The sequence below is a fragment of the Paraburkholderia sp. 32 genome, assembly GCF_050435345.1.
GTDB classification, from domain to species: domain Bacteria; phylum Pseudomonadota; class Gammaproteobacteria; order Burkholderiales; family Burkholderiaceae; genus Paraburkholderia; species Paraburkholderia tuberum.
In genome coordinates, this window is the sequence record NZ_JBNDKD010000003.1 from 57,672 (window position 1) to 111,269 (window position 53,598).

60 protein-coding genes and 9 pseudogenes (2 of these 69 running past the window's edge) are annotated in these 53,598 nt (G+C 61.0%); 38 read left to right on the plus strand and 31 right to left on the minus strand.

Going from position 1 to position 53,598, the window contains the following annotated elements; all coding sequences use genetic code 11:
* The 3 genes in view from OKW26_RS22845 to OKW26_RS22855 are tightly spaced (at most 35 nt apart) and all read right to left on the minus strand, a layout consistent with a single transcriptional unit that may run on beyond the window.
* Positions 1 to 319 carry the 5' portion of a NodA family N-acyltransferase gene (locus OKW26_RS22845; RefSeq protein WP_187611948.1) on the minus strand. It extends 275 nt beyond the left edge of the window, so the window shows 319 of its 594 coding nt (coding positions 1-319); it begins with the start codon at positions 317 to 319; the stop codon falls past the left edge of the window.
* A 35-nt stretch (positions 320 to 354) separates the two neighbouring features.
* Complete coding sequence (locus OKW26_RS22850) at positions 355 to 1,122, minus strand: hypothetical protein (protein ID WP_429355312.1); 768 nt, start codon at positions 1,120 to 1,122, stop codon at positions 355 to 357.
* A complete protein-coding gene (locus OKW26_RS22855; RefSeq protein ID WP_429355313.1) occupies positions 1,119 to 1,361 on the minus strand; it encodes a hypothetical protein in 243 nt (80 codons plus the stop codon). Before OKW26_RS22855 ends, OKW26_RS22850 begins: the two co-directional genes overlap by 4 nt.
* A gap of 219 nt (positions 1,362 to 1,580) precedes the next feature.
* On the opposite strand from OKW26_RS22855, the pseudogene OKW26_RS22860 reads away from it, so the two are divergent.
* A pseudogene (locus OKW26_RS22860) lies at positions 1,581 to 1,793 on the plus strand (reverse transcriptase domain-containing protein); the annotation flags it as partial.
* Positions 1,794 to 2,372: 579 nt separating this feature from the next.
* Positions 2,373 to 4,211, plus strand: a complete 1,839-nt coding sequence (gene nifA / locus OKW26_RS22865; RefSeq protein WP_429355314.1) for a nif-specific transcriptional activator NifA — start codon at positions 2,373 to 2,375, stop codon at positions 4,209 to 4,211.
* Positions 4,212 to 4,424: 213 nt separating this feature from the next.
* Here the strand turns inward: nifA and OKW26_RS22870 are convergent, their stop codons facing one another.
* The 10 genes and pseudogenes from OKW26_RS22870 to OKW26_RS22915 all read right to left on the minus strand — a co-directional run.
* On the minus strand, positions 4,425 to 4,583 hold the full coding sequence (locus OKW26_RS22870; RefSeq protein WP_429355315.1) for a hypothetical protein: 159 nt from the start codon (positions 4,581 to 4,583) through the stop codon (positions 4,425 to 4,427).
* A gap of 30 nt (positions 4,584 to 4,613) precedes the next feature.
* On the minus strand, positions 4,614 to 4,913 hold the full coding sequence (locus OKW26_RS22875) for a ferredoxin family protein (RefSeq protein WP_018423212.1): 300 nt from the start codon (positions 4,911 to 4,913) through the stop codon (positions 4,614 to 4,616).
* The gene (locus tag OKW26_RS22880; RefSeq protein ID WP_184062997.1) at positions 4,910 to 6,220 is read right to left on the minus strand and encodes an FAD-dependent oxidoreductase; all 1,311 of its coding nucleotides are present in this window, start codon (positions 6,218 to 6,220) and stop codon (positions 4,910 to 4,912) included. The genes OKW26_RS22875 and OKW26_RS22880 overlap by 4 nt, the downstream gene beginning before the upstream one ends.
* An 11-nt stretch (positions 6,221 to 6,231) precedes the next feature.
* Positions 6,232 to 7,335, minus strand: a complete 1,104-nt coding sequence (locus tag OKW26_RS22885) for an electron transfer flavoprotein subunit alpha/FixB family protein (RefSeq protein ID WP_429355316.1) — start codon at positions 7,333 to 7,335, stop codon at positions 6,232 to 6,234.
* Positions 7,332 to 8,180 (minus strand): electron transfer flavoprotein subunit beta/FixA family protein, encoded by an 849-nt coding sequence (locus OKW26_RS22890; RefSeq protein WP_429357123.1) that lies wholly within the window; start codon positions 8,178 to 8,180, stop codon positions 7,332 to 7,334. The genes OKW26_RS22885 and OKW26_RS22890 overlap by 4 nt, the downstream gene beginning before the upstream one ends.
* 34 nt (positions 8,181 to 8,214) lie before the next feature.
* Positions 8,215 to 8,553, minus strand: a complete 339-nt coding sequence (nifW, locus tag OKW26_RS22895; RefSeq protein ID WP_429355317.1) for a nitrogenase stabilizing/protective protein NifW — start codon at positions 8,551 to 8,553, stop codon at positions 8,215 to 8,217.
* Positions 8,554 to 8,558: 5 nt separating this feature from the next.
* Positions 8,559 to 8,711 carry a hypothetical protein gene (locus tag OKW26_RS22900; protein WP_429355318.1) on the minus strand — a complete coding sequence of 51 codons (153 nt, stop codon included), beginning with the start codon at positions 8,709 to 8,711 and terminating at the stop codon, positions 8,559 to 8,561.
* Positions 8,708 to 9,844, minus strand: coding sequence for a homocitrate synthase (gene nifV, locus OKW26_RS22905; RefSeq protein WP_429355319.1), 1,137 nt, complete (start codon positions 9,842 to 9,844; stop codon positions 8,708 to 8,710). Before nifV ends, OKW26_RS22900 begins: the two co-directional genes overlap by 4 nt.
* Before the next feature lie 556 nt (positions 9,845 to 10,400).
* Positions 10,401 to 10,775, minus strand: coding sequence for an iron-sulfur cluster insertion protein ErpA (erpA, locus tag OKW26_RS22910; RefSeq protein WP_429355320.1), 375 nt, complete (start codon positions 10,773 to 10,775; stop codon positions 10,401 to 10,403).
* Positions 10,776 to 11,067: 292 nt separating this feature from the next.
* A pseudogene (locus tag OKW26_RS22915) lies at positions 11,068 to 11,322 on the minus strand (aminotransferase class V-fold PLP-dependent enzyme); the annotation flags it as partial.
* Between the two features lie 824 nt (positions 11,323 to 12,146).
* Between OKW26_RS22915 and nifB the strand changes: the two are divergent.
* The 12 genes and pseudogenes from nifB to OKW26_RS22975 form a co-directional block, all read left to right on the plus strand.
* On the plus strand, positions 12,147 to 13,742 hold the full coding sequence (gene nifB, locus OKW26_RS22920) for a nitrogenase cofactor biosynthesis protein NifB (RefSeq protein WP_429355321.1): 1,596 nt from the start codon (positions 12,147 to 12,149) through the stop codon (positions 13,740 to 13,742).
* Positions 13,743 to 13,783: 41 nt separating this feature from the next.
* Positions 13,784 to 13,978: a 4Fe-4S binding protein gene (locus OKW26_RS22925; RefSeq protein ID WP_026226294.1), complete on the plus strand. Its 195-nt coding sequence runs from the start codon at positions 13,784 to 13,786 to the stop codon at positions 13,976 to 13,978.
* A gap of 50 nt (positions 13,979 to 14,028) precedes the next feature.
* The gene (locus OKW26_RS22930) at positions 14,029 to 14,436 is read left to right on the plus strand and encodes a HesB/IscA family protein (protein WP_429355322.1); all 408 of its coding nucleotides are present in this window, start codon (positions 14,029 to 14,031) and stop codon (positions 14,434 to 14,436) included.
* A gap of 15 nt (positions 14,437 to 14,451) precedes the next feature.
* The gene (locus OKW26_RS22935; RefSeq protein WP_429355323.1) at positions 14,452 to 15,033 is read left to right on the plus strand and encodes a hypothetical protein; all 582 of its coding nucleotides are present in this window, start codon (positions 14,452 to 14,454) and stop codon (positions 15,031 to 15,033) included.
* Between the two features lie 140 nt (positions 15,034 to 15,173).
* Positions 15,174 to 15,554 (plus strand): nitrogen fixation protein NifZ, encoded by a 381-nt coding sequence (locus OKW26_RS22940; protein ID WP_429355324.1) that lies wholly within the window; start codon positions 15,174 to 15,176, stop codon positions 15,552 to 15,554.
* Complete coding sequence (locus tag OKW26_RS22945; protein ID WP_429355325.1) at positions 15,551 to 15,826, plus strand: nitrogen fixation protein NifZ; 276 nt, start codon at positions 15,551 to 15,553, stop codon at positions 15,824 to 15,826. The genes OKW26_RS22940 and OKW26_RS22945 overlap by 4 nt, the downstream gene beginning before the upstream one ends.
* Complete coding sequence (locus OKW26_RS22950) at positions 15,823 to 16,194, plus strand: hypothetical protein (RefSeq protein WP_429355326.1); 372 nt, start codon at positions 15,823 to 15,825, stop codon at positions 16,192 to 16,194. The genes OKW26_RS22945 and OKW26_RS22950 overlap by 4 nt, the downstream gene beginning before the upstream one ends.
* Before the next feature lie 49 nt (positions 16,195 to 16,243).
* A pseudogene (locus OKW26_RS22955) lies at positions 16,244 to 16,724 on the plus strand (aminotransferase class V-fold PLP-dependent enzyme); the annotation flags it as partial.
* Positions 16,725 to 16,900: 176 nt separating this feature from the next.
* Positions 16,901 to 17,119, plus strand: a complete 219-nt coding sequence (gene nifT / locus OKW26_RS22960) for a putative nitrogen fixation protein NifT (RefSeq protein ID WP_184062972.1) — start codon at positions 16,901 to 16,903, stop codon at positions 17,117 to 17,119.
* 1 nt (position 17,120) lies between these two features.
* On the plus strand, positions 17,121 to 17,399 hold the full coding sequence (locus tag OKW26_RS22965; RefSeq protein WP_429355327.1) for a hypothetical protein: 279 nt from the start codon (positions 17,121 to 17,123) through the stop codon (positions 17,397 to 17,399).
* A complete protein-coding gene (locus OKW26_RS22970; protein ID WP_429355328.1) occupies positions 17,386 to 18,549 on the plus strand; it encodes a DegT/DnrJ/EryC1/StrS family aminotransferase in 1,164 nt (387 codons plus the stop codon). Before OKW26_RS22965 ends, OKW26_RS22970 begins: the two co-directional genes overlap by 14 nt.
* 2 nt (positions 18,550 to 18,551) lie before the next feature.
* Positions 18,552 to 18,680, plus strand: a pseudogene (locus OKW26_RS22975) (SIR2 family protein); the annotation flags it as partial.
* A gap of 10 nt (positions 18,681 to 18,690) precedes the next feature.
* Here the strand turns inward: OKW26_RS22975 and OKW26_RS22980 are convergent.
* The 3 genes from OKW26_RS22980 to OKW26_RS22990 all read right to left on the minus strand — a co-directional run bounded on the left by OKW26_RS22980 (position 18,691) and on the right by OKW26_RS22990 (position 20,065).
* A complete protein-coding gene (locus tag OKW26_RS22980; RefSeq protein WP_429355329.1) occupies positions 18,691 to 19,047 on the minus strand; it encodes a hypothetical protein in 357 nt (118 codons plus the stop codon).
* Positions 19,048 to 19,071: 24 nt separating this feature from the next.
* Positions 19,072 to 19,308 (minus strand): FmdB family zinc ribbon protein, encoded by a 237-nt coding sequence (locus OKW26_RS22985; RefSeq protein WP_090811320.1) that lies wholly within the window; start codon positions 19,306 to 19,308, stop codon positions 19,072 to 19,074.
* Between the two features lie 82 nt (positions 19,309 to 19,390).
* Positions 19,391 to 20,065 (minus strand): OmpW/AlkL family protein, encoded by a 675-nt coding sequence (locus OKW26_RS22990; protein ID WP_429355330.1) that lies wholly within the window; start codon positions 20,063 to 20,065, stop codon positions 19,391 to 19,393.
* Positions 20,066 to 20,159: 94 nt separating this feature from the next.
* On the opposite strand from OKW26_RS22990, the pseudogene OKW26_RS22995 reads away from it, so the two are divergent.
* The 6 genes and pseudogenes from OKW26_RS22995 to OKW26_RS23020 form a co-directional block, all read left to right on the plus strand.
* Positions 20,160 to 20,732 (plus strand): annotated as a pseudogene (locus OKW26_RS22995) (radical SAM protein); the annotation flags it as partial.
* Between the two features lie 154 nt (positions 20,733 to 20,886).
* Positions 20,887 to 21,783, plus strand: coding sequence for a ubiquinol oxidase subunit II (gene cyoA / locus OKW26_RS23000; protein WP_429355331.1), 897 nt, complete (start codon positions 20,887 to 20,889; stop codon positions 21,781 to 21,783).
* 3 nt (positions 21,784 to 21,786) lie between these two features.
* Positions 21,787 to 23,793: a cytochrome o ubiquinol oxidase subunit I gene (gene cyoB / locus OKW26_RS23005; protein WP_429355332.1), complete on the plus strand. Its 2,007-nt coding sequence runs from the start codon at positions 21,787 to 21,789 to the stop codon at positions 23,791 to 23,793.
* Positions 23,794 to 23,796: 3 nt separating this feature from the next.
* Positions 23,797 to 24,405, plus strand: coding sequence for a cytochrome o ubiquinol oxidase subunit III (gene cyoC, locus OKW26_RS23010; protein WP_429355333.1), 609 nt, complete (start codon positions 23,797 to 23,799; stop codon positions 24,403 to 24,405).
* Entirely contained in the window at positions 24,406 to 24,738 is a 333-nt protein-coding gene (gene cyoD, locus OKW26_RS23015) for a cytochrome o ubiquinol oxidase subunit IV (protein WP_184072336.1), read from the plus strand. It abuts the gene before it with no gap.
* Positions 24,739 to 24,785: 47 nt separating this feature from the next.
* Positions 24,786 to 25,925, plus strand: a complete 1,140-nt coding sequence (locus tag OKW26_RS23020) for a fatty acid desaturase (RefSeq protein ID WP_429355334.1) — start codon at positions 24,786 to 24,788, stop codon at positions 25,923 to 25,925.
* A 9-nt stretch (positions 25,926 to 25,934) separates the two neighbouring features.
* On the opposite strand, the gene OKW26_RS23025 is transcribed toward OKW26_RS23020, so the two are convergent.
* From OKW26_RS23025 to OKW26_RS23035, 3 genes are all read right to left on the minus strand, one after another.
* Complete coding sequence (locus tag OKW26_RS23025; protein WP_429355335.1) at positions 25,935 to 26,453, minus strand: ankyrin repeat domain-containing protein; 519 nt, start codon at positions 26,451 to 26,453, stop codon at positions 25,935 to 25,937.
* Between the two features lie 70 nt (positions 26,454 to 26,523).
* Positions 26,524 to 27,132, minus strand: coding sequence for a hypothetical protein (locus OKW26_RS23030; protein WP_187615860.1), 609 nt, complete (start codon positions 27,130 to 27,132; stop codon positions 26,524 to 26,526).
* Between the two features lie 36 nt (positions 27,133 to 27,168).
* Positions 27,169 to 27,588 carry a group II truncated hemoglobin gene (locus OKW26_RS23035; protein WP_026226291.1) on the minus strand — a complete coding sequence of 140 codons (420 nt, stop codon included), beginning with the start codon at positions 27,586 to 27,588 and terminating at the stop codon, positions 27,169 to 27,171.
* Positions 27,589 to 27,967: 379 nt separating this feature from the next.
* On the opposite strand from OKW26_RS23035, the gene nifH reads away from it, so the two are divergent.
* From nifH to OKW26_RS23100, 13 genes and pseudogenes are all read left to right on the plus strand, one after another.
* Positions 27,968 to 28,849: a nitrogenase iron protein gene (gene nifH, locus OKW26_RS23040; RefSeq protein WP_018423167.1), complete on the plus strand. Its 882-nt coding sequence runs from the start codon at positions 27,968 to 27,970 to the stop codon at positions 28,847 to 28,849.
* Between the two features lie 105 nt (positions 28,850 to 28,954).
* Positions 28,955 to 30,418, plus strand: a complete 1,464-nt coding sequence (nifD, locus tag OKW26_RS23045; protein WP_184010370.1) for a nitrogenase molybdenum-iron protein alpha chain — start codon at positions 28,955 to 28,957, stop codon at positions 30,416 to 30,418.
* A gap of 74 nt (positions 30,419 to 30,492) precedes the next feature.
* Positions 30,493 to 32,052 (plus strand): nitrogenase molybdenum-iron protein subunit beta, encoded by a 1,560-nt coding sequence (gene nifK, locus OKW26_RS23050; protein WP_429355336.1) that lies wholly within the window; start codon positions 30,493 to 30,495, stop codon positions 32,050 to 32,052.
* 410 nt (positions 32,053 to 32,462) lie between these two features.
* On the plus strand, positions 32,463 to 33,920 hold the full coding sequence (gene nifE, locus OKW26_RS23055; RefSeq protein ID WP_429355337.1) for a nitrogenase iron-molybdenum cofactor biosynthesis protein NifE: 1,458 nt from the start codon (positions 32,463 to 32,465) through the stop codon (positions 33,918 to 33,920).
* 50 nt (positions 33,921 to 33,970) lie between these two features.
* A complete protein-coding gene (gene nifN, locus OKW26_RS23060; protein ID WP_429355338.1) occupies positions 33,971 to 35,362 on the plus strand; it encodes a nitrogenase iron-molybdenum cofactor biosynthesis protein NifN in 1,392 nt (463 codons plus the stop codon).
* Between the two features lie 22 nt (positions 35,363 to 35,384).
* Positions 35,385 to 35,798 (plus strand): nitrogen fixation protein NifX, encoded by a 414-nt coding sequence (nifX, locus tag OKW26_RS23065; RefSeq protein WP_429355339.1) that lies wholly within the window; start codon positions 35,385 to 35,387, stop codon positions 35,796 to 35,798.
* Entirely contained in the window at positions 35,791 to 36,276 is a 486-nt protein-coding gene (locus OKW26_RS23070; RefSeq protein WP_429355340.1) for a NifX-associated nitrogen fixation protein, read from the plus strand. Before nifX ends, OKW26_RS23070 begins: the two co-directional genes overlap by 8 nt.
* A 24-nt stretch (positions 36,277 to 36,300) precedes the next feature.
* A complete protein-coding gene (locus OKW26_RS23075) occupies positions 36,301 to 36,501 on the plus strand; it encodes a CCE_0567 family metalloprotein (RefSeq protein WP_105512102.1) in 201 nt (66 codons plus the stop codon).
* Positions 36,502 to 36,526: 25 nt separating this feature from the next.
* Entirely contained in the window at positions 36,527 to 36,844 is a 318-nt protein-coding gene (fdxB, locus tag OKW26_RS23080; protein WP_429355341.1) for a ferredoxin III, nif-specific, read from the plus strand.
* An 11-nt stretch (positions 36,845 to 36,855) separates the two neighbouring features.
* Positions 36,856 to 37,416 carry a nitrogen fixation protein NifQ gene (locus OKW26_RS23085; protein ID WP_184038027.1) on the plus strand — a complete coding sequence of 187 codons (561 nt, stop codon included), beginning with the start codon at positions 36,856 to 36,858 and terminating at the stop codon, positions 37,414 to 37,416.
* A 3-nt stretch (positions 37,417 to 37,419) separates the two neighbouring features.
* A pseudogene (locus tag OKW26_RS23090) lies at positions 37,420 to 37,797 on the plus strand (hypothetical protein); the annotation flags it as partial.
* Between the two features lie 53 nt (positions 37,798 to 37,850).
* Positions 37,851 to 38,354 carry a hypothetical protein gene (locus tag OKW26_RS23095; protein ID WP_429355342.1) on the plus strand — a complete coding sequence of 168 codons (504 nt, stop codon included), beginning with the start codon at positions 37,851 to 37,853 and terminating at the stop codon, positions 38,352 to 38,354.
* Positions 38,355 to 38,433: 79 nt separating this feature from the next.
* Entirely contained in the window at positions 38,434 to 38,556 is a 123-nt protein-coding gene (locus OKW26_RS23100; RefSeq protein ID WP_429355343.1) for a hypothetical protein, read from the plus strand.
* Here the strand turns inward: OKW26_RS23100 and OKW26_RS23105 are convergent.
* The 9 genes and pseudogenes from OKW26_RS23105 to OKW26_RS23145 form a co-directional block, all read right to left on the minus strand.
* Positions 38,546 to 39,334 (minus strand): ABC transporter permease, encoded by a 789-nt coding sequence (locus OKW26_RS23105; RefSeq protein WP_429355344.1) that lies wholly within the window; start codon positions 39,332 to 39,334, stop codon positions 38,546 to 38,548. The two genes, OKW26_RS23100 and OKW26_RS23105, sit on opposite strands and share 11 nt — an antisense overlap.
* 3 nt (positions 39,335 to 39,337) lie before the next feature.
* Positions 39,338 to 40,252 carry a nodulation factor ABC transporter ATP-binding protein NodI gene (gene nodI, locus OKW26_RS23110; RefSeq protein WP_429355345.1) on the minus strand — a complete coding sequence of 305 codons (915 nt, stop codon included), beginning with the start codon at positions 40,250 to 40,252 and terminating at the stop codon, positions 39,338 to 39,340.
* A gap of 272 nt (positions 40,253 to 40,524) precedes the next feature.
* A complete protein-coding gene (nodC, locus tag OKW26_RS23115; RefSeq protein ID WP_429355346.1) occupies positions 40,525 to 41,883 on the minus strand; it encodes a chitooligosaccharide synthase NodC in 1,359 nt (452 codons plus the stop codon).
* A 259-nt stretch (positions 41,884 to 42,142) separates the two neighbouring features.
* Positions 42,143 to 42,796: pseudogene (locus OKW26_RS23120) on the minus strand (polysaccharide deacetylase family protein).
* Between the two features lie 353 nt (positions 42,797 to 43,149).
* On the minus strand, positions 43,150 to 43,776 hold the full coding sequence (locus tag OKW26_RS23125; RefSeq protein ID WP_429355347.1) for an IS4 family transposase: 627 nt from the start codon (positions 43,774 to 43,776) through the stop codon (positions 43,150 to 43,152).
* On the minus strand, positions 43,754 to 44,059 hold the full coding sequence (locus tag OKW26_RS23130; RefSeq protein ID WP_429355348.1) for a GTP cyclohydrolase I: 306 nt from the start codon (positions 44,057 to 44,059) through the stop codon (positions 43,754 to 43,756). Before OKW26_RS23130 ends, OKW26_RS23125 begins: the two co-directional genes overlap by 23 nt.
* Positions 44,040 to 44,198 (minus strand): annotated as a pseudogene (locus OKW26_RS23135) (3-(3-hydroxy-phenyl)propionate transporter MhpT); the annotation flags it as partial. The gene OKW26_RS23130 and the pseudogene OKW26_RS23135, both read right to left, overlap by 20 nt.
* 109 nt (positions 44,199 to 44,307) lie before the next feature.
* A complete protein-coding gene (gene mhpE / locus OKW26_RS23140; protein WP_429355349.1) occupies positions 44,308 to 45,330 on the minus strand; it encodes a 4-hydroxy-2-oxovalerate aldolase in 1,023 nt (340 codons plus the stop codon).
* Between the two features lie 13 nt (positions 45,331 to 45,343).
* Positions 45,344 to 46,285 carry an acetaldehyde dehydrogenase (acetylating) gene (locus OKW26_RS23145; RefSeq protein WP_429355350.1) on the minus strand — a complete coding sequence of 314 codons (942 nt, stop codon included), beginning with the start codon at positions 46,283 to 46,285 and terminating at the stop codon, positions 45,344 to 45,346.
* 127 nt (positions 46,286 to 46,412) lie between these two features.
* Between OKW26_RS23145 and OKW26_RS23150 the strand changes: the two genes are divergently transcribed.
* The gene (locus tag OKW26_RS23150) at positions 46,413 to 46,895 is read left to right on the plus strand and encodes a transposase (protein WP_429355351.1); all 483 of its coding nucleotides are present in this window, start codon (positions 46,413 to 46,415) and stop codon (positions 46,893 to 46,895) included.
* A 56-nt stretch (positions 46,896 to 46,951) separates the two neighbouring features.
* On the opposite strand, the gene OKW26_RS23155 is transcribed toward OKW26_RS23150, so the two are convergent.
* A complete protein-coding gene (locus tag OKW26_RS23155) occupies positions 46,952 to 47,119 on the minus strand; it encodes a porin (RefSeq protein ID WP_429355352.1) in 168 nt (55 codons plus the stop codon).
* A 96-nt stretch (positions 47,120 to 47,215) separates the two neighbouring features.
* Positions 47,216 to 47,995 (minus strand): ABC transporter substrate-binding protein, encoded by a 780-nt coding sequence (locus tag OKW26_RS23160; protein ID WP_429355353.1) that lies wholly within the window; start codon positions 47,993 to 47,995, stop codon positions 47,216 to 47,218.
* 445 nt (positions 47,996 to 48,440) lie between these two features.
* On the opposite strand from OKW26_RS23160, the gene OKW26_RS23165 reads away from it, so the two are divergent.
* The 4 genes from OKW26_RS23165 (at position 48,441) to OKW26_RS23180 (ending at position 52,299) form a co-directional block, all read left to right on the plus strand.
* Positions 48,441 to 48,824: a hypothetical protein gene (locus tag OKW26_RS23165; protein ID WP_429355354.1), complete on the plus strand. Its 384-nt coding sequence runs from the start codon at positions 48,441 to 48,443 to the stop codon at positions 48,822 to 48,824.
* Positions 48,825 to 49,230: 406 nt separating this feature from the next.
* The gene (locus OKW26_RS23170; RefSeq protein WP_429355355.1) at positions 49,231 to 50,556 is read left to right on the plus strand and encodes an LLM class flavin-dependent oxidoreductase; all 1,326 of its coding nucleotides are present in this window, start codon (positions 49,231 to 49,233) and stop codon (positions 50,554 to 50,556) included.
* A 28-nt stretch (positions 50,557 to 50,584) separates the two neighbouring features.
* On the plus strand, positions 50,585 to 51,085 hold the full coding sequence (locus OKW26_RS23175) for a flavin reductase family protein (RefSeq protein ID WP_184062911.1): 501 nt from the start codon (positions 50,585 to 50,587) through the stop codon (positions 51,083 to 51,085).
* Positions 51,086 to 51,381: 296 nt separating this feature from the next.
* Positions 51,382 to 52,299, plus strand: a complete 918-nt coding sequence (locus tag OKW26_RS23180; protein WP_429355356.1) for a LysR family transcriptional regulator — start codon at positions 51,382 to 51,384, stop codon at positions 52,297 to 52,299.
* A gap of 248 nt (positions 52,300 to 52,547) precedes the next feature.
* Here OKW26_RS23180 and OKW26_RS23185 read toward each other — a convergent pair.
* Positions 52,548 to 53,598 (minus strand): annotated as a pseudogene (locus OKW26_RS23185) (IS3 family transposase) (it continues 83 nt past the right edge of the window).

Sequence of the window (53,598 nt, forward strand, 5' to 3'; positions counted from 1 at the left end):
GCATTAAATGAGGGATTCCGAGTCCCTCAAGATCCGGACGTACCGCGTACAATCCTAGTTCGGCCACTAGTAGATCGACTGCGCCAACCTTGATGAAACGACGCAGTGCGCCGATATGAGCCGCTACGCCGCGCGCGTCGTAGCCGATTGCACGGACCTCTGGCCTCGCACCAGCCCAACTGTGATTGCCTTCGAATGGTTTTGCATTAAACGCCCCGGTCGGTCCGTAGGTCTTTCGGAAGAACTCGGACAGTTCGATGTGGTCGGCGAGTCGCAACTCATTTTCCCAAACCAGCCTCCACCGCACCTGAGAGCGCATGGAGAGAGGTCCTCTATCTGTGGACACGGCCAAATTCACGACTGCCTCCTATGCGCCGTCCGGCCTTTGAGGGCGGACCTGACGCACGCGAACGACTTGCTGAGAAAGCGGTGCGATTTCAAGAAATCATCTGCACTCTGGAACAGTTCTGCGATGAAGCCCGAAGAAAAGAGTATTTCCGTCAACGCTTCACGGACCGATTGAACCTCTTCCACGATGGAGATTACATCGAGTGCGCGTGCCTTTCGCACCGGATCTACCAAAGACTTCCCCCGCACCTTCCGCACGATCTGACCGCGATTGACACGAGATCCATTTGGCCGGGTCGCTGAAGCATTTGGCACCTGCAATCGGCTGCTCCCAATTCGTTGGGAAGCCCAGCCGAAGTCGAGGGTTGCATCAACTGTACGAAGGTAAGCGGCCGATATAGAAAGGGTTTGGAGAACTATGCGAAGTTTTGCCGGTAGTAAGCGCCTACGCGACCCGCCGGACGCTTGTCGCGTCGTGTCGGCGCGATCCAGCTTGCCCATGCCGCCGAAGACCGTGGCCGCATTGGACATGTGCCTCGGTTGATGCTCGGCGTACACCTGAGGATTTTTCTCGGAGTCAGGGCAAAGATCGACAACCATCTTGATATGCCCAAAGTCTATTTCTCCGGCCCGACGTTTTGCCGCAGTATTCATGAGAGCGTCCACGAGAAATTGACTTGAAATTTGGTGCCGTGTCCGCCGAGAAAGTTCAGCGAGTTCGGGATCTGCGATTTCCTTCGTCCAGGTGATGAAGCGCCGCCAGTGGTGCTTCATGTGCCCACCGTTATGGCCGCCCATCGGGCCGGACACGCCGCTGTTGCGCCATGCGTGAGCCAGTCACAGATCGACTGCCCGCTCACGCCGAGTTGCTCGGCGGTGAGCTTGCGCTTGATCCTGTGTCCGAGCGGCGACAGGGCCGCCGCTCGCGTGCGCGTGTCCCGATGCATGTGATTGATCGACAACTGCTGCAACGTCATTTCCTCGGCTTCGCTCAGTTCTACGACACACTTCATCCGCTACCCCGGCACGACGAAGGCGCCAGCAGGTTTGCGAAATTGAAATGGATTTACCAGGAACACTATCCTCCATGCCGTACATTTCGTAAAATCGATTGTTTTGATGGAACGCATCCACACTATGGATAAGTTGGGATCATGCGTTTCAAGGGCCTCGATCTAAATCTGCTCGTCGTGCTCGATGCTCTGATGACCGAGCGTAATCTCACCGCGGCGGCACGCAGCAAGGCCCAACTCAACGTCGTTCGCTACGCCGATGACTTTATTGTGACCGGTATGTCGAAAGAAGTGCTCGAATTCGAGGTGCTTCCGGCGCTCAGGCAGTTTATGGCCGCTCAAGGTCTGGAGCGCTCGGAAGAGAAGACCCGGATCACGAACATTGCAGACGGTTTCGATTTCCTTGGCCAGAACGTGCGCAAGTACGACGGCTACTGGCCCAGCGCCTGTGAAGATACTTGGGGTTGCCAAAACAATAGAGGTAGTGAGGATGGCTGGCACCTAGAGCCCGGAGGGCTTTTTTTTGCACTTGAAACGTTACGCTAACGCAGCCATGACTTACCAAACCAGATTAATCGGACCGATAGGCTCGGATGTGACGATCTGAAAACAGTTTCCATACGTCCTTGGCCAGTTCAAGACGGACATTTTGTCGCCCGACACGGAAGCGCTTCTTGTGCCAAATATCCCGCTGCACCGGGCGGGCACGCCCGAAGAGGTCGCAAAGATAGATCATCTTCGTCCTATGCTCGGATGCGGCGAGTTATCTCACGGGCGCCGAGGCAGCAATCAATGATGGACGACACCTGTAATCGGCTGCACCTGGAGTAGACAAATCGCAGTTGATTTGAGCGACATCAATGGAACTCGCGTTCCTAACGGAATCCACGCAGCGAAATCGCAAAAGCAGAAAATAAGTAAATCAAGGCACTACAGTTTCACCGTCCTTCCATGAAAGGGCATTATCTTTTGAAGTCAGCCCGTGAAATTGGGCGCTAGATCGAGGATGATATGCAACACAATGCCCGCAAATCCGAACAAGGTGACGGGGAGCACGGTCCCCACAACGGGGACGTCGTCATGCTGCATATCGCTTCCGTACGCGAAAGGCCTGGCTCAAAGTCCGAGACGGACCACGCGGTCCCTATTGTGCAGTGGCACGAGAGCGTGCTTACCGGCATCTTCGAAATATCGAAGGTACTGACCGCCCCCTACCGGCTCGAAGTCACGTTGGCCAACGTCATCGATCTCCTGCAATCGTTTGTTCAGATGCGGCTCGGTATCGTCTCTCTCTTCGACGATGATGGCGTACCGGACATTACCGTTGGCGCGGACTGGAGCGAAGGCAGCGATGAGCACTACCGGATGCGCCTGCCGCAGAAGGCAATTGACCAGATCATGGCGACGGACAGGCCGCTCGTCGCCGAGAACATAGCGGTGCATTCGGGCTTCAGTGCCGCCGACATGGGCGTGCTCGGTGCCTCCGACAACACGCGAGTGTCGTTCATTGGCGTCCCTATTCGCATCGACGCGAAAGTCGTAGGCACGCTGACCATCGACCGCATCCTGGACTATGGGTCGAACTTCCGGCTCGATTACGACGTGCGGCTGCTTACCATGGTCGCCAACCTGGTGGGGCAGACGGTGAAGCTGCATCGCTTTTTCAAGAGCGACCGCGAGCGATTGATGGCGGGGAAGGACGGGCTGCAAAAGCCATTGTCCGAGCTCAAGCACCCTGCAGGTGAGCGTGAGAAGTTTCAGATCGAGGGGATCATTGGCGACAGCCCGGCGCTGCGCGGGCTGCTCGCGAAGATCGCGGTGGTAGCCGAATCGAACAGCACAGTTCTGTTGCGCGGCGAATCCGGTACCGGGAAGGAGCTGGTCGCCAAGGCCGTTCACGAGCTGTCGCCGCGCGCCAAGCGGCCCTTCATCAAGCTCAATTGCGCGGCGCTCCATGAGACGGTGCTGGAATCCGAATTGTTCGGTCATGAGAAGGGTGCCTTTACCAGCGCCTTCAATTCGCGCAAGGGGCGCTTCGAGCTCGCCGACAAGGGGACGCTGTTTCTGGACGAGATCGGCGAGATCTCGGCCTCGTTCCAGGCAAAGCTGCTGCGCGTCCTGCAGGAGCAAGAATTCGAGCGCGTCGGCAGCAACCAGACCATTAAGGTCGATGTTCGCGTGATTGCCGCCACGAATAAAAACCTGGAAGAGGCGGTGGCAAGGAACGAGTTCCGCGCCGACCTTTATTATCGCCTCTGCGTGGTTCCCTTGCTGTTGCCGCCGTTGCGTGAAAGGCGCAGTGATATTCCGCTCCTCGCCGTTGAGTTTCTCAAGAATTTCAACAGCGAGAACGGCCGTACGCTGACCTTCGATGCGAGCGCGATTGAAGTATTGATGAACTGCGGTTTTCCCGGCAATGTCCGCGAGCTCGAGAATTGCGTGCAGCGGAGCGCGACCCTGGCGCCGGGACCGGCGATCGTGAGAAACGACTTTGCCTGCTGCCACGGCCAGTGCCTGTCCGCGATGCTCTGGAAGAGCCGATCGGACGAAATGGCGCCGCAGCCCGGGCGAATCGTACCAGTGCCCGTGAAGCCGGCTACGCCGCGGGCTGAGGCTGCTACGTCGGGCGCAGTTGCTGCGGTCCAGCCTGTCGGCAGCGAGCGGGCTCCGTTAGCGGCTGGCGGCGCAGTCCTCGGAAGTGATGCGAAGATGACCAACCGCGAGCGTCTCATCGCCGCCATGGAAAGATCCGGCTGGGTGCAGGCAAAAGCGGCGCGGCTGCTTGGACTGACGCCGCGCCAGATTGGCTACGCGCTGAGGAAATACGGTGTCGAGATCAAGCGTCTCTGAAAGGACTGTCGGACTTGCGGCGTGTCGGGGCCGCGACATCGCGACTGAGGCGAATGGCTCGGAGAAGTCAAATCTGGATTTGGCGCGGACCTTGGCACAATCACGATGGGGAGCGGCCCGTATCTCGACTAAGGTGGTGCGAACGCGGCGCTGTCATCGCCGGTTCGTTGGGCCATGTGTCTCCTCAGACGGCCCGTTGCAGCGACGCTCCCACTACGGGCCGAGGCAGCCCGAATATGTGATCGCGACGGTATCGGGCGCCTGGCGTTTCTGCTGTTCCGCCCAGAAGACCTTCAGCAGCGCGGTCGAGCCCTCGCCGCCCGGCGCCCCGCGGATGCGGCGGCGGCCGGTTCTCGGTGCAAGCAAACACATGTCGTTCTGCTCTGGCAATGACGATGTTCCTCAACCGAACTTGAACAGGATGCCGTGACCACCGCGCGGGTAGTCCCACTCGATATTCTGGTGGTCGGTACAGAGGATGCGGCAACTGCCGCATTCGAGGCAGCCGTCGGTGATCAGCGTCACCGCGCCGTTGCCTTCGGCCTTGTAGCACGAGGCCGGGCAGACGAAGGTGCAACTCTTCGCGCTGCATTCGCTCTGGCAGACGTCGGCATCCTTGATGTGGACGTGCGGCCGTCCTGCATCGACGCGATAACGGTTCTGGAACAGCTTTTCCTCTACGTTGACGGGTAGGGTGCTCATCGGAAGGCCCTCAGGAGTTTGTAGGCGTCACCCACGATGCCGGAAAGCGATCGGGCTGTGCGGAAGCTCGAAAAAATCTCGCGCTCCTTGCTTTTCTTGTCCTTACCGTCGACCGTGATCATCGTGCGCGCGGCGCGCGCCATGAGGTCGGGGTAGGTCGTGAAGAACTGCGGATTCTGGTGCAGCACGGCCGGCATGTCGCGGTACTTGTGCAGGTCTTTCATCACGAAGCTCTGATCGAGCGCGGCCTTGTAGGCCTTGAGCGTGCCGGCGCGGTAGCCGTGGCCCGCGGCTTTCGCGTGGATCACCGTTTCGGCGGCGAGGCGTCCCGTGGTCATCGCAAGATTCGATCCTTCTCGGTGCGCGGCGTTCACGAAACCGCCTGAATCGCCAACGATCATCCAGCCGTTGCCGTAGACCTGCGGGATTGCGTGAAAACCGCCTTCGGGAATCAGATGCGCGCAATACTCCTTCATCTCGCCGCCCGCAATCAGCGGCGCGATCGACGGGTGCTGCTTCATCTTTTCGAGGAGCACGTAGGGGCTCGTGCGGTTGGGGTTTTTCTTGAAGTCGCTCAGCATGCAGCCCACGCCTATGGTGAGCGATTCCTTGTTGGTATAGAGGAAGCCAGTGCCCATCATGCCGTCGGTGATCCTGCCGACCATCTCGATCACGACGCCGTCGTCCTCGCCGACGTTGAAGCGCTGGCGGATCGTCTCCTCCGGCATGAAGAGAATCTCCTTGACGGCGAGCGCAACGTTGCCGGCCCCGATCTCTCCATGAAAGCCCGCCTTGCGCGCGAGCGTCGAATTCACGCCGTCGGCGAGCACCACCACGTCGGCATAGACATCGCCGTGCTCGCGGTCGCACTGCACGCCGACCACCACGTCGCCGTCCATGATCAGTTCCTTCACCGTGGTCTCGCAGAGCAGCAGTGCGCCGGCTTCGCGCACTTTCGATGAAAACCACTTGTCGAACTGCGCGCGGATGATCGTGTAGCGGTTATAGGGCGGCTTGTTGTAATCCTCGCTGCGCACATGTGTACCGACAAACGACGTATCGTCGAGCATCCACATCCGCTGCTCGATGATGTGGCGCTCCAGCGGCGCATCGTCGCGGAAGTCCGGGATGATCTCTTCGAGCGCCTTCGCGTACAGGATCGCACCTTGAACGTTTTTGCTGCCCGGATACTCGCCGCGCTCGATCTGCAGCACTTCCAGACCTGCCTTGGCCATCGTGTAAGCGGCAGCGTTGCCGGACGGACCGGCGCCGACCACAATCACATCGAACTGTGAAGGTTTTCTCATCGTGATTCTCCTCAGGCAGCCTGCTTGCGGCGCCGGGTCAAATGCTCCACAAAAGCCTGCTTCAGCGCGGGCAACACTTGCAACGCATTGCCGACAATCCCGTAGTGTGCAAAATCGAAGATGGGTGCGTTCGGATCGGTGTTGATCGCCACGATCACGTCTGCGCTTTCCATGCCCACGCGGTGCTGGATCGCGCCGGATATGCCGGCGGCGATGTAGAGCTTGGGCCGCACCGTCTTGCCGGTCTGTCCCACCTGGCGCTCCCCCTCGACCCAGCCGGCCTGCACGCATGGCCGGGTCGCACCCACTTCGCCGCCGAGCACGTTCGCCAGATCGAACGCCAGCTGGAAGTTCTCCGGGCTCTTCAACCCCTTGCCGCCGCTCACGATCACATCGGCATAGGGCAGGTTGATCCGGTTGCTGCTCGCATCCGGGATAAAGTCGAGCAGCCTCGTGACGATATCCGTCTCGATCATCCCCAGCGTTCCATGGACGATGTTGCCGGTGCGTTCGGCGTCGCGCAGCGGCATCGGCATCACGCGCGGGCGCACCGTCGCCATCTGCGGACGGTACGCGAGCGTCATGATCGTGCACAACAGCGAGCCGCCGAAGGTGGGGCGCGTCGCCGCCAGCGCCCGCGACGCGGGATCGATGTTGAGTTCGGTGCAATCGGCGGTCAGCCCGGTCAGCAGGGTCGTCGCTACGGAGCCGGCGAGGTCGCGGCCCATCGACGTCGCGCCCAGCAGCAGGATCTCGGGCTGATGCCGGTTGACGAGGTCGGTCAGCCCTTTCGTGAACGGCTCGTTGCGATAGCCTTGCAAGACCGGGTCGTGGACGATGTACGCATCGTCCGCGCCGTAAGTGAAGGCTTCTGCGGCGAACTGTTCGAGCGGTTCATTCGCGCCGCCGAGCACCGCGATGCCCACTCGGCTGCCGAGCGTGTCGGCCAATTTGCGCGCTTCACCGAGCAGTTCCCACGAGACGCTGTGCACGTGTCCACGGTCGTGCTCGATAAAGACCCAGACGCCTTTGTAGGCCTTCAGGTGTTTCGGCAGTTCGAGATTGCGTCCTGCGCGGCCGGCGGGTTTCTTCGCGGGGGCGGCGGGTGTGTTCATGAACCCTCCTTCATCAGCAGGTCAGCTTCCAGGGTAGGATGGCGCGCGAAGATCTTTTGCAGCAGGTTTACCGACACGTCGCAAAGACTCGATGCGTCGAGGTCGAGCATCTCCGCTTTCTCGCTGCGCGGCGTCGGTCCAAAGACTTTGCTGACCACTGTCGGCGAGCCCTTCAGGCCGATCTTGCTGAGATCTTCGATGCCGGCCTGTTCGCAGTTCCATTTGTGCACCGGATAGCCGGCCGCATGAATCATCGCGGGCAGCGTCGCAAAGCGCAGTTCGTTGGTGTTCTCCAGCATTGTGATCAGGCACGGCAGCGCAGTCCTGAGCACGTGCACGCCGCCCTCGGCGCGGCGCTCGACGGTGATCGTGCGCGCATCGAGAGCGGTCTCGACGATGCGCGACACGTAGGTCAGCAGTTGCAGCCCGAGGCGTTTGGCGATACCGGGGCCGACTTGCGCGGTGTCGCCGTCGATCGTCTGCTTGCCAGTGAACACGATGTCCACCGCCTGCTCCTTCGCGATCTGCTGGATACCCGCTGCCAGCGCGTACGACGTAGCGAGCGTATCCGCGCCAGCGAATGCACGGTCGGTGAGCAGCACGGCGTCGTCCGCGCCGAAGCTGATGCACTTGCGCAGCGCTTCCTCGGCCTGCGGCGGGCCCATGCAAAGCAACGTGACCTTGCCGCCGAAGCGGTCCTTCAGTCGCAGCGCCTCTTCGAGTGAAAACAGGTCATACGGGTTGACGATCGCCGGAACACCCTGGCGCATGATCGTGTTGGTGACCGGATGAACGCGGATCTGCGTCGAGTCCGGGACCTGCTTGATGCAGATGACAATGTGCATGGTCTTAACGATGTGCATGGTCTTGCTCCACCTGTCAGGCAAGGGTGCGCGGGGGCAGCGACGCGCGCAGACTGTCGAGTGAAACGTGCTGTCGCCCATTTGTGTCCCGGAACACCTTGAACACTTTTTCCTGCGCCGGCGTGGAGGTGACGAAGTCGCCGTAAGCCTTCAGCAGCAGCGCGTGATATGACGCGAACAGGGCGGGTTCGTCGCCTTCCGGCAGCGCGTCCTGTTGCTGGATGTACTGAAAGAAGCGCTTGAGGATGTGCAGTCGACTCACGTTGACGACCTTCTGGTCGAACGGAATGCCGAAGAACTGCAGGAAGTCCTCGGCTGAGGACAGCGCCTTGAGTTGCTGGACAAAGCTTTCCATCGCGTTTACTCCTTGCAAGCGGATGAGGATAGGTATGGACAGAGCGTCGGCTCGGCGAAGTACTTGTCGCAGGCGCCGCTGGTGGCGCACGGCGCCGTCGTGCCCGACTGTTCGGGTTTCGCGACGCACTTCGTGAAGCCGACCACAGCGCCGCTCATGACAATTCTCCGACGGTGTAGCGCAACTCGATCAGGAAGCGATACAGGTCGGCGGCGCTGGGCGTTTGCTTGTGCTGGGCGGCATGGTGGCGGATCCGGGTCAGCAGCAGCACGAGCAGCTTTTCACTGACGGCCAGGCCGAGCGCGTCATAAGCCCGGCGCACGCTTTGCGAACCCGAATGCTTGCCGAGCACGACCGAGCGTTCGCGACCGAGTTCGGCGGGATCGAAGCTTTCGTAGGTCGATGCATTCTTCGCGAGCCCGTCTGTGTGGATGCCGGACTCGTGCGTGAATACGCTGGCGCCGACAATGCTTTTGTTCAGCGCGACCGGGCGTCCTGAAGCCCGTTCGACAAGCCGCGAGATGCTCAATAGCGCGGTCGTGTCGACGCCGGTGTTGCGACCCATGATATGGCGCACGCCCATCACAATTTCCTCCAGCGCGGCGTTTCCGGCGCGTTCGCCGAGACCATTGACAGTGGTGTTGGAGTGGGTTGCGCCGGCGCGCAGTGCGGCAAGGGTGTTCGCGGTCGCGAGCCCGAGGTCGTTGTGCGCGTGGATTTCGATTTCCAGATCGACCGCGTCGTGCAATCGCGCAATCGCTTCATAGGTCGAAAAAGGATCGAGGACGCCGAGCGTGTCCGCAAAGCGGATGCGTTGCGCACCGCACTGTTGCGCGTGCCGCGCCACGTCGGCAAGGAACGAGGGGTCCGCGCGCGAGGCATCCTCCGCGCCCAGCGAAACCTTGCGGCCGCTCTTGACGGCGGCGCTGATCACGCGATTCACCTGCGCGAGCACCCACGAGCGCGGCTGGTGCAATTTGTGTTGAAGGTGGATATCGGACACGGGAATCGACAGGTGAATGATGTCGGGATTGCAGCACAAGGCCGACGCCAGGTCCGCGTCGGTGAGACGGCCCCAGACCATCAGATCGGCGTCGAGATTCAGCGCGACGATGGTCTGGATGCAATCGATTTCCTCGGCACCCATCGCGGGGATACCGATTTCCAGTTCGGGTACGCCGGCGCTTGAGAGCGCCTCGGCAATCGCGCATTTTTCGGCAACCGTGAATGCGACGCCAGCGGTCTGTTCGCCGTCGCGCAGTGTGGTGTCGTTGATGATCGGATTCGACACGGGAAGTTGTCCTTTAGGCATTTGAACATACGGTTTGCAAGTACTGCGCCATGCACGGTTAGTGCGAATAGCCGCTTGCCGCGGGGCTTTCCAGTGTTCGCTGGCGCTGTGATGAAGCGGTTCCAACGAAGACCTGTCGCGAATGTCCTGTTTCGAACAGCCAGGTGTAGCGATGAACACGGCGCTGCAGAAAGCGATGCGCGATGCGATGGGCGTGGTCAGCCAGGACGTGCGGACGCGGTCGGCGCGATGCAAACGCTGTAGGGATTGGCTATCCATAGCGACGGCGATGCGGGAAGATAAACACGGGCGGCGGCTATCAGCGCAGCGATGACCGCTATGGCGCTTGAAGAGGCCGCACAGCGCTAAGGACGCATGCCCTCAATGCTCACGCGCGAGCTCGCGCGTATGTGGCGGCAGTTCGATCGTCAGGTCGGCGTCGCGCAGGTTCACGCAGTACGCGCGACGCGATTGCGTGTCAAGGCCCCACGCATTGTCAAACTGGTTGTTCTCCTCGTCGTCGGGAGACGCCAGTCAGTGAGATTTCATGATTGCCTCACACGGAAAATGAACTGCCGCAGCCACAGGTGCTCTGCGCATTGGGGTTGTGAATGACGAAGCGCGAACCTTCCAGGCTGTCTTCGTAGTCGACGCGCGCGCCGGGCAGGTATTGCTGGCTCATCGAATCGACCAGCAGCGTGACGCCGTCCGTGACGGTCTGCATGTCGTCGTCCGCCACCTGGTCGTCGAACGCGAAGCCGTACTGCAAGCCCGAACACCCGCCGCCGGATACGTACAGCCGCAGCTTCAGGTTGGGATTGCCTTCTTCCTCGATCAGCGAGGCCACTTTCGCAGCAGCCTGAGGCGTGAATTCGAGTAGGTCGGGCATGACGCCGGGTGTGGCGGCAGCCGGTTGGGTGAGCGTTTCCATGGAGGTTCCTCTCAGGCTTGAATGGACTCACTTCGGGTTAGACGAGCAGGTCGGTTGCTCGGCGAGTTACAGGTCGTCGGCTGCTGCGCCTCGAATCGTCTGGCGCGAGCGAAAGTCAGACACGACCGCCTTGATCGCGTCCTCGGCGCGAGAATCGAGCAGTGGATCTCGACCGGCGGCAATGGCAGTTCCTCGACGATCTGATGCGTGCACAACGTCCCCGAGCGCATGCCGCGCTCGTGGACGCCGCCGTGCATTTGGCGCGCGATCCGCATGCGCGGCCGGAGCTCCACGAGGTCCAGACAATCTCGTGCGGGTCCCCGTTGACGAGCGAGCTGACCTGCTCGCGGGCCAGTTCCACCGCTTCTTCGCCGACCCAGCCGTAGGCATGCGAACGGCTGGCGGGATTGCCGTACATCTCGGTCAGGTAAGGCAGCATGCGTCTGATCACGCGCGGATCGACCGGCGTGGTGGCGGCATGACCCAGATGCACGGGGTTGAAGCCGCGCGGATGGAGGCCGGTATTCACGCGTTGGAAATCCGACATTGCAGGCTCCTGAAAGCGGGGTAATGCGACCTTCAGGGCAACTTCTATGCCAGTGGATTTTCACGCTCTAGTGGCCTCTTTCAACTGGGCCGCTGTTGTTTCGCTGTTGTTTTTGTGTCGATGCGCCCGACGAGTGAGGATTGCCGCCGTTCTTTTGTCGGATTTGTCGTTACGCGCGCTGGATTGACATGCGCGATGGCTGAATCGTCAGGCGTGGAAATGCGCTTACTTCAAACGCTGTGTCTTTGGGTCGATCGTGCGCCTTGCGCTGGTACATCGAAAGCGCGCAGCGCACGAAGGGGAAGTCAATCGTGAACATTCAGGCAAGCGTTGCCCGGCAAGCGTTGGACGGCGTCTACGAGGTGAGCAAGACGCTGGTTTCGTCGCTCGATGTGGCGAAAGCCTTGCGCGAGTCCCTGAACTAGCTTGTGCAGACGATGGAGTGGCGGCGCGCCTTTGTGGTGCTGGCCGAACCGGACGGGCAACTGCGCGGCCTGAGCGCTACGGGTCTTTCGCGTGACGAGCAGCAGCGGACGACCACACGTTCGCGACATCGCAAGCCGGGGAAGCCGGAGGGTGAACGCGAACGATTGATCTGGTTTGTGCGGGTCCATCTCGCTGGTTCAGAACATGCTGTCCGGGTCGTGTGAGATTTGTCGCAACACCGACACGACGCAACGAAATTGTAGGGATACGTCGCGCGCCGGGATCAAACAGAACTGCGAAATATATCCTAACCCGTTGATTCCTGGCGCTCTTGTCGAGTGGCATGGATCTGGCTCTATGGCTTGCGCGCGGCCGCCGTTGGTTGCGAGGAGATATCCATGCAAGCGAGTTCAAATGCGAGCGACTTGCCCGCAGCGGCCTATATCAGCATCGGGCAGATTAAACCGCTCGGCGTGAAGATCGAAGACCCGTCCACCGGTGGCGGCTGCGGCACGCACGGTGGCGAGGGTAGGGCCAGTTGCGGCGCGTCGGGTAGTCTCGACGACATGCCGCCGGACATCTGGGAGAAGGTCAAGAATCACCCATGCTACTCGGAAGAAGCCCATCATCACTATGCGCGCATGCATGTGGCGGTGGCGCCGGCTTGCAACGTCCAGTGCAACTACTGCAACCGCAAATACGACTGCGCGAACGAGTCGCGTCCCGGCGTGGTCTCTCAGAAGCTAACGCCGCAACAGGCAGTGAAGAAGGTCGTGGCGGTCGCAAGCGAGATTCCACAGATGACGGTGCTTGGCATCGCCGGTCCCGGTGATTCGCTGGCGAGCCCGAAGAAGACCTTCGAGACGTTCCGGATGCTGCAGGAACAGGCGCCGGACATCAAGCTGTGCCTGTCGACCAATGGCCTGGCGTTGCCCGACCTCGTGGACGAAATCTGCAAGTACAACATCGACCACGTGACAATCACCATCAACATGGTCGACCCGGCGGTGGGCGAGAAAATCTATCCGTGGATTTTCTGGAAGCACAGGCGCGTGACCGGTTACGAAGCAGCCCGCATCCTTCATGACCGGCAGATGAAGGGTCTCGAGATGCTCACCGCACGCGGCGTGCTGACCAAGATCAACTCGGTGCTGATTCCCGGCATCAACGAGGAGCACCTGATCGAGGTCAACCGCGACGTCAAGAAACGCGGCGCGTTCCTGCATAACATCATGCCGCTGATTTCGGAGCCCGAGCACGGCACTCACTTTGGCCTGAGCGGCCAGCGCGGACCGACTGCGCAGGAACTCAAGGCCGTGCAGGACGCCTGCATGGGCGGCGCCAACCTGATGCGTCATTGCCGCCAGTGCCGCGCGGATGCGGTTGGCCTGCTGGGCGAGGACCGCAGCGAGGATTTCACGCTCGACAAGATCGAGCAGATGGAAGTGGTCTACGACCTCGACCGCCGCCGTGAATACCAGAAGCGCGTCGAAGCCGAGCGTCAGGCGCAGCACGACGCGAAGCAAGAAGCGCTGGCTGTCTCTCGTGAGATCGACGTCGCCGACGACATGAAGGCGCTGGTCGCGGTCGCAACGAAGGGCGGCGGCCGGGTCAACGAGCACTTCGGCCACGTCACGGAGTTTCAGATCTTCGAGGTCTCGGCAGCCGACGCGCTGTTCGTCGGCCATCGCCGGGTGGACCTGTATTGCCGGGGCGGTTACGGCGACGACGAGCAACTACCGTCGGTCGTGCGCGCGCTCCACGACTGCCACGCAGTGCTGGTCGCGAAGATCGGCGCCTGCCCGAAAGACGAACTGGCGCAAGCGGGCATCGAGCCGGTCGATCAGTACGTCGGCGAATTTATCGAAAAAGCGGTGCTTGCTTGGTTCAACGACTACCGCAGTCGCATCGCCAGCGGCGCCATCGTGCACCGGGACCGCGGCGATGCTTCGATCCGCCAGGGTGCTTACACCTCGTCAGCCTCAGCGGCGTGACACCCCCACACCCTTCCAGACAGGACAACAGGAGAGCCTCCATGCCTCTGAAGATTATTGCGTCCACCTGTACGGGATGCTCGGCCTGCGAACCCGAATGCCCCAATGTCGCGATCAGCGAGAAAGGCGGCGTGTTCGCGATCGACCCCAAGAAATGCACCGAATGCGAAGGCCACTTCGACGACCCGCAGTGCGTCGCCGTGTGTCCCGTGGACGGCTGCATCGTTCAGGTTTGAGTCTGGCTCGTGGCCGGGCCGGCCATTCATCCATCAGGAGACTACGCATCATGCTGTCCAACGTAACTGTTACGAGTGCCGCCGAGAAGTTCATGCGTCGTATCGTGCGCTTTTCGGGCCTGCCGGCTGGGGCCGGCTTTCGTCTGGTGGTGAGCGCCGGCGGCTGTTCCGGCTATACCGCGAAATTCACCGCCGAGCCGGCGCTGCAACCAGGCGAACAGGAACTCGACATCAACGGCCTGCGCGTATTCCTGCCGGCTGAGAGCCGGCTGATGCTCGAAGGCATAACGATCGATTTCGCCGACACGCCAACCCAGTCCGGCCTGATCTTCTTCAATCCGAACCAGGCCGCTTGTGGTTGCAGCAGCAGTGCGGAGTCGGCGCCGCCGGGCGTGGCGACCATCGATGTCAGCGCGATTGGCCGCGGGCGGCCGCCGCTGCCGCGTCGGATCTCCTGAAGAGGAGCGATGGCGATGGAGTCCGGCGACCGTGCCCTCGACGACGTAATGACCGCGTTTGCGCAGAGCGCGATTGGCGGCGGCTTGCCGTCGGGCGTCAATGCATTGATCGCCGAGGCGGGTCGATTGCGCGAGCGCCCCGACGAGGCGCTCGCGCTGTTGCAACGCGCCCGCGCCGCCGCGCCGCGCCATCCGGTGCCGTTGATCGCGCTGTACCGCTTTTACTTCTACGGCCATCAATTGGCGCAGGCGCGTGCGATCGGCGAAGACGCGCTGGCGGTCGCCCGCACCGCGCTGGGCTCAGATCTCGGCGACGAACCACTTGCGGCCGCGATCGTGACCACGCGTTATGACGCGGCCGCGCGTTTTTATCTGTTCACGCTGAAGGGCCTCGCGTACCTCAACATGCGTCTCGGCGACTTTGAAGAAGCGCGCATGCTACTGCGCGAATTGCGCCGGCTCGATCCCGAAGACCGGGTGGGGGGCGCGCTGCTTTCGCAGGTCTTGGATCGTCATGAGACCAGCGTCGGGTCCGACGATGCAATGGATGCGTTGAGTGCGTATCCGACGCGCGGCTGGACGGGTACGCAACCATGAGCGTACAGAACGTGCGCGTACCAGGCGGCGACATTGCACCGCGCCACTGGCAGGGCGGCCCGCTCGACTGCGCCGGCAGTCGGGCGAGGTCGCGAACCTGATGACCACCGGACAGACGCAACGATCAGCAGGAGTGAAGCATGGCTGACATCAACCGCGACGACGACCTGATCGAGGTCGCGTTTCCCCCGCGCTTCAACTACGGCGAGCGCGTGATCGCACGCGCGGTGATCCGCAACGACGGCACCTACAAAGGCAAGGACATCGGCGAAGTGCTGGTGAACAAGGGCGAGATTGGCTACGTCACCAGCATCGACACCTTCCTTCAGCAGTTCTATATCTACGCGGTGTATTTCGTCGAGAGCGGCCACCGTGTCGGCATGCGCGCGAAAGAGCTATGCACGCTCGACAACCTGCCGGACGACGTGCTGCAAGGCTTGGGCGAGCGGGCCGAAGCGCTGCACAAGATCGGCACGCGGGTCCAGCCGGAAACGTCGCAACCGCAGGAGCCGTCAGCATGAGTATCGAACCGGTTCAGCCTGCTTATCAGTGGGGCAGGCGCGTGATCGCGCTGGATGACCTGTGCAACGACGGCAGCTTTCCGGAGCGCGGCCAGGACGATTGTCTGGCCGAGGCGGGTACGGTCGGCGAAATCGTCAACGTCGGGCAGGTGGTTGAGAGCGGCGAGCCGGTCTATCTGGTGCAGTTCGGCAACTGTGTCGTCGGATGCACGGAGAATGAAATTGCGCCCGCACCCGCCGGCCTGCTACCCGAAGAAGGAGCCATGTCATGACGGTTCAGGCGAGCGCGCCAGAAGCGGCGCCGCCGCGCGACGGTTTGCGCGCGGGCCGCCCGTTCGACCTGACCCAGCGCCAGATCGAGCAAGCGTTGCGCGAGCGTACCCGCTACCGCTATGTGCTGCCGCGCGTGCTGCGCGACGGGCAGGGGTTCCGTGTCGAGAGCCCGTGCTGCTCCCGCAATGTCGACGCGAATGGCGGGCTGATCGACATAGCCTGGCTCACGCGCGATGAAGACGGTATTTGGCACCTGAGCGCGCGCGATCATGCGTCGCACCGATGGATGCCCCAGCATGAGAGCACCGATCTGGCCGAGCTGCTGGACACGCTGTGCATCGATCGCGAATGCGTGTTCTGGCCGTGAAGCAAATTAACGGAGCCGGGCGTCGATCTATCTCGACCACAACGCGACCATGCCGCCAGCCTCCGCCGTGGCAGGCGATGCTGTCCATCCTGACGGATGTGTGGGGCAACGCGTCGTCGCAGCATGCCGTCGGGCAGCAGGCGAAGGGCACGCTCGCTGCGGCCCGCGCGACGATCGCGCGAGCGCTCGGTTGCAAGCCCGCAGAGTTGATCTTCGCCAGCGGCGCCACCGAAGCCAATCACCTGGCCGTGTGCGGGCTGCACGCGGCGGCGCCGGAGGGCCGGCACCGTGGCGTATTCAGCGCGATCGAACATCCGGCGCACCTGAAGCTGGCGCGTGCGCTGGCTGCACGCGGCGTTGCGGTCGACTACGTCGCCGTACGGCCCGACGGGACGCTGGACCTCGACAGCGCCGCCGCGCTGATTGGACCTGACGTCGCGGCGGTCTCGCTGATGGCGGCCAACAACGAGACGGGCGTATTGATGCCGGTCGCCGAAGTACGCGATCTCGTGCACTCGGCCGGCGCGCGCACCGCGCTGCGTGACGCACTGGAGCGGCGGCTGCGGTGCGCGCTGCCGGCCGTCCACGTGTTCATTGAGTACGTGCTCGCCCATCCACCGCGGTTGCTTCGTCCACTGCTGGAGGAAGCACCGCATCCCGCTTGAACCTGGTTTGAACCTGTCATCAATCCCCGGAGTCCGCAACCATGAAAGTCATGATCCGCAAGGACAGCAAGGGCGCGCTGAGCGCCTACGTGCCAAAGAAGGACCTGGAAGAGCCCATTGTCGCGATGGTGCAGCCCGGGATGTGGGGCGGTCTCGTCACGCTCGCGAACGGCTGGCAACTCGAATTGCCCGCGATGGCCGACGATACGCCACTGCCCATCACGGTCGAAGCGCGGCGCATTGCTGGCGTGGAGGAGTGAGATGAGCCTGAACGCCGAGCAATTGGACTTCGCGGCGGACCTGCTCCGCACGGCACCGACGCTACGCGACGCCGCCGCGCAATGGCACGAACGTTATCCCGAGGTCCGCACAATGCATGTCAGCGCAACGGTGATGCGCGACGAGACAGCAGCGCTCCGGTTCGGTGTGCGCAGTATCTATTTCGCGATATCGGCCGGGTATTACAGGACCATCACGCAGCGGCCTGAAGAGGTCGATGCGTTGATCCTGACTGAGGACAAGGCGCATGAAAATCAATGAGATCGCGTTGAGTGAACCGGCTTGCGCGGCGCGCGAGATCGATCTCGTCAACGCGGTGCTGCAATCCTCGCGTTGGAGCGACGGGTCGATGCTTCATTCGTTCGAGCGCGCGTTTGCGGGCTGGGTTGGCCGGGAGTATGCGGTCGCGGTCGCGAGCGGCACGCTCGCCACCTGGATTGCGTTGCGCGCGACGGGGATCGGCCCGGGAGACGAGGTGGTCTGCGCGTCGCACACCTGGCATCAGGTGGCGCAGGCGATCACGCTGGCGGGAGCCGTGCCGGTGTTCGCCGACATCGACTACTGGAGCGGTTGTCTGAGCGCCGAAAAAGCCGCGCAGAAGATCGGCCCTCGCACGCGCGCGATCCTCGCCGGCAATACCAACGGCCACCCGGCCGCGTGGGCGCTGCTGCGCGAATTGGCCGACGCGCAGCGCTTGCGGCTGATCGAAGACAGTACTGAGGCGTTGGGCTCGCGCTACCGGGGCCGCAACGTCGGCTGTTTCGGCGACGTATCGGTGTTCGACTTCTCCAGCCCGTCCGCGCTGTGCACAGGAGCGGGCGGCATGCTCGTCACCGACGATCACGAACTCGCCCATGAACTGCGCTATCTGCGCGAGCGGCGCGTCACGGACCGCGCGTCCGTCTCGGTCGGCTCGCGGGTGCCGCTGCAGGCGGGCATCAGTGATCTGACCGCCGCGCTCGGTCTCGCGCAACTTGCCGAACTCGACACGCGCCTCGCGCAGCGAAAGCAGGTCGAGACCTGGTATCACGAAGCGATGCAAAGCTTCGAAGGGATCAAGCCGGCCTACGTGGCCGAGGACGTCGAAGAAGTGCACTGGATGCTCTATGTTGTGCATTTGGGCAAGCGTTTTACGCAGAGCGCGCGCGCCCAGATGATCGACGACATGAAATCTTGCGGCATTGAGACGGTGGCCTACAGCCATCCGCTGCATCAGCAGTTCCACTACATGAACGCGGGCGATGCGATCGGCCGCAAGAGCGGCCTGTTGCCCGACACCGAGCGCATCGGCGATCGCGCGCTGGCGCTGCCGCTGCACACGCTACTCGACACCGACCAGGTCAAGTACATCGTCAAGACGCTGAAAGACACCGCGACCAACGTGGGCGCCGGCGCTGCCATTTATCTGTGAGGCTGCCCGACGAACCGACGCGTATGGAGGCGCGCATTCTCGAAGAGCAGGGCATCACGTGCATCGCGATGCCGCTGGGCGGGTTCGCCGAAGCGTTGGTGGATGCCATGCAACCCGCACTGGCCGCGTGAAGCGTGGCCGCTATCCATCGTTCTTTATCCGTAGCCCTTTATCAAGATCGCCGTCATGACCACATTGACCGTACTGCCTTCGGGCAAGACCTACGGCGTTGCCGCCGGCGCGACCCTGCTGCAGGCAACTCGGCCTCGCGCTGGCGCGCGTACTGCATGCGCAGGACGTTTCCGTCGTGGTCATCGAAGCGCTCGAGCGCGAGGGCGGCCGTGCTGACGCAATGTTGCGAAGCCACGCGTCGAGATACGGGCAGATGCCCTTCGCGCGTTCCAGCAGGCTGTCGGCGGTGGCCCGATCCAGCGTGCCGGCCATCAAGACGGTGAGACTGAGTGCCATCCCGTAGGCGCCCTCGAGGTTCATATACATCGACAGCGCGATTCCCCGTTGGGCTCAGCGCAGCAGCTTGCGGCGCTCGGCCGGCGAATAGTTGCTGAGGTGCCCTTCGCGCGCCGCCTGACGCCGCGCGCGGGAGATGATCGCGCGGCTCTTGCCGGGCGAGGCCGGCGCGCTGACCTGCTTGTCCAGCGCGGTGCCGCCGCATTGCGGGCAGACGGGCGTGTGGCCGGCGCGCACCAGCGTTTCGAATGCGTGGCCGCAGGCCGCGCAGCGGTAGTCGTACAGGGGCATAGTGATCAGATCTCCGTTTCAGGTGGATGGGGCGCAGCGGATCGCCCGTTGGTGCGAGCTGTGGTCTGTCATTGCGCGCTCGCTAGAACTTCATCCCGACGCCTATTCCCAGTACCAGTGGGTCGATGTCCAGCCGGCCCAACGAACTATCGCCGAGCGAGGCGTCCGTGTGCATCCAGATCTTCTTGATATCCGCGTTGAGAAAGACGGTCTTCGTGATCTGCACGTCGACGCCAGCCTGCACCGCCGGACCGAAGCTGCTGCGTGACACCTGGATGCCTTCGGAGCCCGCGCTCAGGCCGTCGTTGTAGAAGTACGTGTAGTTGACCCCCGCGCCGACATACGGTCGGATCATGCCAGCATGGTTGAAGTGATATTGCAGCAGCAGCGTCGGTGGCAGCACGTTCACGCCACCTAGATCGCCGAGGCCAGACGTCACGTGGTGCCGCGAGGTGGCGAGAATCAGCTCGATGCCGATCGCGTCGCGGATCATATAGGTCAGATCCATCTCCGGCACGAGTGCGTTATTGACACCCACGCCGAGCGACGACAACGTGCCGCTGGTGTGTACTTCGGGCTCGATCGAGATGGCACGCAGACGCACGAGCACGTCACCGGCGTGGATCCCATCCGCCGGCACCTGGCCTGCCATCGTGCTTCCGTTCGCGCTTACGTCATCCGCGTATGCCAGCACTTCGAACAAACCGGTAGTGCACAGGCTTGCCACGATCATGACGGCCTTAATCATGTGCTTCATCGCTTTCCCCTTGTTGACGTATGCGGGGAATTGTCGACGCGCAAATCAGGGCTGCCCTTGCGCAGGATCAACCGGTCCCGATCCCGAAGTCAAGATGCGACATCGGGTCACGCGTAGGAATGTCGAGATAGCGGGAGCCTTGAGGCCGGACTATTGGCCTTCAACCGCATTGACTGGTACCCAGGATGTTTCTCGCACCCGGAGACACCGATTTCGCAGCCATTGCCGGACTGGCTGCAGCCGCCGAACGGCACGCAGATCACTCTGCTACTTCTGCGCATGCAACAAGGTCATTACGCACGACCATGGCTGCAGCGCTAGATATCTGAGCTACCTCGTTCGTGAGATGGACCTGGTCGCGTCACATCTCGGACCTGACCGGCGAACCGTGCAGCTGCATCTGGGAGATGGAACGCCGACCTTCTTCCCTGTTGCCGAACTCGAAGAGCTTGTCCAGCAACTGCAGAACCGCTTCGCGTTCTCGATCGACGCAGAACTTGCCATCGAAATTGATCCGCGAACCGTCAGCACCAAAACGCTTTCACCACTCGCGCGCCTCGGCTTCAACCGAGCGAGCTTCGGCGTACAGGACTTTGCTACCGACGTTCAGCAGGCTGTCAATCGCATCCAGCCACTCGATGTGGTGGAACGCGCACTCAGCGGCGCACTGCGTCAGTGCACCGCACCCCGCCGCTTTGTTCGTCCTTGATCGACATCAATCACAAAGCTGGCCGGTTGTCGGACCATGACGCTGCGAGTGTGATGCCGCATGCGTCAAGCCAGCTTCAGGTCGAAAGTGCCACAACCCGGACTTAACAACTATGACAGACAGAAAAGCCTTAAGGAAACGGTCGATAGCCATCGTCACGACATTGAGCGCCTGTCTATCGGGATGTGACCTGACTGTACTTGATCCTAAAGGGAGCGTCGGCGCGGCCGAGAAGTCGCTGATCGCCACCGCCACGTGGGCGATGCTGATCGTCGTGATCCCGGTGATCCTGCTGACGCTGTTCTTCGCGTGGCGCTACCGTGCGTCGAACCGTCACGCGGTCTATGCACCCAAATGGGCGCACTCGACGGCGATCGAGATCGTCGTCTGGACGATCCCCGCCCTGATCATCCTGTACCTCGGTATCCTGACGTGGCGCACCACGCATGAGCTCGACCCGTACCGGCCGCTGCAGTCGAGCGTGAAGCCGATCGACGTCGAGGTGGTCGCGCTCGACTGGAAGTGGCTCTTCATCTACCCGGACCTCGGCATTGCGTCGGTGAACCAGCTCGCCGTGCCAGTCGATACGCCGGTGAATTTCCGGATCACGTCGGACTCGGTGATGAACTCATTCTTCATCCCGCAACTCGGCACCCAGGTGTATGCAATGGTCGGCATGCAGACCCGTCTGCACCTGATCGCGGATGCACCGGGAAATTTCGAAGGCATGTCCGCCAACTTCAGCGGCAAGGGATTCGCCGACATGAAGTTCCGCACGCTCGCGACGAGCACCACCGACTTCGACGCATGGGTGCGCAAGGTCAAGGCTTCGCCGGACCGCCTGAGCATGGACGAATACGCCGAAGTCGCGAAGCCGAGCGAGAAGCAGTCGGTACGCTACTTCTCATCGATCGACCAGCACCTGTTCCGCAACATCGTTGCCCGATACAACAACGGCAACGTCACGGCCTTCCGCGACGCCGCCTGTCGCACGCAGACCACGGAGTAAGCCATGTTTGGAAAACTCACGCCCGGCGCGATTCCGTTCGATCAGCCGGTCATCATGGGCGCGGCCGCGTTCATGGCGCTCATCGTGCTGGCGGTCATCGTCACGCTCACGAAGCTCGGCCGCTGGAAGTGGCTCTGGACCGAGTGGCTGACAAGCGTCGATCACAAGAAGATCGGCATCATGTACATCATCGTCGCGGTGCTGATGCTCGTGCGCGGTTTTGTCGACGCCGTAATGATGCGGCTTCAGCTCGCGATCGCGTTTCACGGCCCCGGTTACCTGCCGCCGCACCACTACGACCAGATATTCACCGCGCACGGTGTCATCATGATCTTCTTCATGGCGATGGCGCTGATGGTCGGCCTCTTCAATCTTGTCGTGCCGCTGCAGATCGGCGCGCGCGACGTCGCCTTCCCGTTCCTGAATTCGCTGAGCTTCTGGATGACGGCGATCAGCGCGATCCTGATCAATCTGTCGCTCGTGTTCGGCGAGTTCGCGCAGGTCGGCTGGCTCGCGTATCCACCGCTGTCGGAGCTGCAGTTCAGTCCCGGCGTCGGGGTCGACTACTACATCTGGAGTCTGCAGCTCTCCGGCGTCGGTACGCTAATTACCGCGATCAACTTCTTCGTGACGATCGTCAAGCTGCGCGCGCCCGGCATGACGCTGATGAAGATGCCGGTGTTCACGTGGACCGCGCTGTGCTCGAACGTGCTGATCATGGCAACGTTCCCGATCCTAACCGTGACGCTCGCACTGCTCGGCCTCGACCGCTACGCAGGCATGCACTTTTTCACAAATGAGCTCGGCGGCAACGCGATGCTGTACCTGAACCTGATCTGGGCGTGGGGCCACCCGGAGGTGTACATCCTCGTGCTGCCCGCGTTCGGCATCTACTCGGAAGTGATCGCGACCTTCGCGAAGAAACCGCTGTTTGGCTACAGAACGATGGTCTACGCGTCGTGCGCGATCACGGTGCTCGCATTCCTCGTGTGGGCGCACCACTTCTTCACGATGGGTTCCGGCGCGGACGTCAACGCGTTCTTCGGCATTATGACGATGGTCATCGCGATCCCCACGGGCGTGAAAATCTTCAACTGGCTGTTCACGATGTACCGCGGTCGCATCGAGTTCACCGCACCCGTGCTCTGGACGATCGGCTTCATGGTCACGTTCACGATCGGCGGCATGACGGGCGTGATGATGGCGATCCCGGGCGTGGACTTCGTGCTGCACAACAGCCTGTTCCTGATCGCGCACTTTCACAACGCGATCATAGGCGGCGTCGTGTTCGGCTATCTCGCGGGCTTCCATTACTGGTTCCCGAAGGCGTTCGGCTTCAAGCTTAACGAGAAGCTCGGCAAGCGGGCGTTCTGGTGCTGGTTCGTCGGCTTCTACGTGTCGTTCGTGCCGCTCTACGTGCTCGGCTTCATGGGCATGACCCGGCGCCTGAATCACTACGACAACCCGACCTGGCATCCCTGGCTGTTCGTCGCCGCATGCGGCGTGGTGCTGATCGCACTCGGTGTCGTGCACCAGATCGCCCAGGTCGTCGTGAGCGTGATCCATCGCAACGAGCCGGAATACGGCGACCTGACGGGCGACCCGTGGAACGGCCGCACGCTCGAATGGGCCACCGCGTCGCCGCCCGCTGTCTACAACTTCGCGCGCATACCGGTCGTCCACCAGCTCGACGCGTTCGCGCACATGAAGGAAAGCGGCGCAGCAAATGCCGCACTGGCGCATTACGAGGACATCCACCTACCGTCGAACACCGCGGACGGGTTCCTGATCGGCGCATTCAGCCTCGTGCTCGGCTTCGCCGGCGTCTGGCACATCACGTGGCTCGCCGTGCTGGCCTTCGTCGCGATCGTCGCCGCGCTGATTGCGCGTAGCTTCCGCGACGACCATGGCTACGTGATTCCGGCCTCGCGCGTGCGCGAAATCGAAGCACGACGCGGCAGCGCACCCACTCCGGCCGCCCTTGAATTACCCGAATCCGCGGAGACCTGATCCATGACGCAACCTGCATTACTCGTCCATCACGGCAGGTCGAGCGCTGACCACGGCCCAACGCCCACCGTGTTCGGCTTCTGGCTGTACCTGATGACCGACTGCATGCTGTTCGCGTCGCTGTTCGCCGTGTTCGCCGTAATGGCGCACCAGTTCGCGGGTGGACCGTCCGGACGGGACCTGTTCGACATCCCCGGTGTCGCACTTCAAACCGGCGTGCTGCTGCTGAGCAGCACCACCTACGGCTTCGCGATGCTCGGCGCGCAGCGCCAGGGGCGTGGTGCCGTGATCGGCTGGCTCCTCGTGACGTTCGTGCTTGGCGCGCTGTTCCTCGCGTTAGAGCTGCGCGAGTTCTCGCACCTGGTCGCCGACGGTGCCGGGCCCAGTCGCAGCGCCTTCCTGTCGTCGTTCTTCACGCTGGTTGGCACCCACGGCCTGCACGTGACAGCCGGCCTCGTCTGGATGGCCGTGCTCGTCGTGCATGTCGTCCGCTCGCCTGAACTGTCCGGTCGCGACCTCACGAGTCTGACATGCCTGAGCCTCTTCTGGCACTTCCTCGACATCGTGTGGATCTGCGTGTTTTCGTTTGTCTATCTCGGGAGCATGCTCTAAATGGTCCATTCACACTCGACGTCCACGACCGCCTCGCGTGGTGACGTCGCCGGTTATATCACCGGTTTCGTGCTTGCCGTGGCGCTGACTGCTGGCTCGTTCTCGATCGTCACGCAACGGTTGCTGCCGTCCGGCTCCGCGATTATGGCGCTCGCGTTGCTGGCGTTCGTGCAGATCGTCGTGCAACTGGTGACGTTCCTGCATCTCGACCTGTCGCGCGGCCAGCGCTGGAACGGGCTGGCGTTATGCTACACCGCGCTCGCCGCGCTGTTCCTGATCTTCGGCACGATCTGGGTAATGCACAATGTCAGCATGAACATGATGTCGCGCTGACTCGCCACCAGCGCGAAACTGTCTGGTCACATCATCGCGGACACGGCATGCAGCCGTCGGCCGCGTGCGTAGTGTTGTGCTGCACCGCTCTACCGGTCTTCTTCATGAACAGTCCGAATCACCCCGTTCCCGCCAATGAGCCATTGCCCCATCGCAAGGTCATCCGCTCGTGGCTGACACCGTTCGCCGAACGCCGCACCGCCTACGCGCTTCTGCTGCTCGTGTTCGACTACGTTTTGCTATTGTGTGCGCTCGCCGCGAGCGTGTTCGCGCACGGGTTCGTGCTGAAGACCGTATTCGGATGCATGGCGGGCTTCGTCATCGGACGGCTCTTCGTCATCGGTCACGACGCATGTCATGAGAGCCTGACCCGGCACCGCACGCTCAACCGCTGGCTGGGCCGGATCGCCTTCCTGCCGTCGCTCACGCCGTACAGCCTGTGGCAAGTGGGTCACAACGTGGTGCATCACGGCTACACGAACCTGAAAGGCGTCGATTTTGTATGGGCACCGCTGACGATCCAGGAATATCGCGCCTTGAGTGGGCCACGGCGCGCACTGGAACGTATCTATCGCAGCGGCTGGGCGCCTGGTCTCTACTACATGATCGAAATTTGGTGGACGAAGATGTTTTTCCCGTCGCGGGCCGCAATGCCGACGCGGCGCCTCGTGTTCTTCCGTGACTGCACGCTGGTATCGGTGTTCGCACTGGTGTGGATCGGCGCGCTCGCGTGGATCGCTCGCGCGACGCAGCGGGGGGTGGTCCCGTCAATCGCATGCGGGTTCGGGGTGCCGTTCCTGTTCTGGTGCGCGATGGTGGGTTTCGTCGTGTACGCGCACCACACGCATCCGCAAATCCGCTGGTACGACGATCGCGCGAAATGGGGGCGTTCGGATCCGTTCGTATCCACGACGGTGCACTTGACCTTTCGCTGGCGTTTTGGCGCGCTGTTTCATCACATCATGGAGCACACCGCGCATCACGTCGACATGACTCTCCCTCTATACGGGCTCGTCGGTGCTCAGCGAACCCTCGAAGCGATGCTTCCGGAACGGATCGTCGTGCAGCGGTTTTCGTGGCGTTGGTACTTCGACACCGCACGAGGCTGCAAACTATACGATTTTTCGACTGATCAGTGGACCGACTTCGCTGGTCGCGCGACGCACGTCCCTCTTAAGACTCGCTAACAAAGCCTGTCATCCGAAAGCAAGCAGCAGTTGCAGCCCGAGGTCGGCTGCCATGTCGAGCGCGCTGCGGCCATCCGGTGCGCACAGTTCTGCGTTCGCCCCATGCGCAAGCAGCATCTGCAGGACGTCGAGGCGACCGCTCGCGGCTGCTTGCATCAGGCATGTGATGTCGTCGTCGTTCACATGGTCGATCGGCGCGCCGGCGTCGATCAACCGCAGGATGGTCGCGGGGCCGCCGTGCAGGCACGCGAACCAGAGCGCATGGTTGCCGTCGTCATCGAGCGCGTCGGCGCGTGCGCCGAGTGCGAGCAACGCTTCGACCACCGCGTCCTCGCCATGCTGCGCGGCGCGCATCAACGGGGTTTCGCCGTTCACGCAGCGCGAATGCGGAGCAGGGAAGCCGTGGTACGCCAGCCAGGTGGAAAGTGCGGCGGGCACGATCGTATCGAGTTGTGCATCGGCGTTCCGGACAACGCGCGAGGCCAGGCGTTCGCGGACGACGAAAGCAGTGTCAGTGTGCATGATCATGGTCGCGTTCGGGTGCAAGGGAACATCGGTTGGCGCAGCCGCGCGGGCGGCGGCCGCAGGGACCCGAGCCTCAGACGGGCCGGTTCTCGTTGGGGTTGCGCACCGGCCCCATCAATTCAAGTCCTTCGCTGTAGGTGATCGTCTCGAAGGTCACGTCGAACTTGATGGCCGCGTCCGCTACCGCATCCAGCTTGCCGCCTGAGTCCTTTTTCTTCAATTCGTTCTTCTCGAGGTACAGCAGTTCGAGCATCTCGTTGTAGACGGTGGACTCGAGAATCGGCAGCACATAGAACATCGCGCCCTTGTACGGCACCTGATATCGCTTGCTCAGGTCGATGTTGTCGCAAAACAGAAAGTACTTGCCGTCCGCCGAGAGCGTGTCGCTGAGCACCTCGGCCACGTCCTTCAGATGCTCGAAGCTCAACAGATACCCGGCGAAGAACGGCAAGTGCTTATGGCCGATCGTCGCGCATGCCATCACCTGATCGCAGGTCAGCTCCGGCGGCCGCGCTTCGTCGGCGAGCTTTGGGGCAAACCGCAGCGCAAGTTCGCCGCGGAAGCCGACCCGGTCGAGCCTGTTCGTCAGCCCCTTGAGAACCGGGTTGAGCAGACGGCCTTCATGTTCGAGACGGGCGAACGCGGTGTCGTCGATCTCCTTGTGCGCGAGCGTTTCGGTCATCACAGATCCTTGGGTTAAACAGCGTTGAAGAGGGATTCACGTCTGCGTATTGCGCATCCGGTCGGCGATTTTGAAAAAGGCCTGCATCAGTTCATCGCGTAGCACCGGATCGACACCCGTCTCGTCGAACGCGGCGCGCATGCAAGCTAGCCACGCATCCCGTTCGGCGGTGCCGATCGCGAATGCGGCATGACGCGTGCGCAGCCGTGGTTGGCCGCGCTGTGCCGAGTACCGCTTGTCGGCGCCGAGCCATTCGCACAGATACAGCACCAGCACGGCCTTCGTCGAAGACAGGTCCGGGTGATGCATCGCGCGAATGCGCTGCGCGTCGGCCCGCGTATCCATGTGCCGATAGAACGCGTCGACCAGGCGGATGACGGCGGTCTCGCCGCCTAGACGGTCGAAGTGCGTCTCGCGCGGCACGGGTCGCGAAGCTTGGGTGGCTGGTGTGTCCATGGCGCGATCAACGCAATAACCGAACCAGGCCGCAACCCGGCGATTGTCCGGCTGCACGCAGGCCAATGCGACAGAAATCGCACGACAAACGCGCCCGAATGGTTTCATTGGCGACGAAGTTCGCGTGGTTTGTCGCGAAATCGACAAGACAGAAGAGGAGTCCGCAAAAGTCCCGTACCAACCGCCGCAGCGCGGCGGGGCGGACGCGTCGCAGTACCGCTGGTGACGTGGCACAGAAGCTGCGTTTGGAGTCCAGCGCGGACACAGGTCCGGCCGATGCGTGACTCGATATAAGAAGACCCATACAGGCACGACAGGCTGACATGGTCGCGGTTACGCAACCCTGGTTTCAACCCTTCTTCCTGAATGGAGAAATGCAATGTCTAAACTTCGGCAAATCGCTTTCTACGGTAAAGGCGGTATCGGCAAGTCGACCACCTCGCAGAACACCCTGGCAGCCCTGACTGAACTCGGGCAGAAGATCCTGATCGTCGGCTGCGATCCCAAGGCGGACTCTACTCGCCTGATCCTGCATGCAAAGGCGCAGGACACCATCCTGTCGCTAGCGGCCGAAGCCGGCTCGGTGGAGGACCTCGAACTCGAGGACGTGATGAAGATCGGTTACCGCAACATTCGTTGCGTGGAGTCCGGCGGTCCGGAACCGGGCGTCGGCTGCGCGGGCCGTGGCGTCATCACGTCGATCAACTTCCTCGAAGAAAACGGCGCCTATGACGGCGTGGACTACGTGTCGTACGACGTGCTCGGCGACGTGGTGTGCGGCGGTTTCGCAATGCCGATTCGTGAGAACAAGGCGCAGGAAATCTACATTGTGATGTCCGGCGAAATGATGGCCATGTATGCGGCCAACAACATTTCAAAGGGCATTCTGAAATACGCGAACAGCGGCGGTGTGCGGATCGGCGGGCTCGTGTGCAACGAGCGTCAGACCGACAAGGAACTCGAACTCGCCGAAGCGCTGGCGAAGATGCTCGGTTCGAAGCTGATCCACTTCGTGCCGCGCGATAACATCGTGCAGCACGCCGAGCTGCGCCGCATGACGGTGATCGAGTTCGCGCCCGAATCCAAACAGGCGGAAGAGTATCGCCAGCTCGCCACCAAGGTGCACAACAACGCGGGCAACGGCACGATCCCGACGCCGATCACGATGGATCAACTGGAAGACCTGTTAATGGAGCACGGAATCATGACGTCCATCGACGAATCGCAAGTCGGCAAGCCTGCAGCGGAACTGACCGCCTAAGCGAGCACCGCTGTGCGCGGCCCGGTGTTCTTCTTCACGCGATGAACCGGGCCATGCCGGCCACCCGCTGCCAGGCTTGATACTCACCCTATGGAGCATTCCCCCATGAGCGTCACTGTTGAAGAGCGCAAGGCCGCGAACAAGGCCCTGATCGATGAAGTGCTGAAGGCCTATCCGGAGAAGATGGCCAAACGGCGCGCCAAGCATTTGGGCACCTTCGAGGACGGCAAGCCCGACTGTGGCGTGAAATCAAACATCAAGTCATTGCCGGGCGTGATGACGATTCGCGGTTGCGCGTACGCCGGCTCGAAGGGCGTGGTCTGGGGGCCCATCAAGGACATGATCCACATCAGTCATGGTCCGGTCGGTTGCGGCCAGTACTCGTGGGCCGCGCGTCGCAACTACTACATCGGCACTACCGGTATCGACACCTTCGTGACGATGCAGTTCACGTCGGACTTCCAGGAAAAGGACATCGTCTTCGGCGGCGACAAGAAGCTCGACAAGATCATCGACGAGATTCAGGAACTGTTTCCGCTGAACAAGGGCATCTCGATCCAGAGTGAATGCCCGATCGGCCTGATCGGCGACGACATCGAGGCCGTCTCGAAGAAGAAGAGTGCGCAGTATGAAGGGCACACCATTTTGCCGGTGCGCTGCGAAGGTTTTCGCGGCGTCAGCCAGTCGCTGGGCCACCATCTGGCTAACGATGCGATTCGAGACTGGATATTCGACAAGGCCGATCCGGACAAGCGGCCCGAATTTGTTTCGACGCCTTATGATGTTGCGATCATCGGCGATTACAACATCGGCGGCGATGCCTGGTCGAGCCGGATTCTGCTCGAAGAGATCGGCCTGCGCGTGATCGCGCAATGGTCGGGCGACGGTTCGATCGCCGAGCTCGAGAATACGCCCAAGGCCAAGCTCAATTTGCTGCATTGCTACCGCTCGATGAACTATATCAGCCGGCACATGGAAGAGAAGTACTGCATTCCGTGGGCGGAATACAACTTCTTCGGCCCGTCGATGATCGAGAAGAGCCTGCGCGAGATCGCCAGCCACTTCGACGACACCATCAAAGCCAACGCGGAGAGGGTGATCGCCAAGTATCGTCCCCTGGTCGATGCGGTGAACGCGAAGTTCAGAGCGCGCCTGCAGGATAAGACCGTGATGCTGTTCGTTGGCGGCCTGCGTCCGCGCCACGTGATCGGCGCCTACGAAGACCTCGGCATGAACGTGGTCGGCACCGGCTACGAATTCGGCCACAACGACGACTATCAGCGCACCACGCACTACGTGAAGGACGGCACGCTGATTTACGACGACGTGACCGGCTACGAGTTTGAGAGGTTCGTCGAACAGGTCCAGCCCGATCTGGTCGGCTCCGGCATCAAGGAAAAGTACGTGTTCCAGAAGATGGGCGTGCCGTTTCGCCAGATGCACAGCTGGGACTATTCCGGTCCATATCACGGCTACGACGGCTACGCCATTTTCGCGCGCGACATGGACATGGCCATTTCCAGCCCGGTGTGGGGGCTCGCCAAGGCGCCCTGGAAGAAAAACCCCTAAGCGCCGGCCACCGCGCCGATCACCGGACTGACCACCGGCCGGCAGGCCATTGAATTGAATATCAGGAGCATCCCGTGCCCCAATCCGCAGACCAGATTCTCGACCAGGAATTCCTGTTCCGTGAGCCCGAGTACCAGAAAATTTTCCGCGCGAAAAAGGAAAACTTCGAGTTCAACCATTCAGACGAGCAGGTCAAGCAGATCGTCGAGTGGACCAAGAGCGAAGACTACCGGCAAAAGAACTTTGCACGCGACTCGCTCACCATCAACCCGGCCAAGGCCTGCCAGCCGCTCGGCGCAGTGTACGTGGCCAACGGCTTTCACAAGACGCTCAGTTTTGTGCATGGCTCGCAGGGCTGTGTAGCGTTTTACCGCTCGCACTTCTCGCGTCACTTCAAGGAGCCGACCTCGTGTGTCAGCTCGTCGATGACCGAGGACGCGGCGGTGTTCGGCGGCATGAACAACATGATCGACGGCCTCGCAAATGCGTACAACCTGTACAAGCCCGACATGATCGCAGTCTCCACGACCTGCATGGCGGAAGTGATCGGCGACGACCTCGACGCGCTCATCAAGAGCAGCAAGCAGAAGGGCAGCGTGCCGGAAGACTATGACGTGCCGTTCGCGCACACGCCGGCCTTCGTCGGCAGCCACGTGACCGGCTACGACAACGCGCTCCTCGGCATCCTCAGGCACTTCTGGGACGGCAAGGCCGGCACAGCGACGCCGCTTGAGCGCGTGCCCGACGACAGCGTCAACTTCATCGGCGGCTTCGACGGCTACGTGGTCGGCAACATGAAGGAAATTCGCCGCATCTTCGATCTGTTCGGCGTGACGGTGAACATCATCTGCGACCCATCCGAAACGTGGAATACGCCGACCGACGGCGAGTTCCGGATGTACGAAGGCGGCACGACCAAGGAGGAAGTCGAGCGCGCGTTGAACGCGAAGGCGACCTTCGTGTTCCAGGAATACTGCTGCGAGAAGACCAGCAAGTTCATTGGCGAGCATGGACAGGAAGTGGTGGTGCTGAACTCGCCGGTTGGCGTCGCGGGCACCGATCAGTTCCTGATGGAAATCTCGCGCGTGACCGGCAAGCCGATTCCGGCGCAACTGGAGAAGGAGCGAGGCCAGCTCGTCGATGCGATGGCCGACAGCCAGGCTCACCTGCACGGCAAGCGCTTTGCACTCTACGGCGACCCGGACCAGATGCTGGGCTACACGCAGTTCCTGCTGGAACTCGGCGCCGAGCCGGCTCACGTGCTGGCGACCAACGGAAACGAAACCTGGGCCGCGAAGGTGCAGGCGCTGTTCGACGCGTCGCCCTACGGCGCCGGCTGCAAGGTGTATCCGAAACGCGATCTGTGGCACATGCGCTCACTGCTGTTTACCGAGCCGGTGGATTTCCTGATCGGCAACACCTACGGCAAATATCTGGAGCGCGATACCAAAACGCCGCTGATACGCATGGTGTTCCCGATCTTCGATCGCCATCATTACCATCGCTTCCCGACCTGGGGCTATGAAGGTGCGTTGCGGGTGCTGGTCACGCTGCTGGACGAGTTCTTCGAAGCGCTCGACGCCAACACGATCGACGTGGCGAAGACCGACTACAGCTACGACATCATTCGCTGACGAGGAGAGCGCGGCCATGGCAGACACAGCAGATGCATCGGGCGCGGCAGATGCAGTTCTGGCCGTAACGTCGAGGTCATCAACGACTGGGTTCGCCTGCCCGGTGGGGGCGAGGCCGATCACCTCGTCCCGCTGCTCGAACACCCGAACCGGCAGATGATCGCCCAAGTGCTGCCCGGGGCTCCGCGCATGTGGCCGCCGGTTGCCGTTGACGCACGAGGAGATTGCGATTGCGCAGGGTGCAATGTCGGCGGTTTTCTGTGTCGCGAGCCGTCTGTCGCAAACCGTTCAAACCCGCCATGGCGATGCGCGCGAGCGACTGCTTCAGCGCCAATTGGCACGTTTTCAAGGCGTTTCCCGGTGGTATGGTACTTGCCACTAGAGAAACGTCCATCCATCAGGAGCACGTCATGTCTGCTTCGCTCAATGCCCAAATCGCCGAAGTTTTCGACGAGCCGGGTTGCGACAGGAATCAAGGCAAGAGCGAGAAGGAACGCAAAAGGGGCTGCACGAAGCAGCTTTCGCCGGGTTCGGCCGCAGGCGGGTGCGCGTTCGACGGCGCGAAGATCGCTTTGCAGCCGGTGGTGGACGTCGCACACCTCGTGCACGGGCCGATTGCCTGTGAAGGTAACTCGTGGGACAACCGGCACGCCGCTTCGTCCGGTTCGCAACTCTATCGCACCGGCTTCACCACCGATATCAACGAACTCGACGTGGTGTACGGCGGCGAGAAGCGCCTGTTCAGGAGCGTGCGCGAAATCATCGAGAAATACGATCCGCCCGCAGTGTTCGTCTACCAGACCTGCGTCACTGCGCTGATCGGCGACGACATCGAGGCAGTCTGCAAGCGCGCCACCGAACAATTTGGCAAGCCGGTGATTCCGGTCATTTCTCCCGGTTTCGCCGGGCCGAAGAATCTGGGCAACAAGCTTGGCGGCGAGGCAATCCTAAACCATGTGATCGGCACGCGCGAGCCCGAGTACACGACGCCGTACGACATCAACGTGATTGGCGAATACAACCTGTCGGGCGAACTCTGGCAGACCAAGCCGCTGCTCGACGCGCTAGGCATCCGTATCCTCTCGTGCATCTCCGGCGACGGGCGCTACAACGAGATCGCAAGTTCGCATCGCGCCAAGGTCAACATGATGGTCTGCTCGAAGTCGATGATCAACGTCGCGACAAAGATGCAGCGGCGCTACGGCATCCCTTACTTCGAGGGCTCGTTCTATGGGATCGGCGACATGAGCGACACGCTGCGCCATATCGCCAGCCTGCTCGTGCAGCAGGGCGCGCCGGACGATCTGCTCGAGCGGACCGAGCGCCTGATCGCCGCCGAGGAAGCGCGTGCGTGGGAGCGCATCACGCACTACAAAGCGCGCCTTACCGGCAAGCGGGTGTTGCTCATCACAGGTGGCGTGAAGTCTTGGTCGGTGGTTTCCGCGCTGCAGGAAGCAGGGCTCGAAATCGTCGGCACCAGCGTCAAGAAGAGCACTAAGGAAGACAAGGACAAGATCAAGGAGATCATGGGCGACGACGCCCACATGATCGACGGTATGACGCCGCGCGAGATGTACGCGATGCTCAGGGACGCGCGGGCCGACATCATGCTGTCGGGTGGCCGCTCACAGTTCGTCGCATTGAAGGCCCGCATACCGTGGCTCGACATCAATCAGGAACGCCACCACCCTTATGGCGGCTACGAGGGGATCGTCGAGCTGGTGCATGAGATCGACCGCGCGATCTACAACCCGGTGTGGCAACAGGTGCGGATCCCTGCTCCGTGGGGCGACGACGGGGGAGCGATCGGTGTGGTCCGAGCGCAAGCCGCGCGCCCGCTGTCGAGCGCCCCGGGGTGGGGGCGATGAGCCTCGAACCCGGTATACCGACCTGACGCCCCCAAACTCGAGAACATGCCATGGCCGATGTCGTCGAATCTATGAAAGCCTGTGCGGTCAATCCGCTCAAGATGAGCCAGCCGCTGGGCGCGAGCCTCGCGTTCCTTGGGCTCGATGCCTGCATGCCCGTGATGCACGGCTCGCAGGGCTGCACGTCATTCGGCCTCGTGCTGCTGGTGCGCCACTTCAGGGAGGCGATCCCGCTGCAGACGACAGCCATGGACGAAGTCACCGCGGTGCTCGGCGGCTACGAGAACATCGAGGCCGCGCTGCTCAACATCCGCAAGCGCGCTGCGCCGAAGGTCATCGCGATCTGTTCAACAGGTCTCACCGAGACCGAGGGCGACGACGTGGACGGCTATCTCGTTACCGTGCGCAAGCGCAAGCCCGAACTCAACGACACTGAGATCGTCTATGTGTCGACCCCCGACTATGTCGGAGCATTCGAAGACGGCTACCGGCATGCGATTACCGGCATCGTCAACGCGCTGGTCAAGGCGTTGCCAACGGTGGCCAATCAGGTGACGCTGCTGCCCGGCAGCCATCTGTCGCCTGGCGACATCGACGAACTGCGCGAGATCATCGAAGCGTTCGGCCTCGATGTCATCGTGCTGCCCGACATTTCCGGCTCGCTCGACGGCCATATCGCGCCGGACTGGCGCGGCACCACACTGGGTGGTACCACGCTCGCGGAGATCCGGGCCGCGGGTGCATCGGCATTTACGATCGGCGTGGGCGAGCAGACGCGCGACGGCGCCGAGGCATTGCATGCTATCGCCGGCACACCGTTCGAAGTGTTCGGGCGGCTCACCGGACTGGAACCCAACGATCGTCTGCTGCAATTGCTCGCGCAGCGCTCCGGACGACCCGTTCCCGCGAAATACCGGCGTCAGCGCAGCCAATTGCTCGATGCGATGCTGGACGGCCATTTCTACACCGGAGGCATCAAGGTCGCGATCGGCGCAGAGCCCGATCTGCTGTTCGCGGTCGGCAGCATGCTGCACGAGATGGGCGCGCAGTTGCGCTGCTGCATCAGCACGACGCGATCGCGCGCGCACGCGTTGCTGCCCGCTGATCAGGTCGTGATCGGCGATCTCGAAGACATGGAGCGCGCCGCGGCGGACTGCGACCTGCTGATCACCCATTCGCACGGCAGGCAGATGGCCGAGCACCTGCAAAAGCCGCTCTTCCGGATCGGTTTTCCGGTCTTCGACCGGGTTGGAAACGCACATCGACGCTACGTCGGCTACCGCGGCACGATGAACCTGATCTTTGAGATCGCCAACCTGATGATCGAGCAGATTCCGCATCACGATCCGGGCGAATGGCCGCTGCCGCAGGCCGCTATCGATCTGGCCGCGCGCGATCCGGCGCGCGAAGCGAACATTCCTGTCGTCGCGGCCGGTGCTTGACCCACCTAAAGGAGCACGCAGCATGAAGATCGCGTTCGCCACCCAGGACAGGCAGTTCGTCGATGCGCATTTTGGCTGGGCGAGGAGCATCGTCACCTACAACGTCACACCGGACGGCTACCAGTTCGTCGAGGCGTTCGACTTTGGTGGCAAGCTCGAAGAGGACGGCGACGAGGACAAGCTCGCGCCCAAGCTCGAAGCCGTCAAGGATTGCGCGATCCTGTACGTCGCCGCAATCGGCGGCTCGGCCGCGGCGCGAGTGGTTGCGCTGAAGATTCACCCGATCAAGGTGCCGCGGCCCGAGTCCATCGAGGAGACTCTCGGCAAGTTGCAACAGGTGCTGAAGGGCACGCCGCCGCCGTGGCTGCGCAAGGCGCTGGCGAAGGATGGCGAACGTGTATACGACTTTGAAGACGATGAGGTATCCCATGGCTGAAACATCCGCAATTCCGTCCAAGGCCAGCGACGAAATGCTGCTGGTCGCACCGTTCGTGCAGCAGCTCGTCAGGCAGTTGCGCGCGCAGGACACCCACGGCGTGTGGGACGGAAAGACCGACCTGCAACTGCTCAAGCCGTACATCCACACGCCGGAGGAACGCCGCGCGATTCCGATCATGGGCGACCCCGACCCCGAAACGCTGTGGCGGCTCGAGCTTTTCTATAGCGCGATTGCGGTGGCGATCGAGCGTGAGACCGGCCAAATGGTTTCGCCGATGATGAAGATGAGCCACGAGGGCTTCGGCCGCATGGTGTTGCTCGCGGGGCGGCTCGTTGTCGTCAACAAGCAGTTGCGCGACGTACACCGGTTCGGCTTCGCTTCGCTGGAGAAGCTCGCCGAGGCGGGCGCAAAGCTTCTCGACGAAGCGGTCGAGGTGATCCGGATGTACCCCGCCGTCGCACAGTACGGCGCCTGAAGGAATCGTGAGGGGACCGAGACGATGAGCACCGATGCCGATGAACTCAAGGCGCACCTGAAGAAACTCAACGCGCAAGCGACCCGGGCGAAGTTGGACCTGCACGACCTCTCAGAGGAACTCCCGACCAACTGGGAGAACATTCTCGCTGTCGCCCAGCGCTGCCATGACGCCCACGCCGCGCTGATGGCAGCCCGCAAGGCTGCCGCTGCGGCAGCGGCCTGAACCAGCGAAGCCATGGAGCCACATCATGAGCGATACCTTCAGCGTTACGCTGCCAAGCGGCGCCACCTGGACGCCGACGTTCGTCAACAGGCTCGACGAAGAAAAATGCATTGGTTGCGGACGTTGTTTCCGTGTCTGTCCGCGTGGCGTGCTGCAACTCGTCGGGCTTAACGAGGACGGCGCGCACGTCGCACTGGACGGCGACGACGAAGACGAAGACGAAGACGACGAGTACGAGAAGAAGGTGATGATTATCGTGCATCGGGAACTGTGCGTCGGCTGCACCGCGTGCGCGAAGATCTGCCCGAAAAAGTGCTACACGCACGCGGCGGCCGTTCTCTGAGCGATGCCGCGATGGACGCCTATGCAACCCTGATGGCGTGTGCGGTGGATGCGGGCGATCCCACCGTGCTGGCACTGGCCGGCGTGCTGTCGAGCGGGTTCGAGCACCACGGCGTCGATGTGCTGCCGATGCCCGGACTGGACGCCGACCAGACGCGCCGAATGCTCGCGCGCTGGTTCCCGGGTGCCGGCTCGGCGCTCGGTCTTACGTGCGTCTTGTCGCCCGCCACGATGCCGCGTGGCGACGAACTGGAAGACCTGGTGGCGTTGCTCAATCACCATGCCGATCCGCGCGCCGGCCCGGCAGACGAGGCGAACTGCGTGGCTCATGCATTGGCCTGCGCGAGCCTCGGGCAAAACCACCTTTGGCAAGACCTGCTTCTGCCGTCGCGGCGCGAGTTGTCCGCATTGATCAGCCACTGGTTTCCGCGGCTGGCCGCGAAGAATACGCATGACATGAAGTGGAAGAAGTTCTTCTACAAGCAACTGTGCGAGCGCGAGGGCCTGTTCATCTGCAAGGCGCCGAGTTGTGGCGTCTGTTCTGACCATGCGCTTTGCTTTAGAGCGGAGTAGGCAGCACGCGTCGGTCACCGCTTCGATTGTGTCGCGTCGCGGGTGGCCGACTTCGTGGTCGAGTCCTGCGGCGGCTGCTGTATTACGGCGAGCGGCATGCGCATCTGCAGGCGGGCTTTCGGGCCGCCGTTGCTGTTTGACGAAGAGGGCCGCGAACCCTGGCTGATTCAACTTTGGCACGCGTTCGACGACGTCGGTTTCCCGCCCGCGCTGCGCGCCGACTTCTGGGGCTGGGCGAAGCCGCTGTCCGAGCATCGGCTGGCGCCGCACGCGCGTCATGCCGGCCGGACGCGCTACACGTACGACGCGGTGCGTAGCTGGTTTCTCACTCCGGCAGCGGGCGAACGGCTTGCGGGCCATGTCACGAGGCGCTCTCCATGAGACCCATGCCGCCTGCCGTTGCCGTAACGGTGCGATCCGAAGCGCAGCCCGTCATGAATCAGAACCGCGGCACATGCCTTCCCGACAGCAGTGCGAGCCTGTCGCTGGAGCGCGCGCGGGCACATGTCGCGAGCCTGCAGCACGAGTTGTTCGCGGTTGAGCAGGCGCTGCTCGACGACCGCGCACTGACGCGCGCATTGAGCGGGCGTCGATGGGTTTATGTGGGCGGGCGGCCAAGCATCAACGCCGTGCTGCGTGCGCTGGTGGAGGCGGCCGGAGGCGAGTTCGTTCATCACACCGGGACCATCGACGACGATAGCCGTGCCGAAGGCTTCGAGGCTTTGCTGTCGGGCGCCTACCGGGTGCTGTGCCCATTGGATCTGATCGACCCGGACTCGCTGGTCGCGCTGCGGCGATTGTGCGCGCGTCACCGCGCGCCGTGGTCCGCTTTGCGTTCGTCGAGCGTGACGAGCTTCATCGCGGGCGTGTTGCGGGCTCGGCCTGCCCAGCCGCGCGGCGCGGTCGCAGCGTCGCGCTTCTGCCTGAGGCATGGCTGACGTCGTCATGACTTTACGTACCGCGAGATGTGGGCGCAAAACTTGCCTTTGACGTGGTCTTTCCACGAGAGGGCCTGCCATGTCGGATTCCGCACAACGCTCCGGCCTTTTCCTCAACGTCGAGAACCCCGACGGCGACGCGCGCGATGCGCTGACGCAAACCGTGCGTAATGCGCCGGCCATAGCTGGCATTAAGACATGAGGCGTCGACGTAACAGCGCCACCGACAGGAAGAACGGCAACACCGTGCAAATGCAGAGAGCGCCAATATGCAGGGCAACACTGCCCGCCGGGCGTCCGAGCATCGCGGGACGGATAAGGTCGACGGAATGTGCGAGCGGCAAGAAGCGCGCTACGTCGCAAAAAGCGGCAGGTAGCTTACTGATCGGGAAGATCACGCCGCTCAGGAGCACCATGGGCGTGAGAACGAGCGTTTGATAGAACACGAAGTAATCGTGACTGGGTGCAAGCGCCGTGAGGATCATCGCCAGACTCGCGAAGGCGAGACCAGTCAGGGCGATGGCAGGCAATGCATAGAGAATGGATGACCACGCTGCATAACCCAGCACGGTGGCTACCACCATGACGGCGATGCCGGCAAAAAAGGCCCTGGTGGCGGCCCATGCCAGTTCACCGAGAACGATATCGCCGAGCGTGAGCCGTGTACACAGGATCGCTTCCCACATGCGCTGAACATGCATGCGAGAGAAAGCTGCGTAAATCGTTTCGAAGGTCGCGGAGGTCATCGCGCTCGTGGCGACCATACCCGCCGCGAGAAACGCGATATAAGATGCGCCATCGACGCGACCTACCATTATCCCGAAACCAAAGCCGAGGCCGAACAGATAAATCATAGGATCGGCAAGGTTACCGAGAATCGAGGCAAACGCGACTTTTTTCCATGCCAGATAGTTGTGGCGCCACACTGCAACCCAGTTCCACACGTTCGCGGGCAGGGCCGCTGCATAAAACTCTCTCATCGTTCACTCCTTCATCCCGCGCCCGGTTAACTGCAAAAAGACATCCTCGAGATTTGCTGGACGCTGTAAAAGGCGCAGCGCCGCGCGCCCGCGCAACTGTACACACACCCGTTCCGGATCGGACACATAGCAGAAGAGGGTCCCACCACTGACCTCGATACGCTGCGCGTGCGGCGCGATCAACGTGCGCAGCTCATGCGGATTGCCGCCGTGGATCTCGACCACGTGGCTCCCGATCTGTTCTTCGATTAGCACGCGAGGCCCGCCTTCGGCGATCTTTCGCCCCTCCTCCAGCACACACAGTTGGTCGCACAACCGCTCGGCCTCTTCCATGAAATGGGTGGTCAAGAGGATCGTCTTGCCGCGCGCCAACAATGAACGCAGGCTTTCCCAGATCAGGTGGCGCGCATGCGGGTCGAGACCCGTTGTAGGCTCGTCCATGACCAACAACTGTGGATCGTTGATCAGCGCGCGTGCCAGCATCAGCCGCCGCTTCATGCCACCGGATAGTTCGGTGACGCGCGCATCGACCTTGCTTTCGAGGCAAGCGAATTCGAGCAGTGACGGCACGACCGCTTCAATTTCACGTGTGCTCATGCCGAAGTAGCGCCCAAACACCAGAAGGTTCTCGCGTACGGTGAACCCTGGCTCGAGGTTGTCGAATTGCGGCACCACGCCAATGCTCATACGTGCCGAGCGAGCGCGCGCCGGCACTGGCTCCCCGAGCACGATGATCTTGCCTGCGTCGGGCGGCGCCATGCCGAGAACCATACGCACCGTCGTGCTCTTGCCCGCGCCATTTGGCCCTAGCAGACCGAAGCACTCTCCAGGCGCGACGCTGAACGACAATCCGTCGACTACGATCTTGTCGCCATATGACTTCCTTACGCCGGTGAAGCTGATTGCTGCTTTGGACATGGAGATAAGAAGGAAAATTACGCACTCGTCTTAGAGAAAAAGAAGCCGTTCTGCTGCCGCGGCCCGATTGAAAACGCCCTGGTCGATAGACGATCCTTGCCTGCCAAGCGCGAGAGTTACTGACAATGGAGTACCAGGATTTCGGTGAACGCACTGGCGTTGGGAAGACGACAATCGAGCCTTTGCGTGAGACGATCGCAATCAAGCGGACCAGTGCCGATGGTGGGCGGTTCCGGGTTGGCGCAATACTCGAGATCTATATGTACGATTAACTAATCGCCATCGAATGCTTCGTCAGACGTCGCTAATGTTGAAGACTCGCACGCGTGATCCTGCCGACGGTGTGGAGTCGCAGATCTTGACGCTGAAGTCGCGTTCGGCTTTGTAACCGGATTCGGAGTATCGACCTGTTTTTCATGAACGTTCGATACGTTCCCTGCAGAGCCACGGGACAGCCAATCGCTATTGCTCAATGTACACAGCGCATAGACTTTCAGGGGGAGCAAGAGAAAGAGGTTAATGGGTGTGTGAAGAGAAAAGCCAAGAAATCGAATCTGGCGAGCGCGAACCGATGCCACGCTACAGCGGATCATGGTCGATGATGCGATTATCAGGGCGGTCCACCACGGCACTGTCGCTGTCAATGCGAGCTGCGCGAGACCCGCTAGTAGCGATAAGCCGAGAAATAGCGAGCCCAGATTCAGTCCGATCACGTCCAGGGTAAGGTAGCGATCGAGACAGGGCAGCAGGCGTAGCGAAAGCAACGTGTCCCGATAAGTACTGCGCGCCCAGCGCAGTTGTTGGCGCAGATACGCCCCCAGTCTGTCTGGAACGACTGTCGCCGCAATGGCGTCCGGAACGTACACGGTCCGATAACCTGCCGTCAGCATGAGAATCGTCAGATGACGGTCCTCGCCGAAGTCGCTCGGCTTCCCGCGAAAAAGTTGCGTCTCGTACTGATCTAGCAGCAAAAGGAGCGCGGACCGGCGGTACATGGCACACGGACCGCAGCAACACATAACAGCGCCGAAGCGAGTCTGTGCGGCGCGCTCTTCGTTGCAAGCCAACCAGTACTCCATATCGATCAGACGGGTCAACCAGGTGTCGCCGCGGTTGCTGGCCGTCAACTGCCCCATGGCGGCGCCTATCGTCGCGTCTCGCATTGTCAATACGAGCTTCTTGACGACATCGGGCGCCAGCGTCGTGTCCGAGTCGACGTTGAGTACCAGTTCCCCGGATGAAGAGCGTATCGCGGCGATCTGTGCCTTGCGCTTTCCCATATTTTGGGGAAGCGTAATGAAGTTGAATCTGGGGTCGCGCGCGTGGGCATCGTATACCGGCCTCACGGCGTCGAGATTCGCAGAACCATCATCGACCACATAGACCCGCAGTTTTCCGGCGTAGTCCTGGTTTGCAATGGACTTCAGGCACGCCGAGAGCGTGCGCGGTTGCTCGTTAAAGCACGGCACGATGACGTCCACGTCCGGCAGAAAGTTGGGGTCGGCGGCATTGGGCGAATTCGGCGGACCACTCGTCGGTAGGCCATGGAGGGCCTGTACGCTTTTGTAAACAGTCGAGAGTAGTGCATACAACAAAACCGGGGCAGTGCTGATTGTGGCAATGGCATTCATAGATGTCGGTTTGTTCCGTGTGGTTGGGGTAGCGAGCTGATTACAAATCCGCAGTCACGCAGTTCTGGAATCAGGCGGGAAAGCGCCATGAGGGTCTGGTCGCGCAGCCCAGCATGACAGCACCGTCCTGACTCGCCGGGAGGACGTCCGTTGTGCAAGAGCACAATTGCGCCAGGCCGGACAGAGGCCAGCACCGCGCTGACAATCGCATCGACGTGTAGACAGCAGCACTTGATTCGACAGACAGTGACAGTTCATTTCATCGTTCCCGACTTGAAAGCTGCTTTTTTCGGGGTGAGGAAAAGGTCAAGCCCGAAGCCGCGAAGCGGTGCGCCGCAGGCGCAGGCTTGAGGTTCGACTCGCCCCGAAGAATCATTCCCTGGTCGGGGGCGGACGATAGCTCCGCTGACATTGTCTGGCCGGTCAAGTACCGGCTAATACACATCGACGCCGGGGCGAGACTAGTCTGACGCCAAGGGTCTACCGACCAGTCAAGAGCCGCCAGGCCCGCCTTTGCCGCTTCAGCGACCACTTCGTCCGTCCATGTTCCGTAAGGGGCACGTATATGCCGAACTGTGGCTTGGGCACACGCCATCCGGATGATCCTGTTCGCGTCCAATATTTCGCGTCGTACTTCATCAGGTTCGCATCTGGACAAATCCGGATGAGTCATCGTGTGAGTGGCAATCTCTTGTCCCTCGGCGATCATTCGTTAGATCAGCTTCGGCTGGTCCTCTACGTACGCGCCGATGACGCAGAACGTTGCTGGCATCCGGTGTTCTGCCAGCACATCGAGGACGTCCGGTGTGCAAAGTGGATTAGGACCGTCGTCAAACGTCAAATAGACGTCGCGACGTCCGGCGCGATCGTGGCATTCGTCGCGCGCCTCGGATGCGCAATCGAGTACCTTCACAGCTCTGGCCCGTTTCGTTCAATTATCGAGCCAGTAAGCTGCTCCATAGTCGATCGTCCCATCCGGAAGGCCACGGGCACGGTTTCGGTAAGCTTAGGTGGCGTGTCGAGAGATACATCCAAAAGTGTGGGCATCATGGAGACATGTCTAAATCTGCCGTACTACTTAGGTTTATAAAATTGAAGTATTCGATCAATCAACTTCGATTTCCATTTCCGCAACGACGGGTTTCACTGTGCAATACAAAAATTGATTTGTAAAATTGATTGTGTTGATGCCTTGCATCTATAACGTGGATACGTTGAGAAATGCGTTTTACAGTGAGTGGATAGAGGCATGTCCCTATACAGGAGTCACGAGTCGTCTTCGCGAAGGGCCTGAATGGTCGAGACTGCATCCATAGTTCGCTGCATGCCGATCCAGAGGGTTTTCGCACCCGGTTCGCCATCACTCTTACGGCGTAGAAGTCCACCCAGTGAAGAAATCAGGCGAATGATTTGATCGAGCGTGATGGGCGTCTTCGGTCGAGGCTTCTTCGCCAGCAGAAACTCACCGCGTATCTCGTCGGCATGGAAGAACAGTGACGCATCCAGTTCGGGGCGGGTCCGGCCTAAACGCATCAGTCGGGCAATGCGCCACAGCAACATGCGGTGATCCCAGTGGTTTTCGACCCAGTCGCACAGCAGCGTCTTGATCGAACCGAAGTCGATGATGCGCCCGAGATCGTCAAGCGAGGCGGCTTCGCAAGCGAAGTGGATGCGGTAGTTGTGCCCATGCAGGTTCTGGCACTTGCCTTCATTCCCGTAGACGCGGTGCCCGCATGAGATGTCGTGATAATGCTCGGCCTGTAGCATGGTCAGAACTCTTTGTCGTGCGATGTTCAGGAACTCGTCGCGTGCGCCTTTGCGATCGCGCAGGAAGCCGCGCATCACACTTGTCATCATGGTGACTTCGTGGTCACACACGCCGCGCGTCGTCATGCGCGATTGCGTTGCACGGGTGAGCACGCCCAAGCCCTGCGGCGTGGCCCGTTCCTCGATTTTCGTCGGCCAGTTGCATCACGGCTTCCTTCTGAATCTGGGAACACGACATCACCCAGTCGGCGAGCCGGTTGAACTGCGACACGCCGATCAGACGGTCACCGGGTATCACGCCAATCCATGCGCGGCCCGTGACCGAGGCCAAGTGATGCGAGCGCATCGGGCGAATCGGGAGAGAGCCGACCGTATGGAACTCATCGAGCCGCCGCGGCCATTTGCGCAACGGCCAGGTGAAATTCGCGCGCCATGCGCGGCGCGGCGACCCCGGTCGATTGCAGGTCGAGACCTTCGAGCAACGCGACGCCAAGACACAATCCAATGGTGATAGCACCGCTTGCACGGGCCGATGTTGACGTTTTCATGCGATGTCTCCAATGTGAAATCAGCGTCGCTCTTGGCGGCGATACGCTGTTGGCAAGATTTGCGAACACGCGGCGGCTGCGTTCAAGCGCAGGCGCCGCGAGTGCTGCTTCAGCTTTGGCTTTCGAGTGCCCGCGTCAAATCCAGCGCGACGTCGACGATCATGTCTTCCTGGCCGCCCACCATGCGGCGCTTGCCGAGTTCGACGAGAATGTCGACGGTCTTCAGGCCGTACTTCTTCGCGGCCACCTCCGAGTGACGCAGGAAGCTCGAATAAACGCCTGCGTAACCGAGCGCGAGCGTCTCGCGGTCGACGCGCACCGGACGGTCCTGCAGCGGACGCACAATGTCATCGGCTGCGTCCATCAGCGTGTACAGGTCAGTGCCGTGGTTCCAGCCCAGACGCTGCGCCGCGGCGATGAACACCTCGAGCGGCGCATTGCCCGCGCCCGCTCCCATGCCGGCGAGACTCGCGTCGACGCGGTCACACCCTTCTTCCATCGCGACGATCGAATTGGCGACGCCGAGCGACAGGTTGTGGTGGGCATGCATGCCGGTCTGCGTTTCGGGCTTGAGCACGCCCTTAAGCGCCCTGAAGCGCGCACGAATGTCGCTCATGTTCATCGCGCCACCCGAGTCCACGACATAGATGCAGGTAGCGCCGTAGCTCTCCATCTTCTGCGCTTGAACGGCGAGGTTTTCGGGGGTCGTCATGTGGCTCATCATCAGGAAGCCGACCGTGTCCATGCCAAGTTCACGCGCATATTCGATGTGCTGCATCGAAATGTCCGCTTCGGTGCAATGCGTCGCGACGCGCACCACGCGCGCGCCCGCCTCATACGCGGCCTTCAAATCGTGAATCGTGCCGATGCCGGGCAACAGCAGTGTCGCGATGGTCGCGTAGCTCACGACGTCGGCCGCCGCCGCAATCCATTCGAGATCGCTGTGTGCACCAAATCCGTAATTGAAGCTGGAGCCTTGCAGACCATCGCCGTGCGCGACTTCGATACTGTCCACTTTCGCCTTGTCGAGCGCGCGTGCGATGTCCTGCACGTTCTTGATTGAGTACTGATGGCGGATGGCGTGCATGCCGTCGCGCAATGTCACATCGGAGATATAAAGCTTCTTGCCCATGTCGGTGTGCTCCCTACGCGTTCGCGAGCGATTGGGCCATGCGCTCGGCGGTCGCGAGCGCGGCGGAGGTCATGATGTCCAGATTGCCCGCATACGCCGGCAGATAATGTGCTGCGCCTTCGACCTCGATGAACACCGAGGTCTTGAGTCCGCCGAAGCGGCCAAGTCCGGGGATGTTGAGCGGCGAGTCGGCAGGAATCTCGTCGAACTGCACCTTCTGCTTGAGACGGTAGCCAGGCACATACGCGTTCACCGCGCGCGCCATCTCCTCGATCGACGCCTCGACCTGCGCGCGCTCCGCGAGTTCGGACAGCACATAGACCGTGTCGCGCATCATCAGCGGCGGCTCGGCCGGATTCAGCACGATGATCGCCTTGCCCTTCGCCGCGCCGCCGACCGCTTCAATCGCCTTCGACGTGGTCTCGGTGAACTCGTCGATGTTCGCGCGCGTGCCGGGGCCAGCCGACTTGCTGCTGATCGATGCGACGATTTCCGCATAGTGGACCTTCGCCACGCGCGACACCGCCGCCACCATCGGAATGGTCGCCTGCCCGCCGCACGTGACCATGTTCACGTTCGGCGCATCGAGACGCGCATCGAGATTGACGACCGGCACGCAGTACGGGCCGATCGCGGCAGGCGTCAGGTCGATCATCCGGATGCCGGGCTTGAGCGCGCGCAGGAAAGCGTCGTTCTTCACATGCGCGCCGGCGGAGGTTGCATCGAACACAAACTCGATGTCCTCGAAGACCGGCAAACGCGCCAATCCCTGAACGCCCTCGTGGGTTGTCGCGACGCCGAGCTGCGCGGCGCGCGCGAGACCGTCGGAAGCGGCGTCGATGCCGACCATCGCCGCCACTTCCAGGTGCAAGCTGCGACGCATGATCTTGATCATCAGGTCCGTGCCGATGTTGCCGGAGCCGATGATCGCGGATTTGAGTTTTTCGGAAGCCATGTCAGTCCTCAATGCTACTGGTTGCAGGTTTTTCGCAGGGGTTAAAATGGGCGGAAAGGCCGGCTGGGTAAGGGATTGGAGCGGTTGTCGTCGAAGCGGCTAGCATCCATCGCTTTGCTGATGGAAAATGGCACAACGCCAAGCCCGACAACGGATTCCGGTGGAATTGAGCGAAGCGCAATTCAACGAATTTGTCTTACCTCATTTGCCACGGGGTCGTCGAGGCCCGCTGCCGCGACTGCCGTTGTACAGGATCTTCAACTACATCCTGAAGGCGCTTTACCTTGGCTGCCAGTGGCACACGCTGCCGATCGACAGGAATCAGCAGGGTCGACGCGAAATCCATCCGACGAGCATTTACCGGATCTTTCGTCGCTGGCAGGCGAGCGGATGTTTCGACGCGATATTTCTGGCCTCAGTACGCCGACTCCAGCAGGACCCAGTTGCTCGATCTGTCGATCATTCACGGCGACGGCACAACGACTGCGGCAAAGAAAGGCGGCGACAATCTCGGTATCAGTGGCGTCGCCGGCCATCACTGCTCACGCCGACGGGTTCAAGCTTCAAGGGATCTGAGGGATTCTGCGTCATGTGTCCACCTGTCAGTTAGGTGGACACATACTGCGCCGTCCCGCCCCAGGAAACCATGTGCGCCTAATTCACCGCTTACCCTTGGACCGTACCGCTCTGGAGCTCGGACAGCTTGTTGCCACCGACGTTGTTCGTATAGTTGACTCCTTCATCGATCAGACCGTAAAGCGTCACGGTACTTTGGGCCATTGTGGGAGCCGCGGCGGCTGACATCACGAAAGCTGCAAGAAGTTTCATTTTCATTAAGGTCTCCAAAGGTTATATTGTGGGTCACGATGCTTCTTTGTGCGCAACCCTGGGTCGGGCATGCGGTCTGTTTTGCTGGGCAGTTGACGTCAATTAACCGCCGTAAATATCGAACGTGAAGTACTTCTTCGCAATTCGGTCATACGTCCCATCCTTGCGGAGACTGTCGATCGCACCGTTGATTGCTTCGAGCAGGGCTCTGTCACCCTTTCTCACACCGATGCTGACGCCCGGGCCGAAGATGCTTTCGTCCTTGATGGCCGGACCTCGCGCGAAACCGAAATCATGACCCTGCGCAGTATTCAGGAATCCCGACTCAGCCGTTGGCCCCGAAACCAGTGCCGCATCGAGCCGCCCATCCGCGAGGTCATTCCATACCTGGTCTTGCGAAGGGTAGGGCACAATGTCAACTCCATTCGTCCAATGCTTCCGTGCATAGGCTTCCTGTGTGCTTCCCTGCAAGACTCCGATATGCTTTCCGTTGAGCGATTCGGGCATTGCCACCAGAGCCGAGCCGCGCCTTACAACCAGCGCTTCGAAGTTGGCGTATATCTTGTGGCTGAAATCGATTGCCTTCGCGCGCTTCCCGGTCTGCGACATTGACGAATTGATCGCGTCGAACTTGCGCGCCTGCAACGCGGGAATCATGCCGTCGAACGAGTTTTCAACCCAGACGCACTTCACCTTGAGCTTCGCGCAAATTGCATTACCCAGATCGATGTCAAATCCAACGAGATCGCCACTCGGAGTTTTCGACTCAAATGGCGGGTAAGCGCTGTCGACTCCGAACTTAAGTTCCTTTCCATCGTACGCGAATGCCGCAAATGGAATGGACGTTGCGCACAGGGCGACCAGCAGCGTTTTAATCTTCATTTTGGTTTCTCATAAATTCCAAGTCCGGATTTGCGGCATAGTACTTCTGCTTTTATTGCGTCGGTGGCCTCGGACTCGGACGCCCCTCGGGCGCATCGCCGGATGTAATGGCATCTAGGTTGGAACGGCATAGCCGTCGACTACAAGCCTTTTGAGGGTGTCGATTTGAAGCGATCCAATTTCGGAAAGAATGTCGTTGTCCGCCACAAAGTCCCGACCGTGACAAGTTAAAACAACAAGCTTATGCAGGACAAGCGATATGGAGGATCGAATCGTTGCGCGCAGCAGGGCGAGCGGCCCGGTTTTTTAGTACACGGGGACGTCGGCACAGTGCGCCGCAAGCTGCCGCCCGGCCCAGGACGCGGCCGCCTGATCGATGTGTGCGCAATTCAGCGGGCCGCGCACCTGGATCGGCGCGGACCGACGAGTGCCGCCACGCGGCCACATGATCGCCGAGATATCTCTTCGAGAGGCCGAGCCTCATTTTTCCGTCTTTCATCATTTCGACACCTCAATTGCGGATTACGCCACCCGACAATGCATGAGCGGCATGAGCGGCATGAGCGGCATGAGCGGCATGAGCGGCATGAGCGGCATGAGCGGCATGAGCGGCATGAGCGGCATGAGCGGCATGAGCGGCATGAGCGGCATGAGCGGCATGAGCGGCATGAGCGGCATGAGTGGCATGAGTGGCATGAGTGGCATGAGCAGGATGGTGTGCTGCCGACGTGAACGACACAATGCCGTCAAAATAGGTCCGGTATTCGAAATGCGTATAGGGGGTTTCCCCCCCATATGGCTCGGCTCTGCAATTCAGTGGCCTCGCTGAACGAACTTAATGCCAGCCGCGACTATGGACCGAGCAGGCCTTGACTCGGCGAACACGCGTCGGATGCCGGTGCGGTACGGCGCACGGAGCAGGCCCACGGCCGTCGATAGGGCCGGCACCACCGTCGCGCTGCACCTGCCGAAGGCTGGCAACGATGTCGCCCCAAGGGCGCGAAGCGCAGCAATGAGACAGGCACCGCGCACACCGATAACGATGCAGGGTTTTTCGCATGGGCAGCACATCGGGCCAGTTTCAGCCTCGCCTCAACGAAGTCAGGGAATACCCTTATCCGCTTTTCAAATAGACGGCCGCCTTTGGCGACATTGTTTATCGGACGGTGAAGCGCGAACATTCACCCATGCCGCCATGTTCCGGGCGGACCAGTCCAAGAATGGGAGCGCATGCAATGACTAAAGACGGAAAAATGAGGCTCGGCCTCTCGATGAGATATCTCGGCTATCACGTTGCCGCCTGGAGGCATCCGGATGTGCAGGCGGACGGAGCGCTGAGCTTTGCACATTTCCTAAACACGGCCCGCAAGGCGGAAGCGGCGCATCTCGACATGGTTTTCTTTGCTGACGGTCTTGGGATCCGCGCCAATGACAATCCGAAAGGATCACTTGCGCGTGACATGCGGAATGCAGAGTTGGAACCGATCACCCTTCTCGCCGCACTGGGTGCAACCACGTCAAACATCGGGTTAGTGGCAACTGCCTCAACCACCTACAACGAACCGTTTCACGTCGCACGGAAATACGCTTCGATCGACCACATCAGCGGCGGCCGCGCCGGATGGAATGTCGTCACTTCGTGGTCAGATGAGGAAGCTCAAAACTTCAACAGGAACGAGAACCTTGCCTATGAAGAGCGGTACGAACGAGCCGACGAATTCGTCGACGTTGTCAGATCCCTTTGGCGGAGTTGGGAGGAGGACGCGTTCGTTCGAGACAAGGAAAGCGGACTTTTCTATCACGAAGACAAGTTGCACGTGCCGAACCACAAGGGCAAGCATTTCCAGGTACGCGGCCCGTTGAATTCCGCGCGTACTCCGCAAGGAGAGCCGATCATCGTGCAGGCCGGAGCTTCCGAGGCCGGACGTGAGCTTGCCGCCAGATGCGCGGATGTGGTTTATAGCAATTCGCATTATCTGAAACATGCGCAAGATTACTATGGCGATCTGAAGGGGCGGCTCGCGAAGTATGGTCGCGAGCCAGGCGAGTTGTTGATCATGCCGGGCATTACACCGTTCGTCGGTAGGACCAGGCAGGAGGCACAAGACAAGTTCGACCAGCTTCAGGAGCTTATCCACCCGCTGAGCGGCCTGGCCGAGCTCTATAACGCGCTCGGCGACCTATCCGGCTATCCGCTCGACGGGCCGGTGCCAGACATCGGTGGGCAGAAACTCAGGAGCCTTGCATCAAACCTGTTGGAGATGGCTCGTGCCGAGAACCTCTCAATTAGACAACTCTATCAGCGCGTCGCATCGACTTTCTCGGTACGCCTGGTGATCGGAACCGCCAGTGACATCGTTGATGAAATGGATGAGTGGTTCAAGAATGATGGCGCAGACGGCTTCAATTTTTGCCCGGCCATTCTTCCGGGCGGTATGGACGACATTAGCGATTTCATCATCCCGGAACTGCGCCGCCGTGAGTTGTTCAGGGACCGATATGAAGGACGAACTCTGCGCGAGAACCTTGGCCTCAAACCCAGTGTCTACAAGCGTGGGTGAGCCGTCATAGTCTAGTCAGGTGACAGAAATGCAAACCATCGATTCCAAAGCTAACTTCCAGCAGGCGATGTCGTTGTTCGCTGCCGGTGTTACAGTTATTACCGCAATGCACCACGCAAAGCCGGTCGGCCTCATCGCGACATCGGTGTGCAGTCTCTCCGACGACCCACCGTCGGTCATCGTCTGCGTGAACAAGTGCGCTTCGTCCCACGATGCAATCCTGGGCGCAGGTAGCTTTGCCGTGAATCTTCTTTCGACAGCGCACTGCGGGCTCGTTGATACGTTTCGCAAGCGCAAAGGGCAAGACCGTTTCGCCGCCAACAAATGGTCATCTCTCGAGACCGGTGCGCCGATCCTGCCTGATGCTACCGTTGCATTGGACTGCGAAATCAGCGATCGGCATGACGGATTCACTCACTCCATCATCGTTGGCGTAATCAGAGAGATTGCGTTCAATGAGACTGTCGATGCGGGATGCCTTCTGTGGCACGAACGTGGTTTTGCACGAAGCGCGCCTCTAAGAATTTGACTGGCAGACGCTGGTGCGGTCATGTCACTGAGTACGCGTCTGGCATGATCGCAGATAAAACTGCAGATTTTGGTCTAACGGATTGATATCAATTTCTTGATGCGAGGCGTCTTGATTGCCCGTTCAACTTGGCTGGCCGGTGTGATCGTTCGTCTTATGCGCACTTGATTGGGCGGTGTCGACTTAGAAGGACCAGCAATGCTCGATCATATGAATACCGTGGCCGACACGCCCTTGCGATGTCGGTCCGAACCATAGATGATGGTTGCTGAAAGGGGAAAGTCACTTGGGAAATCATGAACATCCGGCAACTTGAAGCGTTCCGCACGACCATGATGGTCGGCACTGTAAATGGTGCGGCGGATCTACTGGGGCTGTCTCAGCCATCGGTGAGTCGCTTGATCACCGAGCTCGAAAAGGAGCTCGGCGTGACATTGTTTAACCGCGCTGCTGGCAGGCTCGTGCCGACGCCTGAGGGCAGGATGATCCACGAGCAAGTGGAGAACACATTCCGTGCGTACCAAAAGATCGGAGAACTTGCCGCTGATGTGAGGAAACTTCGCGTAGGCGGCATTTCGATCGCATGCATGCCTGCCCTCGGAATAACTTTTTTGCCGGCAGTCATAGCCCTGTTTTGCGAAGCTCACCCAGACGTTGATATCTCACTGGATGTTCAAACCTCCACGAAGGTGGAAGACTGGATTGCGACGGAAAGAATCGATCTTGGTCTTGCAGAAGTACCTTACGACCGCGAAGATCTTTCGGTAGACGAATTCTGCAACGTTCCCTACTACGCGGTTATGAAGAAGGGGCACAATCTCGGTAAAAAGTCGACGCTTTCACCTGAGGATTTCGAAGGTTGCACATTTATCTCAACCACGGCGCACTATCAAGACCGGCCGCATGTTGATCGTCTATTTGAATCGCGAGACGTAAGCCGTGTTATGCGTATCGATACGTCATTCTCCCACTCGACATGCGAGTTGGCCGCACTAGGAATGGGTGTCGGTTTTATCGATCCTTTCAGTGTTCACGGATACCTTGACCGGGTCGACGTTCGACTCGTGGACCCGTGTATCACCTTCCGGGTTGGGCTGCTATACCCGAAGTGTCGCCCGTTGTCGAAAGTGGGGCGAGCATTTGTTTCGTTTATGAAGCAGCATCGTGATCGATGGTTCGCTGAAGTCGCAGCAGCTTGCAAACTCCATGAATGACTCTGCCCAGACGCTTTTAACCTGGCAGTCGCGTAGGCGGCCTAGATTGATCGCCTGAATATGTTCAGACCTGGGCGCAAATGGAGTAACTCTAGAAAAGTCCGTCTCACCCTGTTATCAAATTCCGACTATGGCTATCCAAATAATTCGCAGACCTGGTTATCCGATTGATGCGCAGTTCGTCGAGAGAGGTGGCCTCGCTTGTTCGGACAGGTTCTCGATATTTTTAAGTGGAACGTCCAGGGCAGTCATGCTGCCAATTTGATCGCAGGCAGTGTTGCGAAGTATGCCTCATCCGGCGTGCGGTCTTCCAGACTCGAATGAGGCCGTCGCTGGTTGTACAGATTGATGTAATCGCCGATTGAGCGCCGGGCGTGGCCGACCGATTCATAGGCTTTCAGATACACCGCTTCATATTTCACGCTTCGCCACACGCGCTCGACGAACACGTTGTCTCGCCAGGCACCTTTGCCGTCCATCGACAAGCGGATGCCCCGGCTGAGCACGGCCTCGGTGAACGCTGTCGCGGTGAACTGGCTGCCCTGGTCGGTATTGACGATCTCAGGTTGCCCGTACTTCGCGAACGCTTCTTCCAACGCCTCGACAACGTGCATCGCCTAGATCGTGATCTCTACGCGGTGGGCCAGTACCTTCCGGCTGACCCAGTCCACCACGGCGGTCAGATACACGAAGCCGCGCGCCATCGGGATATCGCTCGTATCCAGTGCCCAGACCCGGTTTGCCCGATTGATCGTCATGCCCAGCAGATACGGCCAGATCTTGTGCCGCGCATTGCGTCGGCTCGTGTTCGGCTTGCAGTACAGCGCCTCGATACCCATGCGCTTCATCAGCGTGCGCACGCGCCTGCGGCCAATCTCGTGTGCCTCGCGACGCAGCAGTCGCGCCAGCATCCGCCCGCCGGAAAACGGAAACTCCATGTGCAGTTCATCGATCCGGCGCATCAGCAACTGGTCTGCCTCGCTCACCGGTTGCGCCCGGTAATACACGCTCGATCTTGCGATACCAACGAGTCGCGCCTGCTGCGAGACCGGCAATGCGTGTGTACGATCGATCATCGCTTTGCGCTCAGCAATCCCGCCTTGTTGAGCGCGCCGCTTAAAAAATCGTTCTCCAGCGTGAGCTGGCCGATCTTCGCATGTAGCTCCTTCAAATCGACTTGCGGCTCGCTCGACGCCGTGCCGCCTGCGCCAAACACGTCGGCGGCACGTTCCTGCAACTGCCGCTTCCATTCGGTGATCTGGTTCGGGTGCACATCGAACTGCTGCGCCAGTTCGGCTA

What these genes read in the sequence shown, in the direction of transcription:
- OKW26_RS22870 (WP_429355315.1), bottom strand. Translation starts at nt 4,583, where the DNA reads ATGTGTTTGCTTGCACCGAGAACCGGCCGCCGCCGCATCCGCGGGGCG.
- OKW26_RS22950 (WP_429355326.1), top strand. Translation starts at nt 15,823, where the DNA reads ATGACGGTTCAGGCGAGCGCGCCAGAAGCGGCGCCGCCGCGCGACGGT.
- cyoD (WP_184072336.1), top strand. Translation starts at nt 24,406, where the DNA reads ATGGTCCATTCACACTCGACGTCCACGACCGCCTCGCGTGGTGACGTC.
- OKW26_RS22885 (WP_429355316.1), bottom strand. Translation starts at nt 7,335, where the DNA reads ATGAACACACCCGCCGCCCCCGCGAAGAAACCCGCCGGCCGCGCAGGA.
- cyoA (WP_429355331.1), top strand. Translation starts at nt 20,887, where the DNA reads ATGACAGACAGAAAAGCCTTAAGGAAACGGTCGATAGCCATCGTCACG.
- fdxB (WP_429355341.1), top strand. Translation starts at nt 36,527, where the DNA reads ATGAGCGATACCTTCAGCGTTACGCTGCCAAGCGGCGCCACCTGGACG.
- nifE (WP_429355337.1), top strand. Translation starts at nt 32,463, where the DNA reads ATGTCTGCTTCGCTCAATGCCCAAATCGCCGAAGTTTTCGACGAGCCG.
- OKW26_RS23155 (WP_429355352.1), bottom strand. Translation starts at nt 47,119, where the DNA reads ATGAAAATGAAACTTCTTGCAGCTTTCGTGATGTCAGCCGCCGCGGCT.
- OKW26_RS23095 (WP_429355342.1), top strand. Translation starts at nt 37,851, where the DNA reads ATGAATCAGAACCGCGGCACATGCCTTCCCGACAGCAGTGCGAGCCTG.
- nifX (WP_429355339.1), top strand. Translation starts at nt 35,385, where the DNA reads ATGAAGATCGCGTTCGCCACCCAGGACAGGCAGTTCGTCGATGCGCAT.
- OKW26_RS22925 (WP_026226294.1), top strand. Translation starts at nt 13,784, where the DNA reads ATGCCTCTGAAGATTATTGCGTCCACCTGTACGGGATGCTCGGCCTGC.
- nodI (WP_429355345.1), bottom strand. Translation starts at nt 40,252, where the DNA reads ATGTCCAAAGCAGCAATCAGCTTCACCGGCGTAAGGAAGTCATATGGC.
- cyoB (WP_429355332.1), top strand. Translation starts at nt 21,787, where the DNA reads ATGTTTGGAAAACTCACGCCCGGCGCGATTCCGTTCGATCAGCCGGTC.
- OKW26_RS22850 (WP_429355312.1), bottom strand. Translation starts at nt 1,122, where the DNA reads ATGAAGCACCACTGGCGGCGCTTCATCACCTGGACGAAGGAAATCGCA.
- OKW26_RS23105 (WP_429355344.1), bottom strand. Translation starts at nt 39,334, where the DNA reads ATGAGAGAGTTTTATGCAGCGGCCCTGCCCGCGAACGTGTGGAACTGG.
- OKW26_RS23100 (WP_429355343.1), top strand. Translation starts at nt 38,434, where the DNA reads ATGTCGGATTCCGCACAACGCTCCGGCCTTTTCCTCAACGTCGAGAAC.
- OKW26_RS23025 (WP_429355335.1), bottom strand. Translation starts at nt 26,453, where the DNA reads ATGATCATGCACACTGACACTGCTTTCGTCGTCCGCGAACGCCTGGCC.
- OKW26_RS23030 (WP_187615860.1), bottom strand. Translation starts at nt 27,132, where the DNA reads ATGACCGAAACGCTCGCGCACAAGGAGATCGACGACACCGCGTTCGCC.
- OKW26_RS22945 (WP_429355325.1), top strand. Translation starts at nt 15,551, where the DNA reads ATGAGTATCGAACCGGTTCAGCCTGCTTATCAGTGGGGCAGGCGCGTG.
- nifW (WP_429355317.1), bottom strand. Translation starts at nt 8,553, where the DNA reads ATGGAAAGCTTTGTCCAGCAACTCAAGGCGCTGTCCTCAGCCGAGGAC.
- OKW26_RS23125 (WP_429355347.1), bottom strand. Translation starts at nt 43,776, where the DNA reads ATGACGACGCGCGGCGTGTGTGACCACGAAGTCACCATGATGACAAGT.
- OKW26_RS23160 (WP_429355353.1), bottom strand. Translation starts at nt 47,995, where the DNA reads ATGAAGATTAAAACGCTGCTGGTCGCCCTGTGCGCAACGTCCATTCCA.
- nifB (WP_429355321.1), top strand. Translation starts at nt 12,147, where the DNA reads ATGCAAGCGAGTTCAAATGCGAGCGACTTGCCCGCAGCGGCCTATATC.
- OKW26_RS23180 (WP_429355356.1), top strand. Translation starts at nt 51,382, where the DNA reads ATGAACATCCGGCAACTTGAAGCGTTCCGCACGACCATGATGGTCGGC.
- OKW26_RS22890 (WP_429357123.1), bottom strand. Translation starts at nt 8,180, where the DNA reads ATGCACATTGTCATCTGCATCAAGCAGGTCCCGGACTCGACGCAGATC.
- erpA (WP_429355320.1), bottom strand. Translation starts at nt 10,775, where the DNA reads ATGGAAACGCTCACCCAACCGGCTGCCGCCACACCCGGCGTCATGCCC.
- OKW26_RS23075 (WP_105512102.1), top strand. Translation starts at nt 36,301, where the DNA reads ATGAGCACCGATGCCGATGAACTCAAGGCGCACCTGAAGAAACTCAAC.
- OKW26_RS22985 (WP_090811320.1), bottom strand. Translation starts at nt 19,308, where the DNA reads ATGCCCCTGTACGACTACCGCTGCGCGGCCTGCGGCCACGCATTCGAA.
- nifH (WP_018423167.1), top strand. Translation starts at nt 27,968, where the DNA reads ATGTCTAAACTTCGGCAAATCGCTTTCTACGGTAAAGGCGGTATCGGC.
- nifN (WP_429355338.1), top strand. Translation starts at nt 33,971, where the DNA reads ATGGCCGATGTCGTCGAATCTATGAAAGCCTGTGCGGTCAATCCGCTC.
- OKW26_RS23085 (WP_184038027.1), top strand. Translation starts at nt 36,856, where the DNA reads ATGGACGCCTATGCAACCCTGATGGCGTGTGCGGTGGATGCGGGCGAT.
- mhpE (WP_429355349.1), bottom strand. Translation starts at nt 45,330, where the DNA reads ATGGGCAAGAAGCTTTATATCTCCGATGTGACATTGCGCGACGGCATG.
- OKW26_RS23165 (WP_429355354.1), top strand. Translation starts at nt 48,441, where the DNA reads ATGATCGCCGAGATATCTCTTCGAGAGGCCGAGCCTCATTTTTCCGTC.
- OKW26_RS22980 (WP_429355329.1), bottom strand. Translation starts at nt 19,047, where the DNA reads ATGTATATGAACCTCGAGGGCGCCTACGGGATGGCACTCAGTCTCACC.
- OKW26_RS22990 (WP_429355330.1), bottom strand. Translation starts at nt 20,065, where the DNA reads ATGAAGCACATGATTAAGGCCGTCATGATCGTGGCAAGCCTGTGCACT.
- OKW26_RS22930 (WP_429355322.1), top strand. Translation starts at nt 14,029, where the DNA reads ATGCTGTCCAACGTAACTGTTACGAGTGCCGCCGAGAAGTTCATGCGT.
- OKW26_RS22880 (WP_184062997.1), bottom strand. Translation starts at nt 6,220, where the DNA reads ATGAGAAAACCTTCACAGTTCGATGTGATTGTGGTCGGCGCCGGTCCG.
- OKW26_RS22855 (WP_429355313.1), bottom strand. Translation starts at nt 1,361, where the DNA reads ATGAAGTGTGTCGTAGAACTGAGCGAAGCCGAGGAAATGACGTTGCAG.
- OKW26_RS22935 (WP_429355323.1), top strand. Translation starts at nt 14,452, where the DNA reads ATGGAGTCCGGCGACCGTGCCCTCGACGACGTAATGACCGCGTTTGCG.
- OKW26_RS22940 (WP_429355324.1), top strand. Translation starts at nt 15,174, where the DNA reads ATGGCTGACATCAACCGCGACGACGACCTGATCGAGGTCGCGTTTCCC.
- OKW26_RS22965 (WP_429355327.1), top strand. Translation starts at nt 17,121, where the DNA reads ATGAGCCTGAACGCCGAGCAATTGGACTTCGCGGCGGACCTGCTCCGC.
- OKW26_RS22900 (WP_429355318.1), bottom strand. Translation starts at nt 8,711, where the DNA reads ATGAGCGGCGCTGTGGTCGGCTTCACGAAGTGCGTCGCGAAACCCGAA.
- OKW26_RS23020 (WP_429355334.1), top strand. Translation starts at nt 24,786, where the DNA reads ATGCAGCCGTCGGCCGCGTGCGTAGTGTTGTGCTGCACCGCTCTACCG.
- OKW26_RS22970 (WP_429355328.1), top strand. Translation starts at nt 17,386, where the DNA reads ATGAAAATCAATGAGATCGCGTTGAGTGAACCGGCTTGCGCGGCGCGC.
- OKW26_RS23035 (WP_026226291.1), bottom strand. Translation starts at nt 27,588, where the DNA reads ATGGACACACCAGCCACCCAAGCTTCGCGACCCGTGCCGCGCGAGACG.
- nifT (WP_184062972.1), top strand. Translation starts at nt 16,901, where the DNA reads ATGAAAGTCATGATCCGCAAGGACAGCAAGGGCGCGCTGAGCGCCTAC.
- nodC (WP_429355346.1), bottom strand. Translation starts at nt 41,883, where the DNA reads ATGAATGCCATTGCCACAATCAGCACTGCCCCGGTTTTGTTGTATGCA.
- OKW26_RS22875 (WP_018423212.1), bottom strand. Translation starts at nt 4,913, where the DNA reads ATGAGCACCCTACCCGTCAACGTAGAGGAAAAGCTGTTCCAGAACCGT.
- OKW26_RS23145 (WP_429355350.1), bottom strand. Translation starts at nt 46,285, where the DNA reads ATGGCTTCCGAAAAACTCAAATCCGCGATCATCGGCTCCGGCAACATC.
- OKW26_RS23150 (WP_429355351.1), top strand. Translation starts at nt 46,413, where the DNA reads ATGGCACAACGCCAAGCCCGACAACGGATTCCGGTGGAATTGAGCGAA.
- nifD (WP_184010370.1), top strand. Translation starts at nt 28,955, where the DNA reads ATGAGCGTCACTGTTGAAGAGCGCAAGGCCGCGAACAAGGCCCTGATC.
- OKW26_RS23175 (WP_184062911.1), top strand. Translation starts at nt 50,585, where the DNA reads ATGCAAACCATCGATTCCAAAGCTAACTTCCAGCAGGCGATGTCGTTG.
- cyoC (WP_429355333.1), top strand. Translation starts at nt 23,797, where the DNA reads ATGACGCAACCTGCATTACTCGTCCATCACGGCAGGTCGAGCGCTGAC.
- OKW26_RS23170 (WP_429355355.1), top strand. Translation starts at nt 49,231, where the DNA reads ATGACTAAAGACGGAAAAATGAGGCTCGGCCTCTCGATGAGATATCTC.
- OKW26_RS23070 (WP_429355340.1), top strand. Translation starts at nt 35,791, where the DNA reads ATGGCTGAAACATCCGCAATTCCGTCCAAGGCCAGCGACGAAATGCTG.
- nifA (WP_429355314.1), top strand. Translation starts at nt 2,373, where the DNA reads ATGCAACACAATGCCCGCAAATCCGAACAAGGTGACGGGGAGCACGGT.